The sequence below is a fragment of the Psychrobacter sp. JCM 18901 genome (assembly GCF_000586435.1).
In the GTDB taxonomy this organism is placed as follows: domain Bacteria; phylum Pseudomonadota; class Gammaproteobacteria; order Pseudomonadales; family Moraxellaceae; genus Psychrobacter.
Genome location: NZ_BAWH01000001.1, coordinates 346,029 through 403,699 on the forward strand (window position 1 = coordinate 346,029; position 57,671 = coordinate 403,699).

Consider the following 57,671-nt stretch of genomic DNA (forward strand, 5'->3'; position numbering starts at 1 on the left):
TCAGCGCGATCAAGCTCAGCGAGTAATGCAAATACACCGCCAGCACGATGCACATCTTCCATATGGTATTTCTGTGAAGCAGGCGCTACTTTTGCCAGACAAGGCACACCGCGACTTAGACGGTCAATATCAGCCATCTTAAAGTCGATTTCTGCTTCATTGGCCGCAGCAAGTAGATGCAAGATGGTATTGGTTGAGCCGCCCATAGCGATATCTAAGCTCATGGCATTTTCAAAAGCGGCTTTGGTAGCGATAGAGCGTGGTAGCACAGAGTCATCATCTTGCTCATAACGACGCTTAGCAAGCGACACAATGGTACGACCCGCTTCTAAAAATAGCTCGCGGCGCAATGAATGAGTAGCTAGCAGTGAGCCATTACCTGGTAGTGCTAGGCCTAAAGCTTCGGTCAAGCAGTTCATCGAGTTGGCGGTAAACATACCAGAGCATGAGCACAAGTAGGGCAGGCTGAGGCTTCAATAGCAGCGACGTCTTCATCACTGATGCTATCATCAGCAGCGTCCATCATCGCATCGACAAGGTCAAGTTTGCGAACAGCACTGCTGTCACTACTATCAGTATTATGGCTCTTACCAACGGTACTAGCTAATATTTTGCCCGCTTCCATTGGGCCACCTGAGATAAACACCACTGGAATGTTAAGGCGCATGGCGGCCATCAACATACCCGGGGTGATTTTGTCACAGTTAGAAATACAAACTAGTGCATCTGCACAGTGAGCATTGACCATATACTCGACAGAATCAGCGATCAAATCACGACTTGGTAGCGAGTACAACATACCGCTATGGCCCATCGCAATACCATCGTCAACCGCAATGGTATTGAACTCTTTTGCAACGCCGCCTGCTTGCTCAATCTCACGGGCGACCAGCTGTCCAAGGTCTTTTAGATGCACATGGCCGGGTACAAACTGGGTAAAAGAGTTAGCAATCGCAATGATTGGCTTGCCAAAGTCGCCGTCAGTCATGCCGGTTGCACGCCATAATGCGCGCGCGCCTGCCATATTACGACCGCCGGTAGAGGTTTTTGAGCGATAATCCATGTGATATTCCTTACAAATAGGCGGGGTTATAAAAATGTGCACCCTCAGTTTTAATAGGGATAGTGTGCTTTTTATAGAGAGTGAGTACTAGTGAATAATACTAATTCGTTACCATACCATTAGATATGAATAACTAAAAACAATATGCTAATAATAATGAATTAATAATCACAAGCGATGAGCAAAAAAAACAGTTATTCAAAACATCTATTCAATACGTTCTAATATGGCTTTGTCAAACCAAGGAAGATCAGCTTTGTCTGCTTCTAATTTCACAATGGCTGCAAGCGCATGAGTAGCTAGTAGCTGCTGATAATCACTACTAGCTTCAATCGTCAACAGCGACTCGGCAGAGAGTGCTGGCGTATTAGGGTTTTGCTCGTCAATACTAATTAATATTTGCTTATTATTTTTATAGAGGACGTCTACACGACCAAAAAAAACTGCCAGTCTTTAAAAGCGGCAATAATAGCGTCGGCAGCATCTTTAGTATATACCTGCTGCGTCTCTTTACCCGTATTGGTCCAATGTAGTCGTACAGCCAACTGCAATGCCTCACTAAATACCACTAACGAGCCGATAATTTTTACATGCCAAGGACTGGTCAGCACCTCCTCGTCAATGCCGATTAATTTGGCAGCTTGATGAGCTGACATGGGTTTATTGAATTGAAGCAGTAGCTCAGGAGTAAGCGGGTGCGTCTGTTTGATCGCATCATCTAAACTGTCATAGTGATACAAAAAAGGCAGTGGCAAATCTTGCGTGACAGTCTTCTTTATAATTTTACAATTGTGTATCTGCCAGCTGATGGCTTTATCAGTCAATGCTTCTGCTAATATGATAGCGTTTGGATCGATAGTTTGAGTACCACTTTCCCTCTCAATATCAGAGTGTTCTTCCTGATTATCAAGGGTTACAGCAGTATTATCCATATCTGGTTGAGTTGGCAAAGTAGGCAAATCCATAAACATAGCGTTATTAAAATAGAGGGTTAATATAACATTTTAAGGCATGACTCGCCAATAAATTAGTGAGATGAGATGGTAGTTTATACGTATAAAATAATATCTTTAGTTGAATGACTTATTATAAATTAATCGTATTTTGTCTATTAAAATAATCTAAAATATAGTCGATAATTTAGATGGAAATATAAGCAAAGGAATTAATGAAAAAGTTCTCCGATAATGAATCTATCCAAGAATGGATAACATTAAATCGTCTCTATGAAGAGTACCTCTTCTACTACTTACTCATATGCCTATTTTGGTTTTTCGTTGGTTTGTTTTCTATTGGTATACGCATACCTGTATTCAACGATATGCAGAATTTAGCATTTAATACGGTATGGTTTTTAATCCTATGTGTCGCATTAAGCATCCCCAAATTTTGGTATTTTTTGATAAAAGGGCGTCATGGCCAATTGTTTCAAGCCACTGTTAAAGTGTATGAAACATTAGGCAGCATAGAAGATGTTGAACAAAGAGAGCAGGTACATAAGCAGATTACTAGCAATGGCAAGTTGCCCCCTAACCGATTAGAAACGCTATCACTGGCATTTTTATTTGCATTCATACTCTTCGATATATTGTATACCCGCTGCTGGATAAGAGATCTGAGCCTAGTATGGCAGCCTGACTGGGTCAATATGTGCATTGGCTGGGTACATAATAATCTATCGATGCCTCCAATTAGTGAAGACAGACAGATTTTTAATTTATGGTTCAATGGCGGTCATAGTGACACGGTATTACAGGAGCTTTTTGGTGATGAGTGGGCGTTTTTGGCTTCTCCATTTGGTGATGCGGCAATGTTTTACCACTTTATTCGAGTGGTCATGTTTGTTCCTATCTTAGCGGCATTGTCGATTGTATTGTGGAAGCCATTAAGATGGCTGGGTATGCAGCAAATCGATCCTAGAAATATTCATAGTGCTATGTCTTTTTTTTACGTAGTTGTGCATGGTCGCTTATTTTTGGATTTTTTTATGGCGATTGGTACATTGGGTTTTGTAACTAAACTACTTGGTTTACGTTAGGTTTGATAGATCAAGAAGCATGGTTTGGTAATTTATATATCAACGGTTTATATATATTTATCGCTTTTAGTATCCGATTTTTTTATGGCTGGTTTGTTTTTTTGGAAAAATATTTTTTGAAGTGTGTAAAAAAATTCAGTTATTAGAGGTTCGTTCGCTTTGAACTCACATTGCTGACTTGTACTAAAACTATATTTCGTCCACTATATGACAGACACTTTTATCTATTTTTGATAGCTATTAAGCTATTAATTAACTAATAATAAAACTCTTGAAGGAAGAAATAATGACTGAAATAAATCCACAAACTGCTTATGATGACAATAACATTTTTGCCAAAATGTTAGATGGTGATATTCCATATCACAAAGTATATGAAGATGATAAAACGCTCGCCTTTATGGATATCATGCCGCAAGCAGAAGGCCATGTATTGGTGATACCTAAGCAAAAAGCTGTAGATTTGGCCGATCTTGAGCCAGAGTATGCTGCTGCGGTATTAATGACGTCTAAAAAAAAGTTATGCAAGCCCAGCGTCAAGTGTTTGAACGTGAAGGCGTTATCCAAATGCAGTTGAATGGCTCACAAGCAGGTCAAACAGTCTTTCATTATCATGTGCATCTCATTCCATCAAGTATCCATGAGTTGGGTCGTCATGCGGTGACCCAAGCCGATAACAATGATTTGGCAGCTATTGCGCAGAAACTGGCGGCAGCTATCAGCGCTTAATTAATAAGTAGATTGATTTAACATAGGTAAAAAAATATTGGTATCTGCAAATTATTGAGCATTTATAAATTATAAATCGCTAAAAAAATACGTATACAATCAAAAGGCAGCTAGCAAGCTGCCTTTTTTTATTTTCTTGGTAATAGTCATGTAACATTCGTTAAAGTCATGTTACGAGTTGAACGCTTGTCTAGGGTTTTGGAAAAGAGTGTGATAATTATTATAACCATTCACACACACTTTCTAATCTTTGCCTTAATTAAAAATTTTCATAAAAAGGCGTCGTCAACTTTTGAGGATATTATCTTTCATGAGTAAATTACCTCGTTCGACTATTTTATTACCAGTCTTTGTACCTGCAGCCATTATTATGCTGCTATTGGTCATTGGTACGGCTATTAATCCTGAAGCAGCAGGTGCTCTGTTTAGTGATGTGCTTAGTTTTACGACTGAGACATTTGGCTGGTTTTATATGCTGGCAGTGGCACTGTTTTTGATGTTTATTATTGTACTGGCGTTTTCGTCTTATGGCAGTATCAAGCTGGGCCCTGATCATGCTGAGGCGGAGTACGGATTCCTTGAATGGTTTGCCATGCTGTTTTCGGCAGGTTACGGGATTGCGCTACTGTTTTATGGGGTAGCGGAACCAGTGATGCACTTTTCCAGTCCGCCAATGTCGGATCCGCAAACTATCGCCGCGGCAAAAGAGGCGATGCAAATTGCGTATTTTCATTGGGGTTTTCATATTTGGGCGATTTATGGTGTCGTTGGTTTATCACTAGCTTATTTTGCGTTTCGTCATGGTCTACCACTATCAATACGCTCGACGCTGTACCCGATCATCGGTGACAGGATTCATGGCCCTATCGGTCATACGGTTGATGTGTTTGCGATATTAGGTACGATGTTTGGTATTGCGACCAGTCTTGGCTTGTCGGTGTCGCAAATCAACGCGGGACTCAATTATCTATTGCCAGATATCATTCCAGTGAATACGACCGTACAGGTGATTGCCATTGCCTTGGTAACAGCCGCGGCATTGGTATCGGTATTGGCAGGGATGGATAAGGGTGTAAAACGCTTATCTATTTTAAATATGCTATTGGCAACTGCGTTGATGCTGTTCGTATTTGTCGTCGGTCCGACCATTTTTATCTTAAATGCCTTTATGGAAAATACGGGTAGCTATTTGGGTAATATTGTCGAGCGTACCTTTAGCTTGCAGGCATACGAAAATAGCAATTGGATCGGCAGCTGGACTTTATTTATTTTTGCATGGACGATTGCATGGGCACCTTTTGTAGGTCTGTTTATCGCTAAGATTAGCCGTGGTCGTACTATTCGTGAGTTCGTATTGGGTGTGATGCTAGTACCGACCTTCTTTACGTTCTTTTGGTTTTCGGTGTTTGGCGATACCGCACTACATATGATTATGGTCGATGGTTATACCTCATTAATCAGTGAAGTACAAAACAACCAAGCGATTGCTTTATTTAAACTGTTAGAGAATCTACCGTTTACTGAATTTGTGTCGTCGTTGACCATTTTATTGATTATTACCTTTTTTGTGACGTCATCGGATTCTGGCTCATTGGTAATCGACTCGCTAGCGGCAGGTGGTCGCAGTGATACACCATGGTGGCAGCGTAGCTTTTGGGTAGTGACTGAAGGTGCTGTCGCAGCAGTATTGCTACTTGCAGGGGGTTTAGAAGCCCTACAAACAGCAGCTATCGTTAGTGCGTTACCATTTGCGGTTATTATTCTTATTTCAATGTTTGGTATGTGGCGTGCGCTGCGTATCGAAGGACATCGTAATCAAAGCCTTGGTAATGACAACAGACTGCCGCCGCATTTACTCAAACCGTCTGCATGGCGCGAGCGTATTGATTATATGACCGACAAGCCAACGCGTGAAAAGGTTCTTAGCTATATCAAAGAAGTGGTTATGCCTTCGATGATGGAGGTGTCGTCTAAATTTGCAGAAACCGGCTGGACGACTGAGGTCAACTATGACGCGGTCAATAACCGAGCCGTATTAGAGCTACAGCGCGGTGACGATGTCGAGTTTTGGTACGAAGTTCGCTTATCTGAGCATGATGCGCCTGATTATTATACTGAAGACAGCGCAGATACTTTGCCACAAGAGCACCATCATCGCGCTGAGGTGTATCTACGCCGTGGTGGTCAGACCTATGACTTATACGGCTACAAATCTGAATCAGTGATTAATGACATCATTGACCAGTTTGAGAAGTATTTACATTTCCTCAATGTATCACCTGATAGTCTGCCGTGGCGCATGCAAGAGCATGATGATGACATCACGCTAGAGCAGGGCAGTGTGCTTGATAAATAATGCATGGGATTTATTAAAAACGAGTAATGCTTATGCAAGCTATTCACGTTAAGCGCTTGCAATAAACGCAGGAATCCTTAGAATAACGCTTGTTTTCCTTACAAATCAAGCCGTTTTCTTATGTCTATTGATTCTCCCATTTTACCTTCGTCCTCGACTTTGTCTGATCATCCGCTATTACAGCCATTAAATATCGGTGGCCTGACGATTGAAAATCGTTTGATGGTTGCACCGATGGCTGGCGTGACCGACAATCCCTTTCGACGCTTGTGTAAGTCATTTGGGGCAGGGCATGCAGTCAGCGAAATGATTATCGCTGATACGGCGCTTTATGCACGCAAAAAATCGCTCTATCGTGCCAATTTTGATAACGAAATAGCGCCTATTTCTGCGCAAATAGCAGGCGCAGAACCTGATAAATTGGCAGAAGCCGCACGTTATCAGATAGATAATGGCGCACAGATTATTGATATCAATATGGGCTGTCCGGCTAAAAAAAGTGTGCCGTAGGTTAGCGGGTTCTGCACTGCTGCAAGATGAAGATTTGGTCGCGCGCTTGCTAGATGCAGCAGTAGGTGCAGTCGATGCGCCTGTCACCTTAAAGACGCGCTTGGGTTTTGAGAATGGGCGTGAGAATATTTTGCGCGTTGCCAAGCGTGCAGAGCAAGCGGGTATTGCCGCGATTGCCATTCATGGGCGTACACGTGAGGACATGTATAGCGGCGAGGCGCGTTACGAGCTGATACGTGAGGTCAAAGAAAGCATCAGTATTCCTGTGATTGCCAATGGCGATATCGATAGCGCGCAAAAAGCGCAGCGTGTCTATGAGCTGACCGGTTGTGATGCGGTGATGATAGGGCGTGCTGCACAAGGGCAGCCGTGGATATTTCGTGATATTGAGCATTTTTTGCGTACTGGCGAGCGCTAGAGGCACCGAGCGTTAGTGAGATAAAAGAGATCGTACTGGCCCATTTGCAAGAGCTTTATGATTTCTACGGGGAGTACTCAGGCTGCCGCATCGCTCGCAAACATATTGCATGGTATACGACAGGTATTCCAAATTCTAACGCCTTTAGACAGGCGATGTATGGTGAAGAAAGCACCGCTGGGCAATTTAAAGTGGTCGAGACTTTTTTTGCAGGCGCACGAATAGTAATCGCTTAAATATTGTTTTATAAACTCGTGCTAATTACTTTTAATAGTGCTTTTTACGTGTTGCCTTTTGATAGCTCTTTTATCTAACAGCTATGCTTTATCAATTGGCACAGTATCAGTATCAGGCTGTTTGTCAGGCGCAGGTTTTCTATTTTGCCAAGGGAATCGTCCTTCTAATTCAACCTGTAACGATAAGCTTAAAAAGGTTCGAATCAGTACGATAAAACCTAGCACCAGTACGCTGCGTAGCGATGGCTCGGTGACGACAGTAGCCACGATATCAGCGGCGATTAGCACCTCTAATCCTAACAATATAGACTTGCCTACGGTCTGCCTGATTTCAACATAAGTATCATTATTGAAATGCCCCGACGCTCGAAAAGCTTTATACAAGGCAAGAAATAGCCCAAAAAAACATAATGAGGACGCCAATGACTTCGATCATTTTGGCAATTAAGTCGATATAGTGAGTTAGTGTGTCTATCAAAGCAGATACTCCTCATAATTGATCAAAAAAAAGCTTAGCACTTAACACTTAGTAATTAACAATAAGCTAAAAATATGTTTATAAATATTTATGTCGACGACGAAATTTGTAAAGGTCCCGTTAGCTAACGCCCACTATGGTTTTGTTCACTCCATACGACATTTTTTTTGCTATGCTATAACCGAATACCAATAACTATAGAATAAACGAAAAGGACTTTTTATGGCCAATCTCTCGAAAAAAAGCAATTACCAAAGCCGTCAAAGGCAAGAATATTATCATCACAGGCGCTTCAAGTGGTATCGGCGAGCGTACGGCTTTTTGCTCAGTGAATGTGGTGCGCATGTTATTTTGCTAGCCCGTACTGAAGATAAGCTAAAAATGGTCAAGGAAAACATTGAAACGCTTGGCGGCGCGGCTAGCTACTATCCATGCGACCTGACCAATATGGATGAGATTGAAAAAAAACCAGTGAAAAGATTTTGGCTGACTTTAAGCATGTTGATGTACTAGTCAACAATGCAGGACGTTCGATTCGCCGTTCAGTGCATGAGTCGGTCAACCGTTTTCATGACTTTGAACGTACCATGGAGATTAATTATTTTGGCGCGGTCAAAATCATTCTTGGTTTCTTGCCAACGATGATTGGTCGCCAAACTGGTCAAATCGTGAATATCTCATCAATTGGAGTATTGGCAAACAGCCCTCGTTTTTCAGCGTATGTCGCGTCAAAGGCAGCTTTAGATGCATTTAGTCGCTGTTTGGCTGCTGAAGTCAAAGGCGATAACATCAAAGTGACCAATATCTTTATGCCACTTGTACGTACCCCAATGATTGCGCCAACCAAGCTATACCGTTATATGCCAGCATTGATGCCTGACGAAGCAGCAATGATGGTCGCAAAAGCCATCGTTCATAAGCCAAATAGCATTGCGAGTAATATGGGCAAATTTGCCTCGGCGACTTATTCACTGGTACCAGCATTTAACGTTGGTGTCCAGTCCATTGGTTATCGTATTTTCCCAAGTTCAACTGCTGCACAAACGACTGATAGCAAGCCTAACCTTGCTCAGCGTGCCTTTGCCAAGATTCTTCCTGGTGAGCATCACTAGAATCGATTTATTATTAGCTTTGAATACGATGAAAAAAGGATACTACGGTATCCTTTTTTATGCCTCAAATACTCTTAAGCAGTATAAAAGCCTTCTTCACCGCCAGTATGTGAAAGGCTTAGTTATATGTTAAATGAACTCTTAAAACTTCCGCTGTTAAATTTCCTTTATATCTAAGTTTCAGGAAGATGAATAAAATTCATCTTATGTTTAAATTGTATCGTTTTTATTCATGTTTAGATTTCGGTATGATTCACCTCATACACAGATTTGGTTTTATCTCAGATAAATAAGGTAGCGAATCACCATGAGTAAAGAATTCAATTGTTCAATTAAGCACATTCGTTTTGACGAAAACTATCAGCCTGCAGATAGCACGCGTTTGACGACTAACTTTGCAAATTTGGCACGCGGCGAGCACCGCCAAGAGAACTTACGCAAAACGTTAACCATGATTAATAACCGCTTCAATGCATTGGCGCATTGGGATAATCTGACAGCAGATCGTTATTCTGTTGAAGTTGATATCATTTCTGTCGATCTGGATGTTAAAGGCAATGGTCAGACCTTTCCTATTATCGAAACGCTAAAAACAACGATTGTGGATCACAAAGAAAACAAGCGTATCGACGGCATGGTTGGCAACAGTTTCTCATCTTACGTGCGTGATTATGACTTTAGTATTGTGTTACCAGAGCATCGTGACAAAAACCTAGCATCCATAACGCCAGATAATTTTGGTGAGTTGCATGGCAAATTGTTTCAGTATTTATTAAATTCAGAGGCTTACAACGCTCATTTTCACAAAAAACCAGTGATTTGCCTGAGCGTGTCAACCAGCAAGACTTACTATCGTACTGTCAATCAGCATCCTGTATTGGGCATTGAATACAAGCAGGATGAATACTCGTTGACCGACGACTACTTTCATAAAATGGGCTTAACGGTACGTTATTTTAAGCCTGAAGGTAGCGCCGCGCCATTAGCATTTTATTTTGCAGGGGACTTGCTCAGTGATTACACCGATCTTGAGCTGATTAGTGCAATCAGTACCATGGAGACCTTTCAGAAGATTTACCGTCCTGAGATTTACAATGCCAACTCAAGCGCTGGACAAGTATATCAACCTAGCCTGAATTACCAAGACTATTCATTGACTCAAGTAGTCTATGACCGTGCCGAACGCAGTCAGATGGCAGTGACCCAAGGTAGATTTACTGAGACACACTTTATCAAGCCGTATCAAACAATCCTTGAGGAATGGGCTGCAAGCTATGATGTAACAGGCGAGACTGCTGAAAAATCTGCTGCTGATAAAGAAAAGGCTAGGAAGCAAGCCGCTTAACTGAGCATCCCTCATCAACATAATAAAAAATAAATTAACTAGAAGATAAATCGTATGAAACTACTATTACCGACGTCTACCGCTGGCAGCTTACCAAAACCGTCTTGGCTAGCAGAACCAGAGAAAATTTGGTCACCTTGGGCGTTAGAGGGCGAGCAGTTGCTTGAAGCCAAGCAAGATGCGCTACGTGTATCATTGCAAGAACAGCAGCATGCAGGGATTGATATTGTCAGTGATGGTGAGCAGACGCGTCAGCACTTTGTGACTACGTTCATCGAGCACCTTGATGGTGTTGACTTTGAGAAGCGTGAAACGGTCAAAATCCGCAATCGCTATGATGCGAGTGTGCCGTCAGTTGTCGGTGCCGTGAGCCGCCCGAAGTCCGTGTTCGTTGATGATGCCAAGTTTTTACGTCAGCAAACCGACCAGCCAATCAAATGGCGTTGCCAGGGCCGATGACGATGATTGATACGTTATATGACGGTCATTATAAAAGCCGTGAAAAATTAGCTTGGGAATTTGCTAAAATCCTGAATCAAGAAGCAAAAGAATTAGAAGCGGCTGGCGTCGATATTATCCAGTTTGATGAGCCTGCATTTAATGTGTTCTTTGATGATGTGAACGACTGGGGTATTGCGACTTTAGAGCGCGCCATTGAAGGCCTAAAATGTGAGACAGCTGTCCATATTTGCTACGGCTATGGCATCAAAGCCAATACCGATTGGAAAAAGACACTGGGCTCAGAGTGGCGCGAATACGAAAAAGCGTTCCCTAAACTGCAACAGTCGAAAATTGATATTATCTCACTGGAGTGTCAAAACTCACGTGTACCTATGGATCTGATTGAATTGATTCGTGGTAAAAAAGTGATGGTCGGTGCCATTGATGTGGCAACCAATACTATCGAGACACCGGAAGAGGTGGCAGATACGCTACGCAAAGCGCTACAATTTGTCGATGCTGACAAGCTGTATCCTGCGACCAACTGCGGCATGGCACCTTTGTCTCGCCAAGTCGCACGTGGTAAGCTCGCGGCATTAAGCGCTGGTGCTCAAATCGTTCGTCAAGAACTGACTGCTTAGAGTTTAGCCGTTTAGGAAGTTCTATTTAAAGAATTTCCCTTGCAAAACTAAAATTGAAGCACAATTTTTTTAACGTTATTTTTTTAACGTTTCTCGGGATTGAAGCAATGATTAAAGATAGGATTGACGCGACCGACTTTAGAGATGCCATGTCTTTGCTAACGACTGCGGTCAATGTGGTGACTACAGAAGGCGCGACGGGCGTACATGGGTTTACAGCATCGGCAGTATGTAGTGTCACAGACACACCGCCGACCTTGCTTGTCTGTATGAATCAAACGTCTCGGTCACATGGCTATTTTCTGGAAAATAAGATTTTAAGTGTCAATGTATTAGGCGCGCAACATGAGCAGCTGTCCAATGCTTTTGCCTCTAAGCTGTGTTCAGAAGAACGGTTTGAATATGGTTCTTGGACACAATTACAAACAGGCGCTCCTGTGTTGGAGGATGCCTTGGTCAGTTTTGATTGTGAGATTGAACAAATTCAAGAAGTCGGCACGCATAGCGTCTTTATGTGCCGCGTTGTCGCCATCAATCAGGCTGAGTCACAAGGCGGCACTGATGAAGGGTTGGTTTACTTCAATCGTGCCTACTCTAGAGTGGGGCAAGTGGAGCTTATTTAATCCAATACCTACAATCCAACACCTAAGCCTATGGGCTATTGCTCGTTCAACATTAAGCAGTCATTTAACTATAATTATCATCTCATTAAATCTAAATAAGAAGTAACTATCCTGTGGAATTAATAACTTTTTTTAATAATAGGGGCGCTAGCAGGATTTGCTGCGGGGCTATTTGGAGTGGGCGGTGGCACTATCATCGTACCACTGCTATTTATTGTCTTTACGCAAATGGGTTACAGTCCTGACAGTATTATGCACTTGGCCTTGGGTACTTCACTGGCGACTATTATCGTTACGTCCATAAGCTCGCTCATGGCGCATAATAAGAAGGGCGCAGTCATGTGGCCTGTCTTTAAAAATCTGACGCCAGGTTTGGCGATAGGGTGCTTTTTAGGGGCGGGGATCGCAGGACAGATATCTGGGTTGTACCTCCAGTTAATTGTTGGTGTGTTTTTGCTTTGGGTCGCTTATAAAATGTTTATGGGCGGCAAAAAGAAAGCAAGTAACGAAGCTGGTAATGTCCATATAGCTTTACCTTCAAAGCCTAAGCAATTAGCAGCAGGGGCGGGTATCGGTATTGCTTCTGCTATTTTTGGGATTGGCGGTGGTAGCTTAACCGTACCTTATCTCACGCGTTACGGTGTGGTGATGCAAAAAGCCGTTGGAACCTCAGCCGCTTGTGGTTTACCTATCGCCATTGCAGGTGCGCTAGGATTTATGTTCTTTGGCATGCAAGCTCAAGTCGACGTGCCCAATACGATTGGCTTTGTTCACATCTATGCTTTTTTGGGCATTAGCATTATGAGCTTTTTTACCGCCAAGCTAGGCGCAAAAGTCGCTCACGCATTATCGCCGCAGTTGTTAAAAAAAATGCTTTGCGGTACTGTTGACCGTCGTAGGCTGTTACTTTTTATATAAAGGATTGTTCTAAGTGATTTGAGATTAATGGACGCTTGAAAAGATTCAAGGGCAGGTTTTCAATTAGCATACCGACTAGCTACATTCTTAAATTATAGCTAATCGGTATGTAGCTGTATGGGGAATATGTCGAGCCAGTTTCTTATTTAGCTAAATCACTTAACCAAATACTCGCCATAATATCCAAAATATTCCTATCATCAAGACGGCGATCACGAGCAATCGTTTTAGCAATAAGGCAGTAGAGGTTTCTTATAGCCTAAGTCATTCAACTGACTATCGACACCGTCTTGCAGCCCCTTAAACCCTTGGCTCTGTTTGGTCGTTTTAACACGATTTTTTACCAATGGTCCAGGCTCGTCTTCCTCTTGCTCTCTATCAAAACTGATGGCTTGATTTGGAATGCCTTGTTTACTAGCGATGGTATTGAGCTTCTGTTGTTGCTTTACTTTCAGCTGGGTCTCATAAGCATCAATTCTACTTTTGGCTTCATCCATACTGATGTTTTCGTCTGTCGCCAAAGTTTTAATGGCCATTACTAGGTTGTTTTTTTCGACCATCATAATGACGTCTCTTGGCAACTTGGTATTGACCGGTTTTGCGCTAGGGTCGGGGTTAAACATGACTGTCCTTATTACGGCGTATAAGTGTGAATGAGTAATATGCTCATTATAACCATGTTAGATAAGCAATGTTCAAGCAAAAAAATACCGCAGCCACTATGGTGACTGCGGTATTTTATGATTTATCGTTATTGGCATTTTTGCAATATTTGATAATTATAGATCTTTCCAGCGTTGGATAGACTCTTTGATAACTTCTTTCGCTTCTGCAACATCACCCCAAGATTCAACAACCGTCGTACCAGCTTTTTTCAGGTCTTTGTAATGACTGAAATGGAACTCTAATTGGTTGATCAACTGCTTTGGTAGGTCTTCTAAGCTGTTATAAGCATTACCTGTGTCACGGTCATCGGCAGGTACGACAACGATTTTGTCATCTACTTCGCCATCATCAACAAACTTCATCACGCCGATAACTTTTGCTTTTAAGAAAATACCAGTCGGTAGTGGCTGCTCAGTCAATAGCAATACGTCAAGCTCATCGCCGTCTTCGTCAAGTGTTTGTGGGATGAAGCCATAGTTACAAGGTTTAGCAAAAATCTGTGGGTCAATACGGTCAAGCTCAAATACTGCTAATTCGCGATTCCACTCAATTTTATGGCTGCTACCAGCTGGGATCTCTACTACTACGTTGATGATGCCGCCGTCTACGTCGCCTGCGTCCAAAATTTTGTTAAAATCTGCCATAAAATGCTCCAATTTGCTTTTGTTCTAAATGTTTGAATAAGGGGTTGAGCTAGGGATCCAGCAAGGATAGTTGCTGCGTCCGATTTGTACTGCATGCGATTATAGCAAGTTTGTACTGAATTTTCTCTTAATGCTTAAGTCTAAGCGTGCAAGATATTATGCAAAAAAAGATTATGCAAAAACGGACTCAACATTTACTTGGGCGCGATAGCTCGCAACTCAATCAGACCAGCATGACGCTTGGCGATGTTATCAATAAGTTTTTGAGTGACTGTCTCATAGCTGAATGAATCGCTCATTTGCTGCCCGGTTTGCGACTCTGGCTCTGTTTGCTCTGAATCTGTCTGCATGGCTACAAAGTCAGACAATCGCAACATTTGCATGCCGGCATAACCACAAGGATTAATGGCGTTAAATGAAGACAGGTCACAATTTAAATTAATCGCAATACCATGGTAGCTAAAGCCATGCTTAATTTTAAAGCCTAGCGAGGCCATTTTGCCAAGCATAATCTTATTATCAAGAGAACTGTCTTCTGTAGAGGTACTGTCATCTGTTGCAGCAGTATCTGCATATAAGTAGACACCTGGGGCATCGCGGCGTGCATGAGCACTGATATTATCACTATTAGATGGTGAGCTACGCAAACAGTCATTGATGACGTCTTCTATCGCTTGCTCAGCATGGGAGACGAGATTGCGCACACTCCATTTGAGACTGTCCAAGTCAAACAACCAATAGATAACCAGCTGCCCATGACCATGCCATGTCACCTGACCACCGCGATCGGTCTTGATGATAGGCGTGTCAGTACGCTGTAATATATGCTCTTCTTTACCTGCCTGTCCAAGCGTGTAGACATCGTTATGATCGACAATCCACAGTTCATCAGGCGTACGTAGCCTTGTTGTTTTTTTAGATCGATACGTTCGAGGGTGCGTGCCAGCATCGCATCGAGAGTAGGGACATAATCGGCCGCTGATAGAGACTTGCTGACAAGCGTATCATTGAGGGGTTGTGTGTCATTTTGCATGAGAGTATCTGTCTTATTATTATCAAGTTTAAAATAAATAATGATCATCGGTAGTGTAGCAGTTTTGGCGACTATCGCCCAAAGATATATACTGTCGCAATGTCTGCAAGTGGCGTAAATGTTAATAATAAACAGCTAGCAATTGATGACGAAATAATAGGTATAGAACCGTGGTAAGTCGCTTATAAAGGTACTGCTAGTACAGACGCAGTAGTCAACCAAAGGTGCTGTTCATTGCTCAGTCGATGCGCTACATTAAAGTGTGATGAATGGAATCTGATGAAATTTATAGTCAGAGTAGGTTATCAAAGAGTGCACCTGACTAGAAAGATAGCGCCTCTAACCCAATATAGTATAGTGACTACAAACCTTATGACTATTACTATGATTATGACAAGGAAGACAAATGACAGATAGCAACCAAAGCGCTCATGAGCAGCCAGTGACCGAGACAGGTTTTGCGCTGCAGCGTGTGCCTGAAGCCCTAAGTACGGCGAAGACTATCGATGAGATGAAAGCGCAATTTTCACGCTTGCAAATGTTAAGCCGTACCCAGCCAATCAATGATTGGGCCACTCGTACGACGCAGCTAGACAATCTAGAAGTGATGCTTAGCGACAACCAAGAGAGTTTTGCAAAGGCGATTAGTGCAGATTTTGGCTATCGTAGCCAGTCAGAGACGCAGTTTGCTGAGTTGTTTCCTAGCTTTACCGGTATCAGTCACGCCAAAAAACACGGCAAAAAATGGATGCAAGCACATCGTGCGCCTATTTCAGCGCTATATATGCCAGCTCATAATGAAATTCAGCCGCAGCCATTGGGTGTGGTCGGTATCATGGTGCCTTGGAACTATCCGTTATTTTTAGCAATTGGCCCGATGATTGATGCACTCACCGCAGGCAATCGCATTATGGTCAAGATGAGTGAAGCCGCACCGCAATTTGCTCAGACGTTTGCTGATGCCATTGCTCGTTATTTTTCGCCAGATATGATCTGTGTGGTGCTCGGTGAAGTTGAGATTGCCGCCGCCTTTAGTGAGCTACCATTTGACCATCTGCTATATACCGGATCGACTGCGGTGGGCAAAAAAGTCATGGCTGCGGCTGCGCCTAATTTAACGCCAGTGACGCTTGAGCTTGGTGGTAAATCACCAGTGATCGTACTAGATGATGCCAATCTAGAGTCTGTCGTCAATCGAGTGATGATGGGTAAGACACTAAATGCTGGGCAGACGTGTATTGCGCCAGATTATGTCTTGATTCAGCGCCAATACCATGACCAGTTTATCCAACTCGCAAAAGAGTGGATGACCAAGCATTATCCTAATATTGAAGAAAACCCAGATTACTCTCGCATTATTAATGGTGAGCAGTTCAAACGGGTAAATGGCTATCTAGATGCGCTAACAGGTGGCGAGGTACATGCGTTAACTGGCGCCGAACCCAATATAGAAACCCGTCTGATGCCGCCAGTCATCGTCAGCGAGCCTGCGCCTGATAGCGACCTTATGCAAAACGAGATTTTTGCTCCGATATTGCCGCTGATGCATTATGAGACGCTTGATGATGCCATTTACTTTGTGAACTCGCGTCCACGGCCATTGGCGCTATATGTGTTTAGTGACAACTACAGCAGTATCGAAAACGTGCGTAATAATACGGTCTCGGGTGGTTTGTGTATCAACGAAGTTTTGATACATGTGGCTCAGCATGATTTGCCGTTTGGTGGCGTGGGTGACTCTGGTACTGGCGCGTACCACGGTAAGGCTGGCTTTGAACGCCTCAGCCATATGAAGCCAATTTTTGTACAAACCAAGCTCAATGGTCTGAATTTATTATTGCCGCCTTATGGTGGACTTTTTAAAAAGGCGATGGCGCTGTTTTTGAAATAACAATTCTTGAGTTAGACATTTTATAGTAGCTATAGAAATTAATAGTGACCTTTTTAATCGATACCATAACCAATAGCACCTATCCAGATAGGTGCTATTTTTTTTATCTAAAATACCAATTTACAAATATAGATTTCTAAAATTAAGAGCGACTTTTCATAAGAGCTTTATCAAAATTATCGTAAATTTATCTAATGCGTTAATCGACAAATAAGCATTTGTCATCACTTCTATAAATCGCTACACTTTGTAGTAAGTCTAAACAACAGTAGATAGTAGCTGAATGGTCTATGGCTAGCTTGGTAAACTTGTTATAGCGACGTTCAGCTTTTTTAGCTCTATTGTTTTAATAGTGATTTCATGCCGATACAACATAATAATAGGAAAGAGTATGCGCCAATGGATTGCATTAAGCTACTGTGGATGAGCGCGATACTACTGCCTGTATCGGCGTCTGCTGCCTGCAATTCAACGATTAAATTTGGGGCGCTAACCTGGGAGAGTGGGCAATTTACCTCCGGCGTACTCAAATATATCGTAGAAGACGGATACGGCTGCACAGTAGAAGAAGTACCAGGAGCAGGGCCTGCACTTGATACAGCGCTATCACAGAATGACATTCAGGTCATCGGAGAGCAGTGGGTTGGCCGTTCGCCAATCATGGAAAAAGCCATTAAACAAAATAAAGTGGCTATCATCGGCGATACGCTAAAAGGCGGTGCAACTCAAGGCTGGTATGTCCCGCGATACGTCTTGGAAGAGAACCCAGGACTACGCAGCTATCAAGATTTGCCTAAATATACTGAGCTATTTAAAGACCCTGAAGACCCTGGTAGATCTCGCTTTATGAACTGCCCCTCTGGTTGGACATGTGAGATTTTTAACACACGTTTGCTAAAAACCACCGGCCTAGACAGCCTTTTTAACAACGCACACCCTGGTACGGGTGCTGCTCTCGATGCCGAAATTGCCTCCGCTTTTGAACAGCATAAGCCACTATTGTTTTACTACTGGCAGCCTACTGGCTAATGGCCAAATATGACCTTGCGCCACTAGAGTTCCCAGCTTATGAGGATGCTTGTTGGCAAAATCTGCTGCTCGCTGATGGTAAGATGGATTGCGTGTCAGGATTCCCAGTATCACCGTTAGGTATTGCCGTTTCTACCCCGTTTGTCGAATCCAATCCTGAACTAGCCGCTGTCTTTGAAAAGGTGCAATTTACCTCTGATGAGCTCAACGGTGCTATCTTGGAGATGAGCGAAAGTAAACGTACTGGCGATGAGCAAGCCATGGTGTTTTTGCGTGACAACCCAGAGGTTTGGCAAGCATGGTTATCCGATGAAGCCGCTACCAATCTTGCTACCAAGTTAGGCCTTAGCTCAACGGGTGCTATTTCTACAGAAGCAACTGCATCTAGTATCAATGCGTCAGCGCTCGCCTCAAGCTTTCCTTCATGGTCGCTTGAGACCCCACTCAATAATGCCTTAGCAAATGTGGTCCAAAACTATGGTGATGTATTTCGTACTATTAGCACAATGGCGCTTACTTACCTGCTATTACCTATTGAACGATTATTAACGGTTATCCCACCTTGGTTGATTATTGCATTTGTGACTGTGCTTGGCTGGTTTGGTGTCCGCAAGATTTGGTTCGCGCTGGCATGTGGTACAGGGCTATTTTTGATAGGTGCTTTTGGTTTATGGGGCGCACTGATTGATACTTTAGCGCTGCTTATCGTATCGGTACTGGTCACGGTGGTGATTGGTATTCCTATTGGTATCGCTATGTCAGGTAGCAAACTGCTACGCAAGATTGTGACGCCAGTGCTAGATATCATGCAGACCATGCCGAGTTTTGTATATCTCATACCAGTGCTGATGTTGTTTGGTATTGGTAAAGTGCCTGCGTTATTTGCGACTGTGATTTATGCACTGCCGCCCTTGATTCGTCTGACGACGTTAGGGATTACACAAGTCAATCATGAAATGGTCGAGGCAGGGCGCTCTTTTGGTAGTACGCATTTACAGCTACTTCTCTGGATTAAATTGCCACAAGCATTGCCCAGTATTATGGCAGGTATCAATCAGGCTGTGATGATGTCACTTGCCATGGTGGTATTGGCTTCAATGATTGGTGCTCCGGGGCTTGGTGAAGATGTATTGCAGTCTATCCAAACGCTCAATATCGGTCAGGGTTTACAAGCAGGTACGGCCATCGTTATCGTTGCTATTATCATTGACCGTATCACGCAAGCATTTGGACAAGGTAAGCGTACCCGTCAAAAAACCATCGAAGCAGGCAGGCGTCCGATTGGATAGAAGGTTGTGTAATGGTGGTATAAGACTGAATCCATGGTAATCGACCGAAGCCCTAATGATAAAAACTACATGAATAGTGAGAGCACCGATGACTCATATCCAATTAAAAAAATATCAGTAAGATTTATAATGCCAGTATTACGCAAGCACAGTCTGCATTGGCATTGCTGGCTGAGGGTATGGATAGCATCAAGGTAAAAGAGCAAACGGGCTACTCAGTTGGTCTGTATGATATCAATCTAGATATCAAGGCAGGCGAGTTGCATTGCATCATGGGTCTATCAGGATCGGGCAAGTCAACGCTGATACGCCATATTAACCGTTTGATCGATCCAACCAGTGGCGAGATATGGGTAGATACTGCTTTGAATAGAGATCATACAACTCATACAACAGCTGATAGGCAATCAGTGATAGATAATATGAGTACGGTAGTAGAAGAAAGCTCTGCTGCGGCTATTAATATTTTAGCGCTCAACGATAAAGAGTTGCAGCATTATCGTCAGCAGACCGTCAGTATGGTTTTTCAGCATTTCGGCTTAGTGCCGCATATGACGGTCATACAAAATGTCGCTTATGGTCTGCGTGTCCGAAAAATGAGCGTAAACGAGCGACACGAAACGGCTCGACATTGGCTGAATGAAGTAGGGCTATCAAATCTGGAAAACAGCTACCCTGATGAGCTCTCAGGCGGTATGCAGCAGCGCGTTGGTCTGGCTCGTGCCTTAGCGACGGATAATCCAATTTTACTAATGGATGAAGCGTTCTCTGCACTTGATCCGCTCATTCGCGCTCAGTTGCAAGACCAACTACTCGAATTACAAGATCGATTGAACAAGACCATTGTATTTATTACCCATGATATTGATGAAGCTGTCAAAGTAGGTCAGCGTATCAGTATGCTAAATGGCGGTCGACTCATACAAACGGGGAGGCCAAGCGAGTTGCGGCATAATCCTGCTGATGACTATGTCGAGCAGTTTATGAGTGCAAAAGCGTAAGCTATGATAATTATCTACGAATAGGTTGTCTGGATAGACTTATACGATGTTTTTATAAATGGTTTAAATAATCGCAATCATTTTACTGGCATTTCACTGTCATTTTACGGCAATCAAAAGTGAACTCTGAAATAAATACCAAAATTCGTTATACTGAACGGTTTATCGATGGCTCATAATGAATGAGCGTGTATTGTTTATCGTCCACATATGATGTCGCTTTGTCTATCAAATGACGTTTGTTTCTTATTTTGCACTTTTAAGGCCATAGCATGACCGTTTCTTATGCACCTATTATTACTTCATTGCTTGATAATGATTTGTACAAATTTACGATGTTACAAGCCATGCTGCATCAGTTCCCGCAAACTCATGGTGTTTATCGCTTTCGCTGCCGTAATAACAAAGATGCCGCCTATCCATTGGCTGATATCCAAAAAGATCTAGAGCAGCAACTAGACAGCTTATGCGAATTGCGCTTTTTGCCAGATGAGCTAGAGTACTTACGTAGCCTGCGCTTTATTCGCTCAGATTTCGTTGATTATCTAGAGCTATTTAAGCTAAAACGTCGTTTTATTACGGTAAGTACAGACGATAAAGGTCGCCTGTTTATCGACATCGAAGGGCCAATGATTCAAGCGATGTTCTTTGAAGTATTTGTACTAGCCATTGTCAATGAGCTGTATTTTAATGCGCTATCTAATGACAGCGTGATTGAAGAAGGACAACGTCGCCTCGATGCAAAAGTAGCGCTATTACATCAGTATGCCGAAGAGCAAACCCAGTACGATCAGGATACACCGCCATTTATCGTCGCTGATTTTGGCACGCGTAGACGCTTTAGTCGACGCTGGCAAGCACACGTAGTGAAAACGTTACATAAAGCCGAGCCAAAGATAGTCGGTGGTACATCAAATGTGTATTTGGCCAAGCAATTAGGAATGACGCCGATAGGCACGATGGCGCACGAGTTTATGCAGGCGTTTCAGGCATTAGATGTGCGTCTGCGCGACTCACAAAAGGCCGCGCTTGAAGCATGGGTGCATGAGTACCGTGGCGACTTGGGTATTGCATTGACAGATGTGGTTGGAATGGATGCGTTCTTACGTGATTTCGATTTGTATTTTGCCAAGCTATTCGACGGTCTGCGTCATGATAGCGGCGACCCATATATTTGGGGTGATAAGGCAATTGCCCATTATGAGAAGCTAAAGATAGACCCAAAAACCAAGATTCTAACTTTTAGCGATGGGTTAGATTTAGAGAAGGCGTGGGAGCTGCATCAATACTTTAAAGGTCGCATTAGAACCAGTTTCGGCATCGGCACCAATCTGACCAATGATATGGGCATTACGCCGATTAATATCGTGCTCAAGTTGGTAGAGTGCAATGGTCAGCCAGTCGCTAAGCTGTCTGATAGCCCAGGCAAGACCATGATCAATAACGACACGTATCTTGCCTATCTGCGTCAAGTGTTTGAGGTTGACGAACCAGAGTAAACAGAATATCAAACTGTTGCGTTGCCAAATGAGCTTGATGCGCTTGGTTTGACTAATCAGCTGCTATTTAGTGGCTGTTTTTTTAACTATCAACACTACTGGTAGATTTTTCTTCGGCAAAGGCCGCATCTAGTGCTTGCTGTACAGCATTGATACGAGTCTCGCAAACGCGATAAGCGGCAATAGATTCTTCGACCGTTGTCATCAGATTATCAATATCAGGCTCATCCTGTTGCTGTAGTTCAGCCGCATTGGTTTTTAAGATATCGTAAGCCGCCTTAAAGGTTTTTGGGGCGGCTTTTTTTGCGTCTGCGAGTAGGGGTAGTCATAAAATTTCCTAATTTTTAAAGGTAAGTCGGTGAATAATCGTTAGATATTATTATTTGGTTAATTTAGAGTGTCTGAGTTTTTCGTCGCTTCTTTATCCATATTGACATCGATAATCTGTGCTTTTGCATTGCCATCTTTTAAAATAATATTGACGGTTTGCTCAAGATACAGTTGGGTACTACTAGTGAGGGTTTGCTTGTTTTGAGCATCCATTAGCATGGTATAGCCTTGCTTGAGTACGCGAGACGGGCGATGTAATAGCACAATATCACGTAGATGTTCGCTATCGCGCTGTGCTTGCACAATTTGCTGCTGCGCGTTCTGCATGATTGACTCTTGATAACTTCTGCTATTAATAGCGGCTTTTGCGAGCTGTTGATGGGCCAAGGTTTGCGTTTGTGTATATCGCTCAACCGTCAGTCTGACTGCTTGCTTTACTTGGCGCTGGGCACTTTGTTGAATACTGCGCCATGCATAGTCACTGTCTTTTCGTAGAGCGGTGAGCTGCCCAATCGTTTGCGACTGTATTTGACTTAACTGGCGTGCGGTTTGTTGCTCAGCAGTATTCAATTGACGCTGAGCCGCTTGCTTGATTTGCGCTTGATATTGTAGCGTCTGAGTGACGAGCTGGGCCAAGTGGTTATGGATAGCAGCAATCACCTTTGAGGGTGTGTCAAAGCTAGTATGCGCCACTTCATCTAAGATGACCTTGTCACGCTCATGACCGATGCCACCCAGACAGGAATAGCTGCTCAGCAACCAGAGCGGCCAACTCATAATCATTGAGATAAGCCAAATCACCAACCGCACCGCCGCCGCGAATGATGACTAGTAAGTCTGGTAGACGCTGATAAGTATCGTAAAACTGCTGCTGGGCGCTAACGATGGCTTGGCGGATTTCAGCGGGCGCATGATTGCCCTGAAAAGTCGAATTATGGTAGTGGAACTGACACGCACCTGTACTGGCTAAGCGATCGGCATCTGCTTGAAAATCGCCTAAACCAGCCGCCTTTTCAGGAGCGATGACCAGTACATGCTCAATATCAAAAGGAGCGGGTAGCTGCTGATTAAGATGTAATAACCCTTCACCTGTTAGGCGGTCAACCATTTCTGCATATTGCCGTGCCAAGTCGCCTAGCGTATAGCTGGGGTCGATATCTTCAATCGTGATTGAAAAGCCGTACTGGGCATGGAAGCCTGCCGATACTTTAAGGAGTACGGTCAAGTCGCGCTCAAGCGGCATACCAGTCGCACGTTCAAATTTAGCTAATACACGAGCCGCTTTAAAGCGCCAGAGATTGCCACGGCAGCTGGCGACCACTTTGCCATCACCATCTTTTTCTGCCAATTCAAAGTAGTAATGACCACCTTTACTCGACAGATTACGAATTTCAGCTTTTACCCAGACACGGTGGTCAAAAGTTTGTTTGATAACCATTTCAACCGCTGATAAATAATCACTTAGGCGTAGGACCGTATCCTCTAGATGGTCCTCCTGCTCAGCGAGTTCTGCCTCTAGAGTGGCCAAATCTTTGGCAGGTACTAATACTTTGGCCTGTTTAATATTTGAAAGATTGGGTTTGCGCATAATATTAGACCAAAGATAATGAAAATATGAAGAACGAGGACGTGCTGAATACGATAGCGGATAGTTTAACTTAAAAAGGAGAGCACAAAAAGCGAAGCCAACAAGCTTTGATTGATATATTATCTATATTGCAGTTTGTTGGCTGTTTAATCAGAGAAAGATTGTATGTCACTTAATGTTGGCGGTTAGATCGTAAACCTGTTTGCGTCTAAAAGAAGTTGTCGTGTAGAGAAAAATAGATAGATATTTTTAGCTAGATATAGTCGGTTCAAGATAATTTAGATACAAGGAGGGCAAGTGAAAGTGCTACAAAGAGTAGGCTGAGTGATCCTGACACTGTATCTGATTTATATGATATGGACGATATTTATTGGCAACGGAAGTTAATGGTGTATTCATAATCATCGCTACGTGACAAATCTGGTGTACCTGTGCCAAATATCGAGCCAACGACAGCACCTACTTGGCCAACCATACGACCAGTACGCTCGTTTAAGATACCATTATATTTTACGTTGTCATCAACGATAATCACTTGCTTGCTTCGACAAGTTTTTTTGAGCACTATCAATTGCGTTTTGTTGTGCTTTGACCTTGGTATCAGCGATACCTGTTGTCTCATAGATAGAGTTGGCACGCTGAATCACGGGTGAAGAAGGCGTACTCTGACAGGCGCTCAAAGCAAGTGCAGCCACTAACGTTGCCGTCAAACTGGCAGTTTTATTAAAAGTATTCATAAATAATTCCTGATTTATATAAGCAGAACGTCTTAGCTATAGGCAAAGCTTTATGAATGTAGCTTATCTAGATATTACCTGTCTAGACAGTTATTGTGTGCTGTATTACCGGTATATTGCCGATGAACCTTGCCCTAGATATAAATCAATTTAATATCTTAAGAACAGCAATATTCCAAAACGGCAGACAACCGTTATTGACCAAAAATAAAACAAGTCGCATCCGTACACAGCAAATCACTTGAAATATAAATTGTATCTAGGATAATTGAGCCATTCATTTTTTTATTAATAAGTAATACTATGCAATTGATTCCTGCTCCTGCTGGCGTGCTCGAGGTTGACGCACTGTGGCAAAATGACAATCCCAATGACCCAAGTACAGACACGGTGGCGCTGCTGTGCCATCCCAATCCTTTGTTTGATGGTACGATGAATAACAAAGTGGTCACCACCATGTATCGCTTTGCCCGTGATAATGGTATGCACGTGGTGCGCTTTAACTTTCGCGGCGTTGGCCAATCGACAGGCGAGCATGATTATGCGGAAGGTGAAGTGGTCGATGCAATGACCGTGCTACAATGGATTGCTGAACAAACCAATGCTCGAAAGCTATGGCTGGGTGGCTTTTCTTTTGGTGGCTATGTTACTGCACGCGTGGCTGAGCAAGTGCTTGAAGCCGCACATATATGGGGACTGGATGACTTTGAAGTAACGAAAATTGCCCTTATCGCACCATCAGTCGAAAAAAACGACAGTACTGATATTAATTTGCCTGCGGATAGAACTTTTGAGATTTATGGTAATGCGGATGAGGTGATTGAACCTGACAATATGCAGGCATTTGCAGACCGATTAGGCATTGAAGTCAGTGTGGTTGATGGCGCAGGTCATTTCTTCCATGGTCGCTTATCAGAGCTCAAGGGTTTATTAGACAAGCATAGCTTTGGGCAGGACAGCTAAGTTTATTCATAGCTAGCTCAGCTTGATGGTTTCCGTTTTGATATGGTTTAGCATGGCTTGCTTGGTAGCACCAGCACTGTGCTAAATTATCCTACTATTTTGATATTTATTTAATCCAACGATGAGTCGTATTATGAGTTTATCTCCATTGCAACGTTACGAGAAAGCCGTCAGTACAGATGAGTTTACTCGGGATGAGCAGCAATTTCAGGCCATGAGCTATCTTGATGAGATATACCATCAGCTCATCAATAGCGCACCGCAAAAGAAAGGTTTTTTTGGCTTTTTAAAATCTAAGCCTGTCGCGCCGACGGGTCTTTATATGTGGGGCGGTGTCGGCCGCGGTAAAACGTGGATGATGGACATGTTTTATGACTCATTGACCATCGAGCGCAAGATGCGTCTGCATTTTCATCATTTTATGCAGCGTGTCCATAGAGAGCTTAATAAACTACAAGGTGAGAGTGATCCGTTAGAGAAAGTCGCTGATATTATTTATAAAGAAGCGGTTATCATCTGTTTTGATGAGTTTTTTTGTTTCTAACGTCTCTGATGCCATGATATTGGGCGATTTGTTCACTATGCTGTTCAATCGCGGTATTACTTTGGTGGCTACTTCAAACATTGAGCCAGCTGGACTGTATAAAGATGGCTTACATCGTGACCGTTTTATGCCTGCCATTGCGGAAGTTGAGCGTCATACGACGGTAATGAATATTGACTCGGGAATTGATTATCGTCTGCGCGTATTGCAACAAGCTGAGTTATACGAAGCGCCGCTTACTAAGGCGAACTACCATTGGTTAGCCAACCGTTTTGCGAGCTTGTCGAATAATCAGAAAATTAGTAAAGAGCCCATTACTATCAATGGACGAGAAGTAAAAATCAACGCTTGTACCGAAGATATCTTATTCTGTGACTTCCGTCATCTCTGTATGGCACCGCGATCAGCCGCCGATTTTATTGAGCTTGCCAAACGCTTTAGCACCGTTTTAGTTGACTCTGTACCAGCGCTAGATGACGACTTGCGTGATCCAACGCGTCGCTTTATTTATCTTGTCGATGAGTTTTATGATCGCCGTGTAAAACTATTGGTACGGGCAGAGCAGCCGATTCTAGACTTGTATCAAGGAGAGAAGCTGGCGTTTGAGATTGAGCGTACTCGCTCACGTCTGCTTGAGATGCAGTCAGAGGACTATCTACGCATGGACCACCGAGTCGAAGATGTTGCGTAGTTTATTGCTGAGTTGAGACTGCCTATGTGTAGCTCTCAACTGCTTTATAATTGTTAGAAAATAAGAAAAAGATATTATAAATGACAAGTAGTGATAGATAATAATAAATAAGGATAAAACAATGACTACAACTGACAATGCTGATAATGAAAGCCAAGAAATAGAAGGCAAAAAAACTGTCTGTTAAGAACGTAGCAGCGAATGATATCTCCTCTACCAGTGATGAGCTGATAGGTTGGATCAACTCAAGACGCAGCATGGGCAGTCTAGATGAGCCAGCACCGACGCGTGCGCAGATTGAATCTGCCATCGAATGTGCGGCAACTGCGCCAGATCATAAAAAAATTGCGTCCGTGGCGGTTCATCGTGACGCAAGGTGAGGCGCGCCATGAATTAGGCCGTGCCTTGCTCGAAGCTGCCCAAGCAAAAGCGCTACAAGATGGCGAAGAATTGTCTGAAAAAACCATCATTAAAACTCAAAATATGCCGCTGCGAGCGCCGCTGATCATAACGGCTGTGACTCAAATGCAAGAACACAAAAAAAGTGCCACCTTTTGAGCAAATACTAAGTGCAGGTGCTGCTGTACAAAATCTAATCTTGGCATTAAAAGCTCAAGGGTTTAGTACCGTTTGGCGCACTGGGCTGCTGTGTAATGAGCCTGCAGTAAAAGCGTATTTCGGAGTGGGTGCAGATGATTATGTGACCGCTTTTGTTTATACTGGCACAAGTCCCAAGGATGAGTCCAAACGCAAACCTATCGATATCGAACCGCTAGTTCGCTTCGAGTCGTAATGTAGCTCAGTGCTGTCTATTAATAAGATTATAATTGCACAAAGTTGTAATTCAAAGATAATAAGGCCAGTAGTTGAGCACGATAGACTCTATTGATAATACGTCAGTCAACACGGATAAAAGAACATGACAAGCCCTAACAATAGTAATAAAAACAACACCAGTGCTAATAATGAAACGGACAATGAGTCGTCTGAAAAGCAGAACGGTATGCTTGCAGGTATTTTTGAGCGGGCAACCAAGTCAGGTCTCGGCCGTAAAAAGTCAAATCCTAGTCCTGTTGAATCAGCTGTGGCCAAGGATATGGCCGACATTCATAGCAATCCAACCAAGCTGCGCTTGGCGTTTTTAGGTGGTGGTAGCTTCGGTACGGCAATGGCAAATTTAGCCGCACGTAATGGCTGTGATACCACGCTGTGGGTACGTAATAAGCGCACGGTAAAAGCGATGGCAAAAACACAGACCAATAAAAAGTATCTACCAGGCTATAAGCTTGATGATCGACTGAAATACAGCCATGATTTGGCGGCAAGCGTCAAAGATAAAGACATTATTTTTATCGCTGTGCCAGGTTTAGCTTTTCGCGAAACGCTAAAAAACATCGCACCTTTTATCAGCGGTCAGTCTATTGTATCGTTGACCAAAGGTATGGAAAAAGACACCTTTGCCATGATGAGTGATATCATCAAAGAAGTGTTGCCAGAAGTGAACTTTGGCGTTATGTCAGGGCCGAACCTCGCTATAGAAATCATGAAAAATATGCCGTCTGCTACGGTTATCGCAAGTGAGTCGGAACCGTTGCGTCATGCCGTGCAAGCAGCATTGCACAGTGCTTTTTTTAGAGTATTTGCTAGTGATGATATACGCGGCGTCGAGCTTGGCGGTGCACTTAAAAACATCTACGCAATTGCCATGGGTATGGCGGCAGCTTATGAAGTAGGTGAGAATACTAAAGCGATGATTCTTACTCGTGCTTTGGCGGAAATGAGTCGTTTTGGTGTTAAAGAAGGCGCCAATCCGCTCACTTTCTTGGGCTTATCAGGGGTAGGCGACTTATACGCCACCTGTAGCTCAGAGCTAAGTCGTAACTATCGTATCGGTAATATGCTTGGACGCGGTATGAGTATTGATGCCGCGGTCAAAAAGCTTGGACAGACTGCTGAAGGGGTAAATACTATTCAGCAAGTACATGAAAAGGCGACCAAAGCGGGTATCTATATGCCAATTACCCATGCGCTCTATGCGGTCATTTATGAAGACAAGGCCGCTCTAGGCGTTGCGCTACATCTGATGGAAGCTGGGTTCCGTAGCGATGTTGAGTTTGTCATGGCGCATGATCATAGCAATGCAGCACTTACCGCTCATATGAAAACCTCTGGTAGCAATACCAAAAGCAAAGACAGCGATGCTGATAAGTAAGACACACCGTTAAAAATCAGTATCAAGAGAGTCGAACTTAGCGCTCCAAGGAAGGTTATGAAAATTATATTAGTACGTCATGGTCAAGCAGAAGACGAAACACGTCCAGATAACGCGCGTCAGCTGACGGACTTTGGTCAGCAGCAGGCAGCACAAACGGCAGAATATGTGACCACTCACTATAGCCCAGATCGTTTTGTGGTCAGTCCTTATACGAGAGCACAGCAAACTTTATCTGCGTTCCAGTCGCGAGCGCCGCAAGTAGCCTTATCTGTGCAGGACAATATCACGCCATCAGATGATGCTCGCCAAGCTCTGATAGATATTGCCAATGTTGAAGCTGAGTGTTTGGTCGTTGTTTGTCATATGTCTATCGTCGCTTATATCGCGGGATTGCTGACAGGAGATTATCCAGAATCTTTCTCTTTAGCAGAAGCCAGAGTGTTTGACATGGAGTTTGTGATGACTGGCATGGCAACGGAAGTTGATCGTTTTGTTCCTGATCAGCCTTATTAGACTAGATTTCTAATATTTTGCTTAGAAACGATTTGCTAGAGCAGAATTGATTGGATATGACGGATTTAAAATGGTATTGGTACAAAGTTCAGCCCTTTATCAATCATATAAAATCGTCCAGCTCTTTCAAAAACCCCATCAATCATTAACAATATTTTGATAACCGCAGCAATAATTGAGGACACGTTTAGTGTTACATGTTTGGTTACGAGCGCAGCATAGCCCGCTAGCTGTCTGGCACGAAGATGTACAGCAATGGCAAATGGTTGATGGTTGGCAACAGCTGCAAACAATCTATGGTAACTATAAGTCCAATAGCCAAAAGACGCTTTGTCTATATTTTCCCTCAAGTCATGCATTGCACGTGGACACAGCGCTTAATGCTGCTCAGCTTAAACAGCTTGGTAATAGTGGCAAGCAGTACTTATTTGAAGAAACGTCATTAACGCCTATTGAGCAATTGAACATCCGTCAATTGAGCCATGTTGATACGACGCAACTGTACGCACTGGTACAAAACGACATTGAGTCCTGGCAACAAAGCGCGCAGCTAGCCGGTATGAATATAGTAGCGTTACTGCCAGATTTTTTTATTATTGCCACCGCCAGAAGAGGGCGCAGGTCAACAAGTAATCCTTTATCAAGATTCGCAGACTATGCTGCTGCGCCAATCATTGCGTCAGGGTATGGCCGTCAGCTATTTGCCGTTAATGTTTGAGCGTTTCCCGCATTTGAGTGAGGTAATGGTACAGCCGTCTATTGAGGCAGCTATTGACGCATCGGTCGACTCACTAGATTCATCATCGTCCATGGATTTAGTAGCGCAAACTAAAGCGCTGATCGCTGAGCATCAGCTGCTACTGACGATCCTACCTACAGTACCTAAGCCAATTGACAGTCCCGAACGTCACGCGCTTAATTTCTTTATGAAATCTACTGACTCACAATTATCACCATATTTGCGAGTGGCGATGATGGTTGCGCTATCAGCGTTAGTACTGCAAATGGCAACCGATGGTGTGCAGTGGTACAAGTATAATGAAGCGACCGCAGCAACCAAGACTGCAATTGCGGCACAGTATCAGTCTTGGTTCGCCGATGAGCCACTGAGTACGCGCACCAAACTGCAAGTACAGCTGCAACCAAAACTGCGTAGCGATAGCCAAGCGCCTGCATCACATATGGCCGCACTGTCACGCATATCACCATTGATTAAACAGTCATCATTGCATGCACAATCATTAGTAATGCAACCATCGGCGCTCAGTTTTACCTTGATTGCTCCAGATCGCGGTAGCCTTGATAAATTTACGAGCACACTGGTAGCACAAGGCTTAAATGCCAAACTTGCGCAAGTGAATAGTAATGAGCAAGGTCAGTTTAGTGGTCAAGTCACTGTCAACGTAGTAGAAAATAATATTGTAGAAAGCAGCGACATGGCAAATAATGCGGCAGCGTCGTAACTCATCAAGGTATTGGTAATAAAGGTCAAAACATGAAACGATTACAACGCCGTACCAAACGTAATGCAGCTATTTCTGCAACCAGTACTAAGGCTCAAGTATTCTCAGAGCGTATGAACAATTATCAAAATGTACTAATGACGCGCTGGCAAACATTGCCTCCCCGTGATCAGCTAGCATTAGCTATATTGTCTGTATTTCTGCTGTTGTTTATTGGCGGCTATGGTGGCTATAGCGTTCATCAAGCAGCGAGCGATAGTAAAAACGACTATCAGGAGCAGGTGGCGGATTATTTTTGGTTGCGTGCTCAAGCAGGTAATATTGATAGTAGTGCATTGAATACTGGGAATAACGCTACTGGAGAGTCTGATATGCCACCCGCTAGTCGTATCAATGCTCTGCTCAATAACTCAGGTATAGCAGATGCTCAGGTGGTTGCGACTGGTGATGCAGTGCAACTGAGCTTTACGCATCCTAGTCAAGCGGTTGTCAGCACTGCACTGGGTAAGCTTGAACAGCAAGGCTGGCAATTTACACAGCTATCTATGCAGCAAGACCTGACCAATAAATCTATTCAGGTACAAGCAACGGTCACTTCTTAAAACGCATCATTTTGTGATAAATATTTTAGATACTTATATCACTGTGTGCTTTTTACTCGACACTCGATATTAGACAGCAGAATACTGCTTTATCGTTGGTATCATTGAAAAGCCATTTATCTGGCTCCATTAAATAGTTAATCATATGACTATTGAATAAAAATATTACCAGTAAGGAAAACCTCACATAATGCGGGACAGTATGAGCAACGATAAGCGCCGTTCGTTAATTACTTATAATCACATCACTTATTTCTTATATGTGATCAGCTACTTTACTGCAGGTCTGTTGTGGATTGTGCCGATTGTCATGAACTATGCTAAGCGCCATGATGCTAGTGGGTCATGGTTGGCCACGCATTTTGACTGGCAAATTAAGACCTTCTGGTACAGTATCGTTTGGTTCGTCATTGGCATTATTTTGATTACCTTTGCATTAGGCGGCTTTGGCGTTAGCGTACTAGCGGATAGTGGCAATATTGCTATTGGCTCAATATTATTGGCCGGGCTTGGTTTGCTGATTATGACCTTTACCTTTATTTGGCATTTATATCGTATTATACGTGGTTGGATTGCGTTGACTGATGGGCGTCCAGTACCGTAGATGTTTAAGAGTACCTTCGTGCTATGTCTTTAACTTAGAAAACGACAATTCATCGTTATGTAGCAGAGAATCATCAGTATTGGTTACTGCTTAAATGTAGAAATTTAGCGACTGAAACTTTGCTCTTATTTCTGTTAAGCTGATATAATCGCTGCGCCCGATTTCATTCGCATTTTTTTATTCACTATTTCTTCCAAGCAGGGTCTGCCATCACTATGTCTTATGCCTTACTTCGTCCTTTTTTTGTTTAATATGGATCCCGAACACGCCCATGAGATGACACTATCTTTATTGGATAAAGCGCATAAAGCGCGTGTTTTAGGCTTGGCGTATGGTCAGTCAATGCAACCAACAGACTGTATGGGTTTACAGTTCTCTAACCCAGTTGGTCTGGCCGCAGGCTTGGACAAAAACGGCGATTATATTGACGCGCTGGCTGAGTTAGGATTTGGTTTTATAGAGGTAGGAACCGTCACGCCAAGACCGCAAGTAGGCAACGACAAGCCAAGGCTGTTTAGAATCAAGCAAGCAGACGCGATTATCAATCGTATGGGCTTTAACAATGAAGGCGTTGATTATCTAATCGACAATGTCAAACGCTGTAAATACAAAGGCAATATCGGTATCAATATTGGTAAAAATGCCGTTACGCCGGTAGAGCAAGCCGCCGATGATTATGTGTATTGCTTAGAGCGTGTGTATCCGCACGCCTCATACATCACGGTCAACATCTCATCGCCAAATACCAAAAACTTACGTGATTTGCAAAGTGGTGAAGCACTGACTCAGTTGATGGATACGATTAAAAACCGTCACAGTCAGTTGGCTACTGAATATGGTTTTTATGTCCCATTAGTGCTTAAGGTTGCTCCAGATTTAGAGCCATTACAAGTTGATTATATCTCGCAGCAATTAATAGACTTTGAGATTGATGGTCTGATTGCTACTAACACTACATTAAGCCGCGTAGGTGTCGAAGACTTGCGTGATGGTGACCAAATGGGTGGCCTATCAGGTCGTCCTGTGAGTCATATTAGTACCCAGATTTTGCAACAGTTCTCTGATCAGTTAGATGGTAAAGTCGCTTTGATAGGCGTGGGTGGTATCGATAGTGGTGCCAAAGCCGTCAAAAAAAATCGAAGCAGGCGCAGACATGGTACAGCTCTATACGGGGCTTATTTATCGTGGTCCTGGGCTGGTGCAGTCTTGCATTCAGGCAATCGGTGGCTATTACGATGCATGGAAAGTTAATCCAATAAATAAGGTAATAAGGCGTAGAGCATGAGTGGTTTAGATATTGTGATTGCTATTGTTGTCTTGATTGGCTTATGGCGCGGCTTTCAAGTAGGACTGATTAAAACAGCAATAGGCTTGGTAGGTTGGTTTATCGCCTTATCGCTGCTACTAGGCTGGCAGGAGTAGTGTCGCCCCAATTGACGGGTATCGTACAAAATCCTGTACTACAGATGCAATGGCCTTTTTATTGGTAGTGATTGCCATATTAGCAATCATGCATCTGATGGCTTTCGTGTTCTCAGGCGTGCTCAAAACCTTACGTTTGGGCGTCTTGGACAAAATGGCGGGCGGCGTATTGGGTGCTGCCAAAAACGTATTGATGGTCTTGGTTGTACTGAGCGTCAGTGCGCCATTGCTAGTACAGATGCCGCAGTGGCAAACCTCAGTACTAGCGCCAGAGCTAATGCCATATGCACCGATGGGCAAGGCGTTGGTATCAGATGTGTTAGGCATGGCTTGGGATCAGGTCAATCAGTCGTAATTGTTTAATTGCCTATTATTTTATCTAATTGTCTATTATTTTACTTCTTTTTATACTTCTAAATGTTTGCACGTGTCATTGATAATCAAACATAGATTATCGAAAAATCTCGTTAAGTTTCTTACAATATCATCAGGTTAGCGGCGTGCGACAGTGAATGATTTTAGCAATATACTGTCGTTAAGTTTGCCGTTATTGTCGTACTAATGTATGAGTCAAAATAGGATATAGCTATTATGTGTGGAGTCATTGGAGTTGCAGCTCACGAACCAGTCAATCAGATTCTTTATGACGGTTTGACGATGCTACAGCATCGCGGGCAAGATGCAGCAGGTATTGTCACTTTGCAAGATGGGCGACTCTATCTACGTAAAGAAAATGGCATGGTACGTGACGTATTTATGAATCGTCATATGATGAAACTGGTTGGTAAGTTCGGTATTGGTCACGTTCGTTACCCGACAGCTGGTACTTCTAGCAGCGCTGAAGCGCAGCCATTTTATGTCAACTCACCATATGGTATTACCCTTGCGCACAATGGTAACTTGACCAATGCTGAGAGTTTGGCCAAATCTTTGTACATCGAAGATCGTCGCCACCTTAATACTGACTCAGATTCTGAAGTACTGTTAAACGTATTGGCACATGAGATGCAGAATCTAGGCAAAACCCATCCAACGGCTGATGATATTTTTGAAGCAGTAAAAGCCGTCTATAAACGTTGTGAAGGTGCTTATGGCGTTGTCGCTTTGATCACTGGTCATGGTTTACTTGCATTCCGCGATCCAAACGGTATCCGTCCACTTATCTTTGGTAAGCGTATGGCACCGAATGGCGGCACTGAGTATATGGTTGCCTCTGAATCAGTTGCATTGACAGGTTCTGGCTTTACTATCGTTCGTGATGTAAAACCAGGCGAAGCAATCTTTATCGATTTAAACCATAAGCTGCATACGCATCAGTGCGTAGAGCAAAAAGAATACACGCCTTGTATCTTTGAATATGTGTACTTTGCTCGTCCAGATTCGATTATGGACAATATCTCAGTTTATAAATCACGCCTACGTATGGGTGAAAAACTGGCAGATAAAATCCTTGCTGAATGGGGTGAGGATCATGATATCGACGTGGTCATTCCAATTCCAGACACGTCGCGTACTTCAGCGATGGAGCTGGCGCTAAAAATGAACGTCAAGTACCGTGAAGGGTTTATGAAAAACCGTTACATCGGTCGTACGTTTATTATGCCAGGTCAGCAGCAGCGTAAAAAATCAGTTCGCCAAAAGCTGAGCGCTGTGCCACTAGAGTTCAAAGGCAAAAACGTACTGTTGGTTGATGATTCTATCGTTCGTGGTACGACTTGTCATGAAATTATTCAAATGGCACGAGATGCTGGTGCTAACAAGGTGTTTTTTGCCAGTGCTGCGCCACCAGTAAAATTTCCAAACGTATACGGCATTGATATGCCAGTACGTAGCGAGCTTATTGCTTCGGGTAATAGCGTTGAAGAAGTACGTGATATCATCGGCGCAGATCGTTTGATCTTCCAAGATTTGGATGATTTGATCGACGCAGTAAAAGATACCAAGCATAGCCGAGTTGAAGGTTTTGATTGTGCGGTATTTAACGGCTGCTACATCACTGGCCAAATCAATGAAGCGTATCTTGATCACTTGCAAGAGCAGCGTAACGATACTGCCAAAACTGGTAAAAAAAGGCGTACAAATAGTAGCTGATACCCCAGTTGATATGATGGGTGTAGAAGAGCTTTAAGCTAAGTTAAAGCCATTGTTTTCAGATAACAAAAAGCTAGATTCTAAATAGAATCTAGCTTTTTTATGTTTAAAATATAGCTAAGAGTACTGGCGTTTTATAAATGGTCGAAACAGTTTTAGCCTAGAAAACTGCTAAATAACCAAAATAAACCATTGATTGCTGCGATACCGACAACCATACTGACCAAAAGCTGACGGCTGATATGATAGATAAACAATACCAAAATAAGTGCACCGACTTGTGCCATTAATAGATGCAACTCGGTGTCATATAAAGTAACAGTCGTCGATAGGTCTTGATAGGAAAGGCTAGTCAAAATTAGCAGCACCATCACGGACAACGGTAAGCTCTCATTTAATCGATGTAGCCAAGGTGTATCGAGTAGCTTTCTAGGTATCAGTGCTGGCAATGCACGAGTGATAAAGGTCACTGCTGCCATGGCAAGCGTAGCAAAAATAAGATAACTACTGGTCATAAGAGTCTCCCGTCTTTTGACGCTCTATCCAAAACCCACGTACCAAAATCATCAACATACAGATAGTGATGGCTACTAGTAGCAACCAGTCACTGGTAAATAGCGAAGCAATGATTAAGCCAAGCACGGCAATACCAATAGGGAAGTAGCGTTTGATACTTTGAAATTGCTCATAAGCAAGAATCGCAAACAGACAAACCAAAGCAAAATCTAAATTTGGCACTAAGTCACTGAGCGTACTACCAATCATTACGCCAACCGTACTCGCCAGTACCCACCAACTTTGATTAAATAAGCTAATAGGAAGTATCAGGGCTCGTCGCGACTCATTTGGTAAGCTTGTCATGATCGAAAAAGTCTCATCAGTCAAAGCAAACAGACAATACGTCTTGGTCAGCTTATTTTTTTGGTAGATACTGTAATAACGGCATGCCATAGAATACATGGCGTAGATTAATCGCGGCAATATTGGTGGCGATATTGCCAATCGGTAGGCCAGCGCTCAGCATTGGCAGACAAGCGTATTGAGCTGCACCAGCATAGAGAACGATACTGAGCATAATCGTTGCCCATATCGGGATACCTGCTACCTGTGCGAGTACACCAAAGGCAATACCGGCAGGCAGATATCCCATAGCAACTGGCAAGCTTTTTTTAAAGCCCTCAGCCAGTGGTAGCGGTTTTCATGTTGATGGCTTAATTCATTTGAATGAGTATTCACATGACATCCTAAATTTTTCTTATGATATTTTTATAAATCTATCGATATAAAAATTATTGATTCAAACGGTATTGCTGCAAAATTAAAAAGTAAAAAAACGAGCTTAATAAAAACGTTCTATCGAAAATTGATAGAGCAAACATAATATAAAATTAACTAAGCTTCAGGTTGTAGTTTTTCATAACTGCCAGTCTGATTGGCACGGTACAAAAACCCACCTAGAATGACTAGTCTCAATAATAATAGACACCACACGCTAAGCCAAATACCAGTCATATCCCATTGTTGATAGAGCAACCAGCTCAATGGGAAGAAAATAGTAGCCAGTATCAGCGCCGCATTACGGATCACGCTACCAGCCGTCAAGCCGAAAAATATCCCATCCAACCAATAGGCTCCAACGCCGACAAGAGGCAATAATACGGCATATAAATGGTAGTCATAGGCGAGGGCAAATACCGAATCAATATTAGTCATCAATCCTAAATACGTAGCATCGAAAGCCACCAAATGGCGCTCAACATGATAGCAAGGCCATAACTAACTACGCCTGTACGCTTCACAATAATACGAAAACGTGGCCAGTCACGTCGCCCTGCGGCTTGCCCACTCAGCGTTTCAGCAGAGACAGCGACGCCATCAAGAGCGAAGGCAGATATACTTAATACTTGCAATAAGATAGCGTTAGCAGCCAGTATGACATCACCGCTTTGAGCAGATAGGCGAGTAATCCAAGCAAAGCTTAGCGTTAAGATAAGAGTACGTACAAAGATATCTTTGTTTAAAGAAAATAGCCTAAGCATTTTTTTCTGTCGTAAAATACTGTCGATCCGCTTTGAATAATACAGGCCACGATATTTTTAAATGTTTGCGGCTCAACCATAATGCCATCAGTATTCCAAACCAAAATGCAATAGTCGTTCCTAGTGCGACACCAGCTAATCCCATCTGCATTGCAAATACAAAAAACAGAGTCAGTACGATATTAAGTACGGCAATAAAACCCTGCTGATAAAGCATATAACGGGTCTTACCTTGTCCTGCAAACCAACCAATAAATGCAAAGTTCATCAGCTCTGCGATCACGCCCCAAAAACGTACGTCTAAATAGGTTTTCGCTGCGCGTCCACTCTCAGGATTGGCTGATAGAGCTTGTAAGCCAAAATCAATCAGCCATGGCTTTGCGAGTAGTAATATTGCTCCAATAACAAACGCCAATAGTAACGCGCGCTGTAGGATAGACAGCAAAGGCGTAGGCGCTGATACGGCTGATGTATTGCTATTATTAGCTAATTGTCCCAATGCCTGCGCAGCAAGCCCAGATGATGCATACTGCAAAAAGTTAAAGCTAACAAGCAATAGCGACAGCAGTTGTATGGCTAGACCCATACCAGCAAGTTTCGCCGTGTCATTCATATTGCCTACAATGGCCGTATCAATCACGCTTTGCAATGGCATGGCCAAATTGGCTAGCAGTACAGGCAGCGCAATCGCGACAATACGTTTATAGCTTGTGTCAATAGGTGGCATCGCGTGAGAAGGTTCGGATTTAGCTGACATGGGTGACTCGTTTATACGTGAACGATAAAGAGATGTATTCGTTAAATGATAATAAGTTCGTAAGGCAGTACATTTAATATAAGAGACAAAATAGCTATAAAGACAAAAGCACCTAGACTCATTATTCATGAGTCAGGTGCTCTTATTTAAACATTGTAGCTGTGCACTTAGTAATTATATAGAATGTGATGACACGCTAGTTCAACGTATCAATCCATCTAATATACCTTACTAAACGTTGTCTTGCTCAAACATTTTTGGATCATTGAAAGTAACGATTTCTTCTTCAAACTCTGGTTTTACTTTTACGATAAAGTCATCACGCGACAGACCCATGCGCAGCGGAATCGAGCTGGCAATATAAGTCGATGAGTAAGTACCCGCAAGCAAACCAATAAACAGAGCTACTGAGAACCAGTATAATCCATCACCGCCCAAGAAGAGCATGGCTAGTACGACCAATAGAACAGTTGAAATGGTCATAATCGTACGGCGTAGCGTTTCGGTCAATGACAAATCAATCGTCTGTTCTGGCGTAATTCCGCGAACACGGCGGAAGTTTTCACGAATACGGTCATAGACAACGATGGTATCGTTCAATGAATAACCAATCAATGCCAATACCGCAGCCAAGACTGTTAAGTCAAATGGGAAACCGAATAGTGCAAATACACCGATGGTTACGACGGCATCATGGAACAGTGACAGTACAGCACCTAGAGACAATTTGAACTGGAAGCGTAGGGCAACATAGCCAAGCATACAAACCAGTGCCAACACCAATGCCATGACTGAGTTTAGATAAACCTCATTACCAACTTGGCTACCGATGATATTCACGTTGCTAATCGTAGCGGTATTGCTAGGTAGTGCCAATGCTTGCGTCAGATTTGCGCTTAGTCCATCGACGTTATCAGACTGAGGCGGTAGACGTACCAATAGCTCTTCACGCGTACCTAGATACTGTACAACCGCATCATCAAAGCCATTGTCTGCTAGTGCTTGTACAACAGCAACTTGCTCAACAGGCTGCTCATAACGCACGTCTGCTGAGACACCACCAGTAAAGTCGAGTCCTAAGTTCAGACCGTTTACTGCGATAGCAATGATACTACCGATCACCATAAATAAAGATAGTAGTGCCATCGGCTTTTCTATCTTCATAAATGGAATGATACGTTGGTTGCCAACTGCCTTGATGCCACCTTCAGCGACAGCTGCTGCATCATCAGCGGCGTCACCTGATATTACGTCAGAATCAACAGCGGTAGACAGTGCTTGACTGTCTTCGGCATTTTGACCTTTACCACCGCGACGACTAGAGCTTTTACCTGACTTTGCGGTAGTAGGGTTATTGGTTTTAGTATTGCTACCTTTACCATCACGACGCGGTTTGTTACGGCGACGCGTACTTGCATTGGTCGTGTCACCGTTTGAGCCATTTCGATCAGGATTATTCTGCTGTTCTAAAGGGTTGTTATTATCGATCGCCATAATATTCTCCTAACCGATGCTCAGACTTTTGATGGATTTACGCTTACCATAAGCAATTTGTACCAGTGCACGTGTCACCAAAATAGCGGTGAATAGCGAGCTGACAATACCAATAGCTAGCGTAATCGCAAAGCCTTTAATCGGACCAGTACCAATCGCAAATAGGATAAACGCGACCAATAAGGTTGTGATGTTGGCATCAAAAATACTGCTAAATGCGCGATCGAAACCTGCCACAATGGCTGATTTTGGCCGCACACCATTGGCAATCTCTTCTCGTATCCGCTCAAAGATCAGTACGTTGCATCAACTGCCATACCAATGGTCAAAACGATACCTGCGATACCCGGTAGGGTAAGTGATGAACCCAAAATTGACATAATCGCAATGATAATAATAACGTTAACGGCTAGCGCAACGTTGGCAATCACACCGAACAGACGATAGAAGATAATCATAAACGCGAAGACTAATAGATAGCCGACTTGCGTAGAGAACAATCCTTTATCAATGTTTTCTTGACCGAGTGATGGACCAATAGTGCGCTCTTCTACGAAATACATCGGTGCAGCAAGTGCGCCCGAGCGTAGCAATAGCGCAAGCTCAGCTGCTTCAGCACTACTATCTAAACCAGTAATACGGAATGATGAACCCAATACCGCTTGAATGTTGGCGCGGTTGATGACTTTGGTTTCAGCATAAGGTGTGCGTACTTCAGTCGTCTCACCAGTCGCTGGATCTTCTTCGTAAGTGATTCTTTGTTTGTTTTCTATGAACAATACAGCCATCTGTTGACCAACCGCTGTACGAGTGGCGTTCTGCATAAGCTTACCGCCAGCACTGTCCAAGGTAATACTTACTTCAGGTAGACCGCTTTCATCCAAGCCAGTTTGCGCGTTGGTTACTTTGTCCCCGGTGACAATCGCTTGACGATCTAACAATACAGGAGGACCATCAAGTGTTTCGAATGGGAATGCCTCTGTACCTGCTGGAGGTATGCCGCCAGTATAGGTATCGGCGTCTTCTGCCACCATACGGAACTCAAGGTTTGCAGTACGACCAAGCACACGTTTTGCTTCAGCAGTATCTTGTACACCAGGTAGCTCAACGACGATACGGCTAGCACCTTGCGACTGTACCAAAGCTTCGGTAACACCCAACTCAGCAATACGGTTACGTAAAGTCGTTAAGTTCTGGTTGACCGCGTAGCTATTGATTTCGTCAAGTGTCGCATCGTTATACGATAAAACCAATGCAGGACCTTGATCATCAATAGAAGACTGCAAGTTAAACGTATTGCTCATTGAGCCTTGTAATACGTTTTGGGCACGGTTACGAGTATCAGTATCAGCAAAATGCAATACCACGCCGCGATCTTCGGTTTTGATACCTTTGATTGCTACTCGCTCAGCACGTAGCTCACGTCGCATATCACGACTGGCGCTGGTCAAACGCTGTTCAAGCGCTTTGTCCATATCGACTTCGAGTACAAAGCGTACACCACCACGCAAATCGAGACCAAGCTTCATCGGTCTTGCACCGATATCGCGTAGCCACTGCGGGGTAGTTTGTGCTAGGTTAAGGGCAACGACATAGTCTTCGCCCAAGTTTTGACGTAGCACTTCTTGCGCTTTTAGCTGATCGACTGGGTTATTGAGCGTACCAGCGCGCTGTTGCCCTCAAACGTACCATCGTGGTTATCTAGACCTGCCTCTTCGAGTAAGCTTTGAGACTCGGTTAAGATGCCTTCAGATAGCTGAGTTCCTGCTGCTGCGCTCGTAATCTGCACAGCAGGCTCGTCAGGGTAAAGGTTGGGGGCAGCATATAGACCGGCAACGAGTAGCACGACGGCAATTAGTAAGTATTTCCAAGCGGGATATTGCATAATCACTTCTTTAAGTTGATAAACGACTGGCGACGTAGGCCACAAGTTAGCAGATGGGAAGTTAGCGATAGCAACGGTCGAGTGCTATGTTCAGCAGCCGTCATCATGCACCATTGCGATCATCCGCGATGATAGTAACGCATAAAACAGTAAAGCAAATAATACAGATGTCTGTTTATCTGGTCACCAAAAATCATATGGCTAGATTGGATAAAGATAGGACATCTAAACAGTAAGCCTAATTTATATAGCAATTTTACCTTACTGCGCTAATAGCGAAAAATGACCGTAAATCATATACGGTCATTTTTTAGTCATTACATTCGTTAATGCGACGACTATTGAATGTTCACTAATAAATTTTCACTAATAAAAAATAGTGAACATTCTCATTAGACGCTTTCGATCGTGCCAGCAGGCAATACTGAAATAACAGAAGCACGTTGTACTTTCACGTCAGTATTGTTGTTTAGGCTCACAACGGCATAATCGCCTTCGATTGCTTTGATACGACCCATTAAACCACCAGCGAAAATAATTTCACTACCCACGGTTAATGCGTTAACCATGGCACGGTGCTCTTTGGTGCGCTTAGACTGCGGGCGAATGACCAAGAAGTAAAAAATCGCAAAAAACGCAACAGGCAGTAAAATCTGACCGAATAGACCTGCAGCACCTGCAGTCTCTGGTGCAGCATGGGCAGCTTGAATAAATAAGCTCATAATATCTCTCAGTAAGTCATAGACAATAATAAAATTAGACGCATAGTAACAAAAAAAATCCCAGACTTGGTAACTGTTAATCATAGGCTGAGTGTGTTTTTCTTAGCGCAAGGCATACTATCAGCCAACGAATAGGACAACAATGATTTTACTATATTCAGATAATCCATATAAAGCCTCAGGCTAAATAGCTGTCATGAATTGGCTAGTAAAGATGTCGTCATACAACCGTTAATAGTAGGGTAATAAAAGTCATCAAAAAACAAAAACTTAAAAATGGTGACTTATTGTGAAATGGTATCATCAATGCTACTATCAAATGGCAATGATTGCCTGTATTTAGTATGCTATATCTTGAACCATATTACGGATTTTTAAAGCGTAGTATGGCTTTGAAATAGCGATTAAATCAGCTAAATCAGCTTTGAGTAACTATTTATACAATAGACAGATTCATTCTATTGCTTTATTAATAGTAATCTGAAAATCGATATAAATTACTCATGACATTATCTTCCTTTTACTCTTTTTAGGTTACCTAACTTGTTCACCACTTTTATGTTTGTACCTCGTTTATGTCGTCCGCGCGCTCATCGTAAAGACGCATCTGCAGAACCTCCCCCGAGAATGACTACTAGTTCTCGATTTGGTTATACTTCTTTTTCAGCACTATCTGCATTAGCAATTCTTATGCTACCGCAGGCAGTGTGGGCAGCTGGTGCTGTATCAACATCTAGCGAGGCGGCAGCACCAACTGCGCTTAGCGTTTCTCTGTTGATATTTTTTTGTCTTACTCGCTATTGGTGTTTCTTTTGTCTGTTCATTAGCAGAGTCTGTTTTGCTGAGCATGACGCCATCGTTTATTGCGGATGTACAAGAAACCAGTCCCAAAAAAAGCAGAAATGCTTAAAAGCCTGAAAGTGGACAATATCGACCAGTCACTAGCCGCTATTTTAACGTTAAATACCGTTGCCCATACACTTGGCTCTATCGGTGCGGGTGCACAGGCTACGATCGTCTTTGGTAGTGCGTGGTTTGGTCTGTTTTCTGCCCTCATGACGCTTGCTATCTTATTCTTGTCTGAGATTATCCCAAAAACTTTGGGTACAGTTTACTGGCGTCAACTAAGTGGTCTGGTTGCTTACTTCGTTCGCGGCATCATCATGCTCTTGTATCCATTAATCTGGTTCTCAGAGCGTCTGACGAAACTATTAGTACGCGGTAAAGAGCCGCAAACATTTAGCCGCCGTGAGTTTGCTGCTCTTGCTAGTATCGGTGAAGAGTCGGGACAAATTGATCCACTTGAATCGCGTATCATTCGTAACTTGCTCGCGTTTGGCGCGATTAAAGTCGAAGACATCATGACCCCGCGGTCAGTGATGCTTGCATTCGAAGAGAATAAAACCGTCGCTGAGCTATTGGTTGATCGTCCGAAGCTGACATTTTCTCGCTTGCCAATCTATGATGGTGATTTGGATAACATTACAGGCTTTGTCCTAAAAACGGACATGCTGTTGGCTAAAGTTAACCATGCTATGCATAAGCCGTTGACGCAATTTCAACGAGACATCACTTTTGTCTTCTCTAAAATGAAGCTGTTTGATTTGTTAGAGTTGATGCTAAAAAATCGTATTCATATTGCGATTACAGTCGGCGAATATGGTGAAGTTAAAGGGCTTGTCACGTTAGAAGATGTGTTTGAGACATTGTTAGGTCTTGAAATTGTCGATGAGATAGACCGCGTCGAAGACATGCAGGCCTTGGCACGTCAGATGATGGACAGACGGGTAGAGCGTTTGGGTATGAAGCTCAGCGATGATGAGCAATATGAAGACAGTAACAACGAACCTAAGTCCTAACGAAGTCAATGATGCCTTCATGAAGCCACACTCTAGCGTTGATAGCTTAAACATAAGTATTGTCGGTTCTAAAGATTGTGGTTTAACAATGGTCAGCTCATTATGGGCTGACTATCAAGCTAGAGCTACAAAGCATCTGACCGTTTGAGCTAGAATCTGCAGCATAAAATGTTAAGAGTATTTGATTTGATAGCCTGTGTTTTTATTCGCAATAATTACACAGGGTGTCACATGGCTGTGAGAATTCGATGATAGGCTCGGCATATGATATGAGTATACTTATATAGATATATCTATACAGACACACTGCCAAAATAAATGATAAAAGAGCGTTAATCGTCACTATATGACACTAACGAAAAAAATATCGCTAAGGATTATCATGAAAAAAATTATTGGGAAATAGGCTATTAGCTCTATTGGTGAAAAGCGCCAGCATCACTGCAATCGTAGCAGTAGCCAGCACCATCAGTATCAATGCACAAGCGGCAACTATGACCGAAGATTTGGTACAGAACTATGCCGCCGCAATGAAAGCATCAGCGAATAGCCAAAGTATCAATCAGGTATCGCGCCTAGTATCGGACGACGCGCTTATTTCTTTATCTAGAAAGGGAAAGTCTACCAGTTTAGATAAAGATGCGTACTTAAAGTTGCTTCAAAACAGCTGGAATGATACGTCTAATTATCGCTATGATATTTCGGTAGACAATGTGGTAATTACTGGTTCACAAGCCAAAGCCAACGTGACGACCAATGAGAGCTGGGTAAAAAAATGGTCAGCAAGTATCATTTGTTACCACATCTCGTGTGACCTTGACTTTATCTACTGGTAATGCAGTGCTCTTACGTGCCGTGTCTCAGGTGGCTATTAATTAAGTCGCTATTGACCAAGCAAGATTCAAAATACAATAGGCCATATGAGCAATAGCTGATTGAGCTAGCTGCGATTTCAATCTATAAAAAGTCTTAGTTGGCTAATAATAGTCATTACTTAGTTTTATAGGCTACTTGAGCGTCTATTATTATCTTTTATATTAGGCTAGTCTTTGCTTTACATTGCATACTATACTATCTATCAACTTTATCTTATTAATTTCTGTCGTTAGGAAACCTCCAATATCATGTCTACTGTGCTATCACACTCTCGCTCATTTATTGCGTTGCCATTGACGCTTGCGGTATCCACTTTACTGATTAGTGCGTGTAGCAATACATCAGCGGTAAAAAAACAAAGGTGCGACCAATAGCTCATCTGTCATTACCAAAAGTCCTGCCAGTCAAGGGGCTAATACAGGTAGTGCAGACTACTCAACTGCGTTTTTGGATGCAGAGAGTTTGGATGAGTTGGCTGACTTGTTAGAAGCTACTGACATGACCATGGTAGAAGGTAACCAGCTTGCTATTCAGCAATATGGTGATTTGTGGAATCGTCTACGCGCAGGCTACCGCATGAATGGTGGTAAGCCAATCTATAATCAGCGCATTGAAGGTCAAAAAAAGCTGGTTTACTAGTAGACAGGATTATCTCAATCGCCTAACTGCACGTGCCAGTCGTTATATCTATCATACGGTACGAGAGGCAGAGCGTCGCAATATTCCAACAGAGCTTGCCTTGTTACCAGTTATCGAAAGCTCTTACGATCCAAGTGGTACGAGTAGTGCGGCAGCTGCGGCTTATGGCAGTTTATTCCAAGTACAGGCCGTATCTATGGCTTGAACCAAAGCAGCACTTATGATGGTCGTCGCGATGTGATCGAATCGACACGTGCTGCCTATGACTTCTTGACAGCACTGCACAACCAGTTTGGTAGTTGGGAGCTAGCATTGGCTGCTTATAACGCTGGACCTGGCCGTGTACAAAAAGCAATTGATGCCAACGCAGCGCGCGGACTGCCAACAGATTACTGGTCACTTCAATTACCGACTGAAACGATGAACTATGTGCCGCGTTTCTTAGCTGTAGCCGAAATCGTCGCTAAGCCTGAGCAGTATGGTGTGTATCTACCAGCTATCGCTAACCGTCAGCATTTCCGTAGTGTACCAGTTAACTATGGTGTGAGCTTGGCAGAAGTATCGCAGTTAACTGGAGTCAGCTATGATGAGCTAGAGCGTCTAAACACTGCACTGACATCAGGCCGCGTTGATTCTTCAGGTCCACAGCGTGTCATCATTCCTAACGACGTCAGCCTCAATGCTGATGCCAAATTAAGTGGCTCAGAGGTAACGGTACAGGCAATGTACTCGCCTCAAACAACGCAGGTAGCTCAAGCACGACAGCGACTACGCCAAGCTATAATAACAAACCCTATACTGCCTCATCACTACCGTCTACTGGTAGTGCATTGGCTGATTATGCCGCTAGCGCAAGTGTACCTCAGCAGACTACCAGCTATATCTCACCATCTGCGACGCCAACTAGCAGCTCGGTATACAGTGGCAATTCTTCAGCTCGTACTGAGCCACCACTGACCACAGCAGAGACTAACAAAATCAATGCTGAGCTTAAGAGCAGTAACAGTCTACCGACTACCTCAGCTCAGATTACTCAGAACAATACGATTGTCCAAGAGCCACCGCTTAGCAAAGAAGAGCGTGATTTCATCGCCAATCAAATCCGGAGAAATACCTCTGAGACCAATGTTATCAATGCTGATGGCAACATTAATCTATCAGCCGTACAAACACAGCAGTCTATCTTAGAAGCGAGTGGTGCAGAGAAGAAACTTAGCTTTGCTAAAACCTCGGTAAGTAAGCCAAAACCTCAAGGCACTCGTACCACTTATACGGTCAAACGTGGCGATACGCTCTCGAACATTGCGAGTCGAGCAGGGGTTAGCTGGCGTGATATCGCAGAATGGAACCAGATAGATGCCAGTGCCAATTTGCTCTCTGGCAGTACGTTATATCTATATAATGCCAAGACTATCGAGCCATTGAGTACTGCTAATAACGCCGCCGCTAGTCAGCCTGACAGTTACGTCGTACAAGGCGGTGATACGCTTATCGGTACGGCTAATCGTTTTGGCTTATCGGTCACTCAGCTAGCCAGCTATAACAACCTGAGCAGCCGTGCTGATCTGCTCAGAGGTCAGAAACTATGGCTCATACCGGGTAAAGTGACTACACCTGCGACGACACCTGCAGCGCCTTCTACCAAGCCGAGTAAATCAAGCACTGCGACCAAAAACTATAAAGTAAAAGCAGGGGACGGATTAATTGCATTGGCACGTCAATTCAATGTGTCGACAGATACTTTAGCCAGTCTCAACGGTATCAACAGCACAAGTTCGCTATATGTTGGTCAGACACTTAAAGTGCCAGCCAGTGTTGATTTCGATGCTGCAAGCACGACAAGTGCTAGCAGTAGTAACAGCTCAAGCTCGGTCGCGACCACCAATTACAAAGTAAAATCAGGTGATACGCTGATTGGTATTGCGAACAGCATCGGAGTGAGTGCAACGGAACTGGCGGCGGTAAACAGCAATTTCGATGCAAAGGCTCGCTTGCAACGTGGTCAAACGATTAAAGTTCCTGCTACTAAAGAGTTGGTCGACCGTCAGTTGAATGACAAAGCGGTCAGCTACAAAGTAAAATCAGGTGATACATTAACGGGTGTCGCTAAACGTTACAATATTGGCTTAAGTGATTTGGCATCAGCGAATAACTTGAATACCAATTCGAATCTGATACTGGGCCGTACTATTACCATCCCTGCTAGCGGCAGTGTGGCAAGTGCATCTAGTAGCAGCCAAAGCAGCAGCTCTGCTAGCAGCAGTAGTAGCTCAGTAAGCAGTGGTACGAAATTAGGTAACACTGAAAGCTACAAAGTTAAATCTGGCGATGGCCTAATTGCTCTAGCACGTCAGTTTGGCATCTCAGTAGAGGACTTGGCAGCGACCAATGATCTAGCGACCAATGCTCAGCTACAGCGCGGCCAAACGCTTAAAGTACCAAAAGCAACGGTAAGCTATACGGTTGGCTCGGGTGATAGCTTGATTGGTCTAGCACGTAAATATGGTGTCTCAACACAAGAGCTGGCTGATATGAATAATATCGCCGCTGATACGATGTTGCAGCGTGGTCAGCGTCTAACTGTTCCAAATCGTTAATGAATAAAATATTAATGAATGCCGTGTAAACGAGGCGTCATCAATATTAACTATGAATCGTATCGCACAAAAAAGCTGCTCTTTATAAGAGCAGCTTTTTTATTCAATAAAAATGACTTACTGTTAGAAGTTAGCTTACAAACCGTCTAGTAATAGCTACAAATTAGACCGTCTGAGTTTTAATAGTCTCAAGATAGCTTCGGATATTACTGACATAATGCATGGCTTGACCATAGCGGCTATTCGACGCTCTATTATCTGCTAAATAAGCATAGACGTTCGCCCAGCTCTTATCATCGATACCTTGAGCTCGCAGTTCGCGCTGGATTCTTTTTACCGCATTGGGACCCATGTTATAACCTGCAAGGGCAAACCAGATACGGTCAGTTTTTGGCACATCAGAGAAATCTGCTTTCACTTGCTCTAGATAGCGTGCACCGCCACCAATGCTTTGGTAAGGATCGACACGGTCTGAGACGCCATCGCTTTGCAGTGTTATTGGTCAGCATCATTAACCCGCGTACGCCAGTCGGCGACACAGCATTGGCATCAAGGTGTGACTCTTGATAACCCATCGCGACCAGCAGTTCCCAATCGTGATTGTAATTACGTGCTTGCTCTTCAAACGAAGACTGATAGTCCGGTAACTTTTCTGTCAACGTTCTCTGGAAGTGATCCTGACTATAGGCATCTTTAAGCAAGTTTTGATTGTAGAACGCAGCAAGTTTTTGTGTGTTTTGTAGCTTAATACTATCGCACAAAAAGTAACTAGCCTTTCTTGATAGTGGATCATTGGATGAGCTAAATGTCCAACTTACCTTAGGGTGTAGTCCGTTCTTAGTCAGACTAGAATCATAACCACAGCTGACATTGATAGACGATAAATTTAGCTGGCTTTTCAGCTTGGTGCTAGCCGTAGTCAATGCCATGTCAGCGTTGCCGGTTCTTAGTGCTTTTAGCGCGGCTTCTTCACTGGCGTAGGCTTTTAGATTGATATCGACCCCGAGCTCGTCAGCGTAAGTGCGCACCAGATCAAAACCAAAACCATGTTGGAAGCCATCGGTAGCAAAATAAGTGCTATCGCCTGGTACTGCAGCAATGGTCAAGGTGTTCTCCAGCATGACATTGTCATAGGCTGGTACCGATGTGTTCATGGTCGTCAGGCTCTCAGCAGGCAACGAGAGTAGAGCGATACTAGAGATTTGTGCCAGCTTCTTGGTTCTGGCAAAATGATTAGACGCAATAGGGGTAACGGATGAAACGATGTTACTTTTGGTGTTCAGTAGGCGTTTAGATGGACGCAGTAAATAAGAAATACGGCGTCTGGCCCCTTGCGCAGATACTTTTACACGATAAGTAATACGCTGCATGGATGTCTCCTGATTTTAGCCATCCTTCTTACCGCAAAAACACGTATAAATATATGTGCATAATATTGACATATATCGATATCGTATCTTAAATAGAGTGGCATTTTTAATAGGATAAATGCCGCTCTATCTTGTTTGACTATAGCGCCACTAGCGTACTCTCTCTAAGAGTTAGTGGGATAGTTTGTCGTCAGCCAGCTATCGATATGTCATAAAAGCGTTCTAAACAGTGTTTATAAGTACTGGTTTAAAATACTGAACGCACAACGACGCGAAGGATATAAATCAGATGATTCCTTCATCGATAACTAAATATGGCTAGTGGCCAAACAACTATATATCAAACATAGGTAAGGTCATGATTAAGTTATTGAGACAAAGACATAGCTTGAAACATTGATGTAAGGTTTTGCCAATGAGGCAAATACATTCATCTGTTTTAACTATGCTAACTTTGATGGCTGGCTATACTTTGAATCACTAATATTAAGTTACTAGTAATAGGATAGCTGGCTACTAAAGTTGTTTGTCCAGCAATGAGGGTAAGCAAAATAACCAAAATTGATAGTTTATAGCTGTCTATCAAACTGGCTAGGTCATAACGTCATCGCGACACCAAAAATAAAAAAATACCATGCCGCTAACATATATAGTGCAAACATAGTATTTCAATGGGTAGCGGTTTAAAACCTCATCACTGATATAGCATGATAAAGTCTTAAACAACTACCAGCATTATTTTAGTGCCATAACCGGAAGCTGTAATAATGGGAAGTTTCATGACAAAACGTTCTTTCTTACGAGTAGTAATATGCGGTTACTAATTGCATTATTCAAGTGGAGTTAAGAAAAAAAGCGATAAAACTTAACAATTAAGATATAAACGGTTAATTTTCCAGATATTTGGTACATAATAATCAAAAATAGAATAACAAAGTTTAAATAGTAGTCAAACTAGACTTTATGCTTATGGTGTGACTATAGCATTAGCAAGTCTAGTTTGGCTTTTAAATTATCATTTCCTTTATAAGTTTTTCTCTATCAATGACAACCGTTTAAAATGGCTTTTTAAGTGGTTAGTTTATGCTGGATTTTCGATATCGATTAAAGTAACTGGCAGACCAAATTTTTGAGCGACTATCTCTCCTAACGCCTGAATACCGCCACGCTCCGTTGCATGATGACCACAAGCAAAATAGTCAATCCCAAGCTCGCGCGCGCTATGTGTGGTACGCTCAGATATCTCACCAGAGATAAACGCATCACAGCCCATGCTAGCCGCTTGCTCAATCATGTCTTGCGCACCGCCTGTACATATACCCACACGTTCGATCAGCCTGCCATTTGTCTGAGCAGAAGCGTCTGTATGATACTCAGCTGAGATATGTAATGGCGCGCGACCTAAGGCTTGAGTAATGGTTGAAATGAGATCGTCAGCACTTTGCGGTGTGCAAGTAGCGATATTGCCCACAGGATGGGATTCGGTAGGATAGAGCGCACCAGTAATCGTCATGCCGAGCATGTCAGCAAGTTTTGCGTTGTTGCCAGAGATTGGGTGTGCATCAAGCGGTAGATGATAGCCAATCATAGAAATACCGTGTTGCATCAGCTTGCGCACGCGTCGACCTTTCATCAGTGAGCGTAGCAGGTTCGCCTTTCCAGAAGTATCCATGATGTACCATAATCGCATCGGCATTGTCAGCGATGGCAGCATCTATCAAGGCTTCACAAGCCGTGACACCAGTGACGATACGTTGAATCGGGCGTCCACCATCGATTTGTAGACCATTTGGCGCATAGTCTTTAAACGCGCTGGTAGATAAGTAGTCGTCACAGAACTGTGTCAATGCCTGAGCGCTAATGCTTTGAGTATTGGATTCAGCTGTCGTATGATTTGCAGTCATTATGTTTTCCTGTCATCAATAAAATGTATGTCGTAAGGTGCTGTAGATTAACTAAGCAAAAATTATGTATTACCTGTCATGTTTGAGAGTGTTTGGTTTTGGATTTCTCGCTTTATGTTCAATTCTCGAAATGTTGAAGTGTCGAGCATCGTAAAAGCTATTTTAACATGCCGTTGTAAGCAAGCAGGCAAGCTGGATAACTGAAATGGTACACGATACGTTACTATTTACTGGTATTGCGGTTATAATTTATATACGTGAGTCTGCCTAGCTGTATAGCATTTGACCATCTGATGAATGGGTAAACACTAGCTAAGCGGTCGCCATTATCTCACATCGTTTTTCACTGTCTGTTTGCAATAAATTTATAGAGGTTTTATATGTCGTCATCCCGGAACACCAATAACAAGGCGTCTTTATTAAAATGGTTACCTTGGGTCTTATTGCTGCTAGTGTTGGCAGCGTTTATCTGGTTGTTCACGAGTATGAAGTCGACGTCAGAGGCCACATGGGAGCCGCCGAGAACCCCGCCTGCGGAGCAGCAAGCAGCAGAGCCAGTGTCGGACACGCCAGCGCCTATCTCTTCTTATCATAATGCAGTGGCGCGTGCGTCGCAGTCTGTAGTCAATATCTATACGACGCAAACGATGACCGAACATCCTTATATGGATGATCCCGTACTGCGCCGATTTTTTTGAATATCATGGTGGCCCATCACAAGAGCAGGGTAATACCAATTTAGGCTCAGGTGTAATCGTATCAGAAGATGGCTATATCGTGACCAATGCCCACGTGATCGAAAAAGCTGATGAAATCACAGTCGCGTTTAATGATGGTCGTAAGAGTCGTGCCAGAATTATCGGTACAGATCCTGACAGTGACTTAGCTGTGATCAAGGTTGATATGACAGGGCTGACACCACTCGGCTTCCGCGAAGACCCGATTCGTGTGGGTGATTTGGCGCTAGCGATTGGTAATCCATTTGGTGTGGGTCAGACAGTGACGCAGGGGATTATCTCAGCGACTGGTCGTACTGGACTGGGCGTCAATAAGTTTGAAGACTTTATCCAGACCGATGCGGCGATCAATCCCGGTAACTCAGGCGGCGCACTGGTCGATGCTCATGGCGAGCTAGTCGGTATCAACACCGTCATATTCTCGCGCTCTGGTGGCTCGATGGGTATTGGCTTTGCGATTCCAACGGCACTGGTTGAGCAAGTGATGAATGCCTTGATCAAAGACGGCCGTGTCAGTCGTGGCTGGTTGGGTATCGAGATTCAGTCACAGTTACGTGACCCAACACAGTTAGAGACATCAACAGGCGTAGAAGTACTAAACGTCATTGATAACAGTCCAGCGGCAAAAAGTGGTCTACGTGTCGGTGATATCGTCCTAACCATCGACGATGTCGAGATGACAGATGCCAATACCTTGATTCAGTATGTTGCCCGTAAGCCACCAAATACTGAACTGGATGCGCAGATATTGCGTCAAGGTAAAAACGCCCAAGTAAAAATCACGCTAGAAGAACGTCCAGCACAAGAGCCACTTGAGCGTCCTGTCTTACTGCAAAATGAGAGCATGGGTGGAATGGAGCAGCCAAACATTCAAGCGATGAAGAAACGCCAATGATGTCAAAGGCAGAGCGTGATCGTATGCGCGAAGAGCTGATGAAACTGTTTGAACAAGATGCCGCGTCGCAGTAAGTTGTAGTTATTCTTACCACTATGTGCTGACTCATAATGTATATATGAGTCAGCACTTTTATTTAGCTAATAACATAAAAAAGCGCGCTCCTTATTTAAAGGAGCGCGCTTTTTGTTGGGGCTAGTTTTTCTGAATTTTAAAGGCTATCTTTATCTATATATAACGTTGCTATAACTTCTCAATAGGGTCATGATTGATATAGATAACGCCTTGCACACGGCAACAGCAGGGCAGGATTTCATCTTCTTCAATCATCGCCAGTGGGTCAAATGGATAGTCGACCGTATGCGAGCTAGCAATACGTTTGACTCGGCAACTACCACAGTAGCCTTCGCGGCATTGATAGTTTACCTCGTGTCCGGTGCGTAGCAGTCCATCTAGCAGACTCTCGTCATCGTGTAGATAGAACTGCTTTTTACTGGTCATTACCCAAGTCATCGTTAATCCTATTGGGATATGTCTGTGCTATTGCTATCCCTACTATTAACCCATAAGACGATTATAGCGGCAGAAATTTTATAGCTTCAAATCTTTACCGCTCAAGCCTTTATCATTCAAAGTCTTTCTAGCTCAAAGCTCTTATAGTTCAGATTTTTATATCTCAAAGCTTTTACAACTCAGCTCTTATAATTCAAAGTCGTCAAAATCACTGTCTGACAAGTCAGAGTCAATCTGACCAACCAAGTACGAGCTAATCTCAGTCTCTTGCGGTGCTACCTGCACATTGTCAGAGGACAACCACGTGTTGATCCACGGGATTGGGTTTGACTTTGAGTTCGGGAACGCCGCTGGCAAGCCGACGGTTTCCATACGCAAGTTAGTGATGTATTCGATATATTGGCACAGAATGTCTTTGTTTAGACCAATCATCGAGCCATCTTTGAACAGATAACCTGCCCATTCTTTTTCTTGCTCAGCAGCCTTGCGGAAAATCTCAATGCTTTCTTCATAGCACTCTGCGGCAATCTCGACCATCTCAGGATCGTCACGACCGTTGCGCATGAGGTTTAGCATGTGCTGTGTACCCGTCAGATGCAGCGCTTCATCACGTGCGATGAGCTTGATGATTTTGGCATTACCTTCCATCAATTACGCTCAGCAAACGCAAACGAGCAAGCAAACGATACATAGAAACGAATGGCTTCTAGGACGTTGACCGCCATGATGCATAGGTACATCTGCTTTTTCAGTGATCTCAAATCAACGGTCACTTGCTCACCATTGATATTGTGCGTACCTGGACCGTACAAGCTATATAGCTGTGAGTTGCGGTACAGCTCATCATAGTACTGAGCGATATCAGAGGCACGGCCTAAGATATGCTCGTTTTGCATAATGTCATCAAAGATAATATTTGGGTCATTGACGATATTACGAATGATATGCGTATAGCTGCGTGAGTGAATAGTCTCAGAGAACGACCATGTCTCGATCCACGTCTCAAGCTCAGGGATAGACACCAGCGGCAGTAGCACCACGTTTGGACTACGACCTTGGATAGAGTCGAGTAGGGTCTGGTATTTGAGGTTGCTCAAAAATATGTGCTGCTCATGCGAGGACAGATTGCTAAAGTCGATACGATCGCGTGATACATCGACTTCTTCTGGACGCCAAAAGAACGATAGCTGCTTTTCAATCAATTGCTCAAAGATAGGATGTTTTTGTTGGTCATAGCGCGCCACGTTGACGGGCTGACCAAAGAACATCGGCTCTTTTAGCGCATTGTTTGGCGTTTGAGAAAAAATCGAGTAAGTCATGGGACTGCCTTTATAATTGATACGGTTATTAATTTATAGGGGTTTGACTGGTTTTGATCTGATACTATGACACGTTTTTGGATTATAGCGTTTTAGCTTAGAGGTTCTCTAGTGATATCTGTGACGACTCTTGCCCATCGTTCATATAGGCTTTGAATATCTCGCTCAGCTCACTATCATCGAGCGCTTCTAATTCATCAAGCGCGCTTTTGCGCAGGGTACTTACATCCGACTCTTCTACTACTTTTGAGTCTTTTTTTAGCCGCTCTTGATGCTGGCTTTTTGGCTGCTTTTGCCGCGCTTTTTTTGGTGACCGTTGTCTTTGGTGCTTCATTCACAACTAACTGCTGACGCACCGCTGCAATATCAACCTCGACTTGTACGATATGCGAGTCACCATCGTTTAGGTCTGAAAATATGTTTGGGATAAACAAACCACCGTCTTTGATGATTGCCGTATATTGCACATGACCTCCGTCGTTTTATTCTGTCTGTATGTTTTCATTATAACAGTAGCCAATCCCGCCTACCGCTTGTATTTGCTTTGCCGCTGGCGTGCAGTCTATCGTGTCTGACCGCATTCCTGTTGTCTCGATACTACGCTCAGTCACAGACCGCATCGCCATCGTCGTCAGCAGGATACCGCTACAGTCGGGGCTAAACGACCGTGTTAGGGCATCGTTCTTTTTCCTTAGTAACTTTTCTGTTTGGGCGTAATCTACAACACTAAGCCAATTTTCGCATTACCAAATTTTTTTTAGCCACTTCAATATCTTCAGGCTTAGGTACAATTTTTTTGGAACATATCTGTATTTACACCAACGTAAATTCTACTACTTATAGTATTTTTTTTACACTTTCAGGTAATTTTGTTTGATTTAGAAAATGATTTCTAATATTTCTTCTAAGCCGGTTATTCTTATAAGATAGTGTATTGTCTATATGTTTATTTCTATCAAAAATAATCATATGACTATTACTGCTTTCTAACCTTTCACCAATTTTTTTCCCACCAAATTTTATCAGAATCTCCAAAAGATAATCCAAAAGCGCAGATTAAATCTGCCTTCTCAATTTTATTTTTAAAATTGAGAATAGAGTCATCACCATTTGCTTCATTACATTTTGATTTCACAATTGATTCTTGAATATCTAAATTTTCATGCAGTTCACTATTAGCGACTTGAGTTAGATCATTCACTCCTAAAATCATTTTGTTATCTACGTACCCGTGGATATGTTGTATACGTTTATTTAAAATATGTCTTAGTTTTTGGTTTGAAAGTTGATGACTTCCTATATCGGAGCCTTTAGTATCTTCTAAAATTTGTTCAACAATATTTGTATAGTTAAATGAGACAATACTTGTAGTCCAAGAGCTATTTTGAAATTTACCTTTAAATTCGATTATTTGTTTCTTGTGTTCAAGAGTCAAATAGTTTTCAGGAGAGTCCAAATCGCGAAAAAATTTCTCACTTTTGATGTTGGATTTGTTGAAGTTAGATTGTATATCTTTCAGATACTTAGATAAGGACAAGATAATATCTTCCATTACCGCATCAAAATCTTCAATACCTTTAAATTCTTTAGTATATTCACCTAATGCTAGTTCTAAGTCTGACCAGTATCCTTCTGTATTTTCACTAATATGATTTTTAAGTTTCATAACTAAATCATGATCACTATGATTTTTGCTATAAACATCGTAAAAGTCCTGATACCTAGTTTTTAACCCAAGATTAATATCAAAGCCATTACCTAAAATAAATAAAATCTTCATGACGAGCCCTAGTTTGCTTTTATAGTTTTAAACGAATAGCGAGCCCAACAAAAAAAGCCAAACCCGCCATCCATCAGAAATTCTATTTAAAGAGCTTCTCTTGCAAACTTAAATCTTACAAGCACCGCCAGCACAATCATCTTCCATATCCGCTTGGGCATCGTTCGCGCCATCACGAGTGTTGTGGTAATACAACGTCTTCACACCCATTTTATAAGCGTTTAGCAAGTCTTTTAGCAATATCTTCATCGGTACACGGCCACCTGCATAACGAACAGGATCGTAGTTGGTATTGGCAGAGATACTTTGATCGACGAACTTCTGCATGATAGCGACCAGCTTTAGGTAACCGTCATTGTTTGGCATTTGCCATAGTAGCTCGTACTGATCTTTTAGCTTATCAATCTCAGGCACGACTTGCTTCAAGATGCCGTCTTTTGACGCTTTGATAGAGACCAGACCACGTGGTGGCTCGATACCGTTGGTCGCGTTGGCGATCTGACTTGAGGTCTCAGAAGGCATCAAGGCGGTTAGGGTAGAGTTGCGTAGACCGTGCTCAGTG

At 43.1% G+C, this 57,671-nt stretch carries 40 protein-coding genes and 20 pseudogenes (2 of these 60 cut by a window edge); 32 read left to right on the top strand and 28 right to left on the bottom strand.

Annotated elements, in window-relative coordinates; genetic code table 11:
- The 3 genes and pseudogenes from ilvD to TT11_RS01725 form a co-directional block, all read right to left on the bottom strand.
- Nucleotides 1-1,063, bottom strand: a pseudogene (ilvD, locus tag TT11_RS01715) (dihydroxy-acid dehydratase); it reaches 823 nt to the left of the window's first position.
- Nucleotides 1,064-1,270: 207 nt separating this feature from the next.
- Nucleotides 1,271-1,402: a hypothetical protein gene (locus tag TT11_RS01720; RefSeq protein WP_261868876.1), complete on the bottom strand. Its 132-nt coding sequence runs from the start codon at nucleotides 1,400-1,402 to the stop codon at nucleotides 1,271-1,273.
- A gap of 86 nt (nucleotides 1,403-1,488) precedes the next feature.
- A complete protein-coding gene (locus TT11_RS01725; protein WP_261868877.1) occupies nucleotides 1,489-2,028 on the bottom strand; it encodes a hypothetical protein in 540 nt (179 codons plus the stop codon).
- 203 nt (nucleotides 2,029-2,231) lie between these two features.
- Between TT11_RS01725 and TT11_RS01730 the strand changes: the two genes are divergently transcribed.
- The 4 genes and pseudogenes from TT11_RS01730 (at nucleotide 2,232) to dusB (ending at nucleotide 7,350) form a co-directional block, all read left to right on the top strand.
- Complete coding sequence (locus TT11_RS01730) at nucleotides 2,232-3,101, top strand: hypothetical protein (protein ID WP_261868878.1); 870 nt, start codon at nucleotides 2,232-2,234, stop codon at nucleotides 3,099-3,101.
- A gap of 286 nt (nucleotides 3,102-3,387) precedes the next feature.
- A pseudogene (locus TT11_RS01735) lies at nucleotides 3,388-3,830 on the top strand (HIT family protein).
- Nucleotides 3,831-4,140: 310 nt separating this feature from the next.
- On the top strand, nucleotides 4,141-6,186 hold the full coding sequence (locus tag TT11_RS01740) for a BCCT family transporter (protein WP_101205399.1): 2,046 nt from the start codon (nucleotides 4,141-4,143) through the stop codon (nucleotides 6,184-6,186).
- A 222-nt stretch (nucleotides 6,187-6,408) separates the two neighbouring features.
- Nucleotides 6,409-7,350, top strand: a pseudogene (dusB, locus tag TT11_RS01745) (tRNA dihydrouridine synthase DusB).
- Nucleotides 7,351-7,431: 81 nt separating this feature from the next.
- Here dusB and TT11_RS01750 read toward each other — a convergent pair.
- The gene (locus TT11_RS01750) at nucleotides 7,432-7,734 is read right to left on the bottom strand and encodes a DUF1622 domain-containing protein (RefSeq protein ID WP_261868879.1); all 303 of its coding nucleotides are present in this window, start codon (nucleotides 7,732-7,734) and stop codon (nucleotides 7,432-7,434) included.
- A gap of 323 nt (nucleotides 7,735-8,057) precedes the next feature.
- Between TT11_RS01750 and TT11_RS01755 the strand changes: the two are divergent.
- The 5 genes and pseudogenes from TT11_RS01755 (at nucleotide 8,058) to TT11_RS01775 (ending at nucleotide 12,921) form a co-directional block, all read left to right on the top strand.
- A pseudogene (locus tag TT11_RS01755) lies at nucleotides 8,058-8,940 on the top strand (SDR family NAD(P)-dependent oxidoreductase).
- Nucleotides 8,941-9,247: 307 nt separating this feature from the next.
- Nucleotides 9,248-10,285, top strand: a complete 1,038-nt coding sequence (locus TT11_RS01760) for a DUF1852 domain-containing protein (protein ID WP_261868880.1) — start codon at nucleotides 9,248-9,250, stop codon at nucleotides 10,283-10,285.
- A gap of 54 nt (nucleotides 10,286-10,339) precedes the next feature.
- Nucleotides 10,340-11,367: pseudogene (locus tag TT11_RS01765) on the top strand (methionine synthase).
- Between the two features lie 107 nt (nucleotides 11,368-11,474).
- On the top strand, nucleotides 11,475-11,990 hold the full coding sequence (locus TT11_RS01770) for a flavin reductase (RefSeq protein WP_261868881.1): 516 nt from the start codon (nucleotides 11,475-11,477) through the stop codon (nucleotides 11,988-11,990).
- Nucleotides 11,991-12,125: 135 nt separating this feature from the next.
- Nucleotides 12,126-12,921: pseudogene (locus TT11_RS01775) on the top strand (sulfite exporter TauE/SafE family protein).
- 214 nt (nucleotides 12,922-13,135) lie between these two features.
- On the opposite strand, the gene TT11_RS01780 reads toward TT11_RS01775, so the two are convergent.
- The 4 genes from TT11_RS01780 to TT11_RS16835 all read right to left on the bottom strand — a co-directional run bounded on the left by TT11_RS01780 (nucleotide 13,136) and on the right by TT11_RS16835 (nucleotide 15,251).
- Complete coding sequence (locus TT11_RS01780) at nucleotides 13,136-13,531, bottom strand: hypothetical protein (RefSeq protein WP_261868882.1); 396 nt, start codon at nucleotides 13,529-13,531, stop codon at nucleotides 13,136-13,138.
- 156 nt (nucleotides 13,532-13,687) lie between these two features.
- Nucleotides 13,688-14,218: an inorganic diphosphatase gene (locus TT11_RS01785; RefSeq protein ID WP_057759479.1), complete on the bottom strand. Its 531-nt coding sequence runs from the start codon at nucleotides 14,216-14,218 to the stop codon at nucleotides 13,688-13,690.
- Between the two features lie 194 nt (nucleotides 14,219-14,412).
- Entirely contained in the window at nucleotides 14,413-15,102 is a 690-nt protein-coding gene (locus tag TT11_RS01790; protein WP_370587748.1) for an octanoyltransferase, read from the bottom strand.
- Nucleotides 14,988-15,251 carry a hypothetical protein gene (locus tag TT11_RS16835; protein WP_370587735.1) on the bottom strand — a complete coding sequence of 88 codons (264 nt, stop codon included), beginning with the start codon at nucleotides 15,249-15,251 and terminating at the stop codon, nucleotides 14,988-14,990. The genes TT11_RS01790 and TT11_RS16835 overlap by 115 nt, the downstream gene beginning before the upstream one ends.
- 406 nt (nucleotides 15,252-15,657) lie before the next feature.
- On the opposite strand from TT11_RS16835, the gene TT11_RS01795 reads away from it, so the two are divergent.
- From TT11_RS01795 to pncB, 5 genes and pseudogenes are all read left to right on the top strand, one after another.
- Entirely contained in the window at nucleotides 15,658-17,142 is a 1,485-nt protein-coding gene (locus tag TT11_RS01795; RefSeq protein ID WP_370587736.1) for a coniferyl aldehyde dehydrogenase, read from the top strand.
- Nucleotides 17,143-17,565: 423 nt separating this feature from the next.
- Nucleotides 17,566-18,386 (top strand): annotated as a pseudogene (locus TT11_RS01800) (glycine betaine ABC transporter substrate-binding protein); the annotation flags it as partial.
- Between the two features lie 540 nt (nucleotides 18,387-18,926).
- Nucleotides 18,927-19,460 carry a proline/glycine betaine ABC transporter permease gene (locus tag TT11_RS01805; RefSeq protein ID WP_261868981.1) on the top strand — a complete coding sequence of 178 codons (534 nt, stop codon included), beginning with the start codon at nucleotides 18,927-18,929 and terminating at the stop codon, nucleotides 19,458-19,460.
- Between the two features lie 158 nt (nucleotides 19,461-19,618).
- Entirely contained in the window at nucleotides 19,619-20,461 is an 843-nt protein-coding gene (locus TT11_RS01810) for an ATP-binding cassette domain-containing protein (protein WP_261868883.1), read from the top strand.
- 272 nt (nucleotides 20,462-20,733) lie between these two features.
- A complete protein-coding gene (gene pncB, locus TT11_RS01815; RefSeq protein WP_101205386.1) occupies nucleotides 20,734-21,960 on the top strand; it encodes a nicotinate phosphoribosyltransferase in 1,227 nt (408 codons plus the stop codon).
- Between the two features lie 82 nt (nucleotides 21,961-22,042).
- Here pncB and xseB read toward each other — a convergent pair whose 3' ends face one another.
- The 4 genes and pseudogenes from xseB to TT11_RS16840 form a co-directional block, all read right to left on the bottom strand.
- Nucleotides 22,043-22,225 carry an exodeoxyribonuclease VII small subunit gene (gene xseB / locus TT11_RS01820; RefSeq protein WP_370587749.1) on the bottom strand — a complete coding sequence of 61 codons (183 nt, stop codon included), beginning with the start codon at nucleotides 22,223-22,225 and terminating at the stop codon, nucleotides 22,043-22,045.
- A gap of 122 nt (nucleotides 22,226-22,347) precedes the next feature.
- The gene (locus TT11_RS01825; protein WP_261868884.1) at nucleotides 22,348-23,067 is read right to left on the bottom strand and encodes an exodeoxyribonuclease VII large subunit; all 720 of its coding nucleotides are present in this window, start codon (nucleotides 23,065-23,067) and stop codon (nucleotides 22,348-22,350) included.
- Entirely contained in the window at nucleotides 23,009-23,878 is an 870-nt protein-coding gene (locus TT11_RS01830) for an exodeoxyribonuclease VII large subunit (RefSeq protein ID WP_261868885.1), read from the bottom strand. Before TT11_RS01830 ends, TT11_RS01825 begins: the two co-directional genes overlap by 59 nt.
- Before the next feature lie 367 nt (nucleotides 23,879-24,245).
- A pseudogene (locus TT11_RS16840) lies at nucleotides 24,246-24,615 on the bottom strand (hypothetical protein).
- 303 nt (nucleotides 24,616-24,918) lie between these two features.
- On the opposite strand from TT11_RS16840, the gene TT11_RS01845 reads away from it, so the two are divergent.
- The 14 genes and pseudogenes from TT11_RS01845 to purF all read left to right on the top strand — a co-directional run bounded on the left by TT11_RS01845 (nucleotide 24,919) and on the right by purF (nucleotide 35,760).
- Nucleotides 24,919-25,578 carry an alpha/beta hydrolase gene (locus TT11_RS01845; RefSeq protein ID WP_261868888.1) on the top strand — a complete coding sequence of 220 codons (660 nt, stop codon included), beginning with the start codon at nucleotides 24,919-24,921 and terminating at the stop codon, nucleotides 25,576-25,578.
- A gap of 133 nt (nucleotides 25,579-25,711) precedes the next feature.
- Nucleotides 25,712-26,813 (top strand): annotated as a pseudogene (zapE, locus tag TT11_RS01850) (cell division protein ZapE).
- Nucleotides 26,814-27,083: 270 nt separating this feature from the next.
- Nucleotides 27,084-27,371 (top strand): hypothetical protein, encoded by a 288-nt coding sequence (locus TT11_RS01855; protein ID WP_261868889.1) that lies wholly within the window; start codon nucleotides 27,084-27,086, stop codon nucleotides 27,369-27,371.
- Complete coding sequence (locus tag TT11_RS01860) at nucleotides 27,358-27,606, top strand: nitroreductase family protein (RefSeq protein ID WP_261868890.1); 249 nt, start codon at nucleotides 27,358-27,360, stop codon at nucleotides 27,604-27,606. Before TT11_RS01855 ends, TT11_RS01860 begins: the two co-directional genes overlap by 14 nt.
- 126 nt (nucleotides 27,607-27,732) lie before the next feature.
- The gene (locus TT11_RS01865; RefSeq protein ID WP_261868891.1) at nucleotides 27,733-29,025 is read left to right on the top strand and encodes an NAD(P)H-dependent glycerol-3-phosphate dehydrogenase; all 1,293 of its coding nucleotides are present in this window, start codon (nucleotides 27,733-27,735) and stop codon (nucleotides 29,023-29,025) included.
- Between the two features lie 57 nt (nucleotides 29,026-29,082).
- Complete coding sequence (gene sixA / locus TT11_RS01870; RefSeq protein ID WP_261868892.1) at nucleotides 29,083-29,541, top strand: phosphohistidine phosphatase SixA; 459 nt, start codon at nucleotides 29,083-29,085, stop codon at nucleotides 29,539-29,541.
- Between the two features lie 190 nt (nucleotides 29,542-29,731).
- Entirely contained in the window at nucleotides 29,732-30,259 is a 528-nt protein-coding gene (locus tag TT11_RS01875; protein ID WP_261868893.1) for a hypothetical protein, read from the top strand.
- The gene (locus TT11_RS01880) at nucleotides 30,198-31,004 is read left to right on the top strand and encodes a GspL/Epsl periplasmic domain-containing protein (RefSeq protein ID WP_261868894.1); all 807 of its coding nucleotides are present in this window, start codon (nucleotides 30,198-30,200) and stop codon (nucleotides 31,002-31,004) included. Before TT11_RS01875 ends, TT11_RS01880 begins: the two co-directional genes overlap by 62 nt.
- A 32-nt stretch (nucleotides 31,005-31,036) precedes the next feature.
- Nucleotides 31,037-31,606, top strand: a complete 570-nt coding sequence (locus TT11_RS01885) for a type II secretion system protein M (RefSeq protein ID WP_261868895.1) — start codon at nucleotides 31,037-31,039, stop codon at nucleotides 31,604-31,606.
- A 202-nt stretch (nucleotides 31,607-31,808) separates the two neighbouring features.
- Nucleotides 31,809-32,210 carry a hypothetical protein gene (locus TT11_RS01890; protein WP_228707043.1) on the top strand — a complete coding sequence of 134 codons (402 nt, stop codon included), beginning with the start codon at nucleotides 31,809-31,811 and terminating at the stop codon, nucleotides 32,208-32,210.
- A gap of 215 nt (nucleotides 32,211-32,425) precedes the next feature.
- Nucleotides 32,426-33,495 (top strand): annotated as a pseudogene (locus TT11_RS01895) (quinone-dependent dihydroorotate dehydrogenase).
- Nucleotides 33,492-33,632 (top strand): hypothetical protein, encoded by a 141-nt coding sequence (locus tag TT11_RS01900; protein ID WP_261868896.1) that lies wholly within the window; start codon nucleotides 33,492-33,494, stop codon nucleotides 33,630-33,632. Before TT11_RS01895 ends, TT11_RS01900 begins: the two are co-directional and overlap by 4 nt.
- A 49-nt stretch (nucleotides 33,633-33,681) precedes the next feature.
- Nucleotides 33,682-33,987, top strand: coding sequence for a CvpA family protein (locus TT11_RS01905; RefSeq protein WP_261868897.1), 306 nt, complete (start codon nucleotides 33,682-33,684; stop codon nucleotides 33,985-33,987).
- A gap of 236 nt (nucleotides 33,988-34,223) precedes the next feature.
- Nucleotides 34,224-35,760, top strand: a pseudogene (gene purF / locus TT11_RS01910) (amidophosphoribosyltransferase).
- Between the two features lie 118 nt (nucleotides 35,761-35,878).
- Here the strand turns inward: purF and TT11_RS01915 are convergent.
- From TT11_RS01915 to yajC, 8 genes and pseudogenes are all read right to left on the bottom strand, one after another.
- Entirely contained in the window at nucleotides 35,879-36,238 is a 360-nt protein-coding gene (locus tag TT11_RS01915) for an AzlD domain-containing protein (RefSeq protein ID WP_261868898.1), read from the bottom strand.
- A pseudogene (locus TT11_RS01920) lies at nucleotides 36,228-36,873 on the bottom strand (AzlC family ABC transporter permease). Before TT11_RS01920 ends, TT11_RS01915 begins: the two are co-directional and overlap by 11 nt.
- 242 nt (nucleotides 36,874-37,115) lie before the next feature.
- On the bottom strand, nucleotides 37,116-37,436 hold the full coding sequence (locus TT11_RS01925; RefSeq protein ID WP_261868899.1) for a hypothetical protein: 321 nt from the start codon (nucleotides 37,434-37,436) through the stop codon (nucleotides 37,116-37,118).
- A gap of 5 nt (nucleotides 37,437-37,441) precedes the next feature.
- Nucleotides 37,442-37,762: an MATE family efflux transporter gene (locus TT11_RS01930; protein WP_261868900.1), complete on the bottom strand. Its 321-nt coding sequence runs from the start codon at nucleotides 37,760-37,762 to the stop codon at nucleotides 37,442-37,444.
- Nucleotides 37,755-38,519, bottom strand: coding sequence for an MATE family efflux transporter (locus TT11_RS01935; protein ID WP_261868901.1), 765 nt, complete (start codon nucleotides 38,517-38,519; stop codon nucleotides 37,755-37,757). Before TT11_RS01935 ends, TT11_RS01930 begins: the two co-directional genes overlap by 8 nt.
- 231 nt (nucleotides 38,520-38,750) lie before the next feature.
- Complete coding sequence (secF, locus tag TT11_RS01940; protein ID WP_102077945.1) at nucleotides 38,751-40,013, bottom strand: protein translocase subunit SecF; 1,263 nt, start codon at nucleotides 40,011-40,013, stop codon at nucleotides 38,751-38,753.
- Between the two features lie 9 nt (nucleotides 40,014-40,022).
- Nucleotides 40,023-41,898 (bottom strand): annotated as a pseudogene (gene secD / locus TT11_RS01945) (protein translocase subunit SecD).
- A 392-nt stretch (nucleotides 41,899-42,290) separates the two neighbouring features.
- A complete protein-coding gene (gene yajC / locus TT11_RS01950; RefSeq protein ID WP_057759529.1) occupies nucleotides 42,291-42,620 on the bottom strand; it encodes a preprotein translocase subunit YajC in 330 nt (109 codons plus the stop codon).
- Nucleotides 42,621-43,178: 558 nt separating this feature from the next.
- Here yajC and TT11_RS01955 point away from each other — a divergent pair.
- The 3 genes and pseudogenes from TT11_RS01955 to TT11_RS16585 all read left to right on the top strand — a co-directional run bounded on the left by TT11_RS01955 (nucleotide 43,179) and on the right by TT11_RS16585 (nucleotide 48,591).
- Nucleotides 43,179-44,479, top strand: a pseudogene (locus TT11_RS01955) (CNNM domain-containing protein).
- Between the two features lie 422 nt (nucleotides 44,480-44,901).
- Nucleotides 44,902-45,315: a hypothetical protein gene (locus TT11_RS01960; protein ID WP_261868902.1), complete on the top strand. Its 414-nt coding sequence runs from the start codon at nucleotides 44,902-44,904 to the stop codon at nucleotides 45,313-45,315.
- A 288-nt stretch (nucleotides 45,316-45,603) separates the two neighbouring features.
- A pseudogene (locus TT11_RS16585) lies at nucleotides 45,604-48,591 on the top strand (LysM peptidoglycan-binding domain-containing protein).
- Between the two features lie 163 nt (nucleotides 48,592-48,754).
- On the opposite strand, the pseudogene TT11_RS16845 reads toward TT11_RS16585, so the two are convergent.
- A pseudogene (locus TT11_RS16845) lies at nucleotides 48,755-49,961 on the bottom strand (transglycosylase SLT domain-containing protein).
- Between the two features lie 1,081 nt (nucleotides 49,962-51,042).
- Nucleotides 51,043-51,865, bottom strand: a pseudogene (locus TT11_RS01990) (Nif3-like dinuclear metal center hexameric protein).
- 380 nt (nucleotides 51,866-52,245) lie between these two features.
- On the opposite strand from TT11_RS01990, the pseudogene TT11_RS01995 reads away from it, so the two are divergent.
- A pseudogene (locus tag TT11_RS01995) lies at nucleotides 52,246-53,571 on the top strand (S1C family serine protease).
- A 169-nt stretch (nucleotides 53,572-53,740) separates the two neighbouring features.
- Here TT11_RS01995 and yfaE read toward each other — a convergent pair.
- From yfaE to nrdA, 6 genes and pseudogenes are all read right to left on the bottom strand, one after another.
- The gene (yfaE, locus tag TT11_RS02000; RefSeq protein ID WP_101205363.1) at nucleotides 53,741-54,010 is read right to left on the bottom strand and encodes a class I ribonucleotide reductase maintenance protein YfaE; all 270 of its coding nucleotides are present in this window, start codon (nucleotides 54,008-54,010) and stop codon (nucleotides 53,741-53,743) included.
- A 186-nt stretch (nucleotides 54,011-54,196) separates the two neighbouring features.
- Nucleotides 54,197-55,329, bottom strand: a pseudogene (nrdB, locus tag TT11_RS02005) (class Ia ribonucleoside-diphosphate reductase subunit beta).
- A gap of 197 nt (nucleotides 55,330-55,526) precedes the next feature.
- Nucleotides 55,527-55,796, bottom strand: coding sequence for a hypothetical protein (locus TT11_RS02010; protein ID WP_261868906.1), 270 nt, complete (start codon nucleotides 55,794-55,796; stop codon nucleotides 55,527-55,529).
- Between the two features lie 15 nt (nucleotides 55,797-55,811).
- Complete coding sequence (locus TT11_RS02015) at nucleotides 55,812-55,949, bottom strand: hypothetical protein (protein WP_261868907.1); 138 nt, start codon at nucleotides 55,947-55,949, stop codon at nucleotides 55,812-55,814.
- Between the two features lie 374 nt (nucleotides 55,950-56,323).
- Complete coding sequence (locus tag TT11_RS02020; RefSeq protein WP_261868908.1) at nucleotides 56,324-57,109, bottom strand: bacteriophage abortive infection AbiH family protein; 786 nt, start codon at nucleotides 57,107-57,109, stop codon at nucleotides 56,324-56,326.
- Nucleotides 57,110-57,217: 108 nt separating this feature from the next.
- Nucleotides 57,218-57,671 (bottom strand): annotated as a pseudogene (gene nrdA, locus TT11_RS02025) (class 1a ribonucleoside-diphosphate reductase subunit alpha); it runs 1,821 nt beyond the window's last position.

Excerpts from the sequence above, each read along its gene's own strand:
- secF (WP_102077945.1), bottom strand. The coding sequence starts at position 40,013 with ATGGCGATCGATAATAACAACCCTTTAGAACAGCAGAATAATCCTGAT.
- TT11_RS01830 (WP_261868885.1), bottom strand. The coding sequence starts at position 23,878 with ATGCGCAAACCCAATCTTTCAAATATTAAACAGGCCAAAGTATTAGTA.
- TT11_RS01930 (WP_261868900.1), bottom strand. The coding sequence starts at position 37,762 with ATGCTTAGGCTATTTTCTTTAAACAAAGATATCTTTGTACGTACTCTT.
- TT11_RS01770 (WP_261868881.1), top strand. The coding sequence starts at position 11,475 with ATGATTAAAGATAGGATTGACGCGACCGACTTTAGAGATGCCATGTCT.
- TT11_RS01825 (WP_261868884.1), bottom strand. The coding sequence starts at position 23,067 with ATGAGTTGGCCGCTCTGGTTGCTGAGCAGCTATTCCTGTCTGGGTGGC.
- TT11_RS01890 (WP_228707043.1), top strand. The coding sequence starts at position 31,809 with ATGAGCAACGATAAGCGCCGTTCGTTAATTACTTATAATCACATCACT.
- TT11_RS02015 (WP_261868907.1), bottom strand. The coding sequence starts at position 55,949 with ATGCGGTCTGTGACTGAGCGTAGTATCGAGACAACAGGAATGCGGTCA.
- TT11_RS01855 (WP_261868889.1), top strand. The coding sequence starts at position 27,084 with ATGAGCCAGCACCGACGCGTGCGCAGATTGAATCTGCCATCGAATGTG.
- TT11_RS01865 (WP_261868891.1), top strand. The coding sequence starts at position 27,733 with ATGACAAGCCCTAACAATAGTAATAAAAACAACACCAGTGCTAATAAT.
- TT11_RS01780 (WP_261868882.1), bottom strand. The coding sequence starts at position 13,531 with ATGTTTAACCCCGACCCTAGCGCAAAACCGGTCAATACCAAGTTGCCA.
- TT11_RS01925 (WP_261868899.1), bottom strand. The coding sequence starts at position 37,436 with ATGACTAATATTGATTCGGTATTTGCCCTCGCCTATGACTACCATTTA.
- yajC (WP_057759529.1), bottom strand. The coding sequence starts at position 42,620 with ATGAGCTTATTTATTCAAGCTGCCCATGCTGCACCAGAGACTGCAGGT.
- TT11_RS01760 (WP_261868880.1), top strand. The coding sequence starts at position 9,248 with ATGAGTAAAGAATTCAATTGTTCAATTAAGCACATTCGTTTTGACGAA.
- TT11_RS02020 (WP_261868908.1), bottom strand. The coding sequence starts at position 57,109 with ATGAAGATTTTATTTATTTTAGGTAATGGCTTTGATATTAATCTTGGG.
- sixA (WP_261868892.1), top strand. The coding sequence starts at position 29,083 with ATGAAAATTATATTAGTACGTCATGGTCAAGCAGAAGACGAAACACGT.
- TT11_RS01915 (WP_261868898.1), bottom strand. The coding sequence starts at position 36,238 with ATGACCAGTAGTTATCTTATTTTTGCTACGCTTGCCATGGCAGCAGTG.
- pncB (WP_101205386.1), top strand. The coding sequence starts at position 20,734 with ATGACCGTTTCTTATGCACCTATTATTACTTCATTGCTTGATAATGAT.
- TT11_RS01905 (WP_261868897.1), top strand. The coding sequence starts at position 33,682 with ATGGCCTTTTTATTGGTAGTGATTGCCATATTAGCAATCATGCATCTG.
- TT11_RS01935 (WP_261868901.1), bottom strand. The coding sequence starts at position 38,519 with ATGTCAGCTAAATCCGAACCTTCTCACGCGATGCCACCTATTGACACA.
- TT11_RS01845 (WP_261868888.1), top strand. The coding sequence starts at position 24,919 with ATGCAATTGATTCCTGCTCCTGCTGGCGTGCTCGAGGTTGACGCACTG.
- TT11_RS01785 (WP_057759479.1), bottom strand. The coding sequence starts at position 14,218 with ATGGCAGATTTTAACAAAATTTTGGACGCAGGCGACGTAGACGGCGGC.
- TT11_RS16835 (WP_370587735.1), bottom strand. The coding sequence starts at position 15,251 with ATGCAAAATGACACACAACCCCTCAATGATACGCTTGTCAGCAAGTCT.
- TT11_RS01805 (WP_261868981.1), top strand. The coding sequence starts at position 18,927 with ATGTCAGGTAGCAAACTGCTACGCAAGATTGTGACGCCAGTGCTAGAT.
- TT11_RS01795 (WP_370587736.1), top strand. The coding sequence starts at position 15,658 with ATGACAGATAGCAACCAAAGCGCTCATGAGCAGCCAGTGACCGAGACA.
- TT11_RS01730 (WP_261868878.1), top strand. The coding sequence starts at position 2,232 with ATGAAAAAGTTCTCCGATAATGAATCTATCCAAGAATGGATAACATTA.
- TT11_RS01880 (WP_261868894.1), top strand. The coding sequence starts at position 30,198 with ATGCTGCTGCGCCAATCATTGCGTCAGGGTATGGCCGTCAGCTATTTG.
- TT11_RS01725 (WP_261868877.1), bottom strand. The coding sequence starts at position 2,028 with ATGGATTTGCCTACTTTGCCAACTCAACCAGATATGGATAATACTGCT.
- yfaE (WP_101205363.1), bottom strand. The coding sequence starts at position 54,010 with ATGACTTGGGTAATGACCAGTAAAAAGCAGTTCTATCTACACGATGAC.
- TT11_RS01740 (WP_101205399.1), top strand. The coding sequence starts at position 4,141 with ATGAGTAAATTACCTCGTTCGACTATTTTATTACCAGTCTTTGTACCT.
- TT11_RS01900 (WP_261868896.1), top strand. The coding sequence starts at position 33,492 with ATGAGTGGTTTAGATATTGTGATTGCTATTGTTGTCTTGATTGGCTTA.
- TT11_RS01885 (WP_261868895.1), top strand. The coding sequence starts at position 31,037 with ATGAAACGATTACAACGCCGTACCAAACGTAATGCAGCTATTTCTGCA.